Origin of the sequence: Nocardia sp. No.11 (assembly GCF_038752175.1) — a bacterium.
Taxonomy (GTDB): domain Bacteria; phylum Actinomycetota; class Actinomycetes; order Mycobacteriales; family Mycobacteriaceae; genus Nocardia; species Nocardia canadensis.
Genome location: NZ_JBCGFB010000036.1, coordinates 1 through 55,939, shown reverse-complemented (window position 1 = coordinate 55,939; position 55,939 = coordinate 1). Strand labels below are relative to the sequence as shown.

Genomic DNA, 55,939 nt, shown 5'->3' with positions numbered 1-55,939 from the left:
AGCCGCACCACCCGGCCCCGATCCCGCGGGCGGGGCACCTCCGCCGGGTGGACTCGCCGGTGCCGACCCGCCCGGTTCGGCGGCATCCGGTTCGGCGTCCCCGGGTGCGGCGGGCTCGGGGTCGGGCTGGGCTGGTGCCGACGGAGCTTCGGGAGCCGGGCCTTCGGGAGCGGCTTGCTGGGCCGGCGCTTGCGGCTCGGGAGCGTTGCCCGGATTCGGGTTGCCGCCCTGGTTGCCGCCGCCGTTGCCCTGATTCCCGTTGCCGCTGCCCGGGTTCTGATTCCCGTTGCTGCCGGAATTCCCGTTGTTGCCCTGGTTGCCTTTCCCATTTCCCTGGTTGCCGTTTCCGCTGCCCGGGTTCTGATTCCCGTTGCTGCCGGAATTCCCGTTGTTGCCCTGGTTTCCTTTCCCATTTCCCTGGTTGCCGTTTCCGCTGCCGGGGTTCTGGTTGCCGCTGTTGCCGACGCCGTTACCCTGGTTGCCATTGCCGTGATTGCCGCCCCCGTTGCCGTGGTCGCCCGGGCCGGCAACCAACCAGGGATCCGCACTCGTCGTGAAACCGTTCCCGGCGGGTGCTCCCGCGACGCCGATCGCCGCACTGGCGACCAGACCCGGCTCGGCGCCCGCGACCCCGCCGTATCCGAGCAGACCGAGGACACCGGCGGTCCCGGCCACCACGACTGTTCGTCTCATCCGACCGACCGTCACGCGCCTGCCCTCCCGTCCTCACTGGTCCAGCCCACACCATTGCGGTCGCCGCCGACGGCCGGCACGTTACGTCTCGTGCCGTCCGCCGCGCCGGACGACCGTCGCGCACGCCCGCGGACCAGCCCTGATCCGCCTCGGATCCCGCGGGCTGCCGTTCGGGCAGGTCGCGGGTTCCCAGCGATCGTGTCATGGCCGCCGCCCGGCAGGGTCGCCGGCCGGGCGCAGACGTCGACGGCGGATCTGGGCGTACCAGTCGAGCAGAGCCGGGTGATCGACGGTGGTCGGGTCGAGAACGTCCGAGGGATCCGCGCCCTGCAGGATTCGCTTGACGGGGACCTCCAGCTTCTTGCCGGTGCGGGTGCGGGGCACGCCCGGCGCGGCCAGGATGTCGTCGGGGACGTGGCGGGGCGAGACGTCGGTGCGGATGGTGGCGGCGATCCGGGTCCGCAGCGCCTCGGTGAGGGTGGCACCGGCCGGGAGGACGACGAACAGGGGCATCCAGTAGCCGCCGTCGGGCTGTTCGGCGCCGATGACCAGGGAGTCGACGATCTCGGGAAGCTGTTCGACGGCCTGGTAGATATCGGCGCTGCCCATCCGGATGCCGTGCCGGTTGAGGGTGGAGTCGGAGCGGCCGTGGACGACGACACTGTGATGCTCGGTGACGGTGATCCAGTCGCCGTGCCGCCAGACGCCCGGGTAGGTCTCGAAATAGGCGGCGCGGTACCGCGATCCGTCGGGGTCGTGCCAGAAGCGCAGCGGCATGGACGGCATCGCCGCGGTGACGACCAACTCGCCGACGGCGTCGTGCACGGGTCGGCCCGCGTCGTCCCATGCCGCCAACGCGACACCGAGATAGGGGGCGGACAACTCCCCGGGCCACACCGGGACGGTGCGCACCCCACCCGCGAAGGCCGACACGATGTCGGTGCCGCCACTGATCGAGGACACCGGGATGTGGTCGCCCACATTGTCGCGCAACCACAGCGACGACGACGCGGGCAGCGCCGAGCCGGTGACCCCGATCAGACGCAACGCGGCCAGGTCGTGGTCGCGTCGCGGCACGGCTTGCGCCTTCGCGCACGCGAGGACGTAGCCAGGGCTGGTCCCGACCACGGTCGCGCGCACCCGAGCGGCGATGTTCCACAGCGCATCCGGGGCGGGCGCGGTCGGGCTCCCCGGATAGCAGACGATGGTCGCGCCGACCAGCAGCCCGGCGACCTGGTAGTTCCACATCATCCAGCTCGGGCTGGTGTACCAGAAGTAGGTGTCGTCGCGGCCGAGATCGGACTGCAGGGCCAGCGCTTTGAGATGTTCGAGCAGGACACCGCCGTGGCCGTGCACGATGCCTTTGGGCAACCCCGTGGTGCCGGAGGAGTACAGGACCCACAGGGGATGATCGAAGCCGACCTGCGCGGTCTCCGGTGCCGTGCCCGCCGATCCGGTCGCCTCGTCCCAGCCGAGCGCGCCCTCGACCGCGTCGCCGAGCCGGGACACCAGCACGGTCGCGCGCAGCTCGGGCAGTGCGGCACGCAGTGCCGCGATCTCGGCGAGTTTGCGGTGTTCCTTGCCGCCGAAGCGGTATCCATCGCAGGTCACGAGCACCTTCGGCGCGAGCTGGCCCAGCCGGTCCAGTGCGGCCTTCGCCGTGTAGTCCTGCCCGCACGCACTCCAGATCGCGCCGATACTCGCCGTCGCCAGGAACGCGATCACCGCCTCGGCGATGTTCGGCAGGTAGCCGACTACTCGATCCCCGGGCCCGACCCCGATCCCGCGGAGAGTAGCGGCGAATCCGGCGGCGCGGCTGAGCATCTCGGCCCACGACAGTTCCGACATCGCACCGTCCTCGTCGATGGTGACGATCGCGGGCCGATCCGTGCGCGCCTGCCGGATCACCTGATCGACGTAGTTCACCCGCGTGCCCGGAAACCATCGCGCGCCGGGCATTCCGGTGTCGGCCAGGACTTGCGCGGACCGCTCGCCCAGCTCGAAGTAGTCCCAGACCGCCCCCCAGAACCCGGCCAGGTCGTCGATCGACCACTGCCACAGTGCCCGGTAATCCGGGACCTCGACCCCGTGCCGAGCGGCCACGAACCGCGCGAAATCGGTGATCCGCGCCCGCGCGATGTCCTGCTCTCCCGGCACCCACTGCGCCGCTGTCACGCTGGTCATCGCGCGCTCCACCCACCGTCCATGACATACGAGGATCCGGTGACCATGCCCGCCTGGTCGGAGGCCAGCCATCCGACCAGCGCCGCCACCTCCTCGGGCTCGATCAGCCGCTTGATCGCACTCTCGGTGAGCAACACCTTCTCCACCACTTCCCGCGCGGGAATGCCGTGCGCGGCGGCCTGTTCGGCGATCTGCTTGTCCACCAGCGGAGTGCGCACATACCCGGGATTGACGCAATTGCTGGTGACGCCGCGCGGGCCGCCCTCGAGCGCGGTCACCTTCGACAGTCCTTCCAGCGCATGCTTGGCCGTGACGTAGGCGACCTTGTAGGGCGAGGCGCGCAGGCCGTGCACCGAGGACACGTTGACGATGCGGCCGAAACCCTGGGCGTACATATGTGGCAGCGCCGCGCGGATCAGCAGGAACGGCGCTTCCACCATGAGCGTCTGGATCAGGCGGAACCGGGCGGGCGGGAAGTCCTCGAGCGGGCTGACGGTCTGCACGCCCGCGTTGTTGACCAGGATGTCCACCGACAGGCTCAGTTCGGTGAGCGCGTCGACGTCGAGCAGGTCGACGGCCCAGGCGTGCCCGCCGATCTCGGCGGCCACGGTCTTGGCGCCCAGCTCGTTCACGTCGGCGACCGTCACCTCCGCGCCCCGCGCGGCCAGCTCGTGGGCGCAGGCCGCGCCGATGCCGCCGGCCGCGCCGGTGACCAGCGCCGTGCGTCCGATCAGGTCGCTCATGCCGCGACGACCTTCGTCGACACGACCGCCGGGGCGCTCGCCGTCTCGGCCGCGTCCGCGGCGTCCAGCGATTCCAGGTCGATGCCCTTGGTCTCCTTCGCGCACAGCACCGCGATCACCGTGATCGCCGCCGCCACCGCGAGGTACACCGCGATCGGGACCGAGGAGCCGTAGGAATCGAGCAGCTTGACCGCGATGATCGGGGCGAGCGAGCCCGCCACGATCGAGGTGACCTGATACCCCAGGGACACACCGGAATACCGCATCCGGGTCGGGAACATCTCGGCCATGATGGCGGGCTGACCGGCGTACATGAGGCCGTGGAAGACCAGGCCGACGATGATCGCGGTCAGGATCAGCAGGCTGTGGCCGGAGTCCATCAGCGGGAAGGCGAAGAAGCCCCACGTCGCCGCGGCCAGCGCGCCGGCGAGATAGACGGGCCTGCGGCCGAACCGGTCACCGAGATGACCCGCCAGCGGGATCACCGCCATGTGCACGGCGTGCGCGGCCAGCAACCACCACAGGATCGTCGTGGTGTCGGCGTGCACGTGCACCTTCAGGTAGGTGATCGAGAAGGTGACGACCAGGTAGTACATGATGTTCTCGCCGAAACGCAGCCCCATGGCGGTGAAGACGCCGCGCGGGTACCGGCGCAGCACCTCGAACACGCTGAACGACGTGGCCTTGGCGTGCTCCATCTGCCGCTGCGCCTCGACGAAGATCGGGGCGTCGGTGACCTTCGTCCGCACGTAGTAGCCGACCAGCACCACCACCGCCGACAGCCAGAAGGCGACGCGCCAGCCCCAGCTCAGGAACGCGGCATCGGACAGCGTCGAGGTGAGCACGAGCAGCACCACCGTGGCGAGCAGATTGCCCGCGGGCACACCGGCCTGCGGCCAGCTCGACCAGAACGCGCGACTGCGGCTGGGACTGTGTTCGGCCACCAGCAAGACGGCGCCGCCCCATTCGCCGCCGATCGCGAAGCCCTGGATGAAGCGCAAGGTCACCAGCAGCGCCGGGGCCCAGTAACCGATCTGGGCGAAGGTGGGCAGACAGCCCATCAGGAAGGTCGCGCCACCGACCAGGACCAGGCTCAACTGCAGCAGCTTCTTGCGGCCGTAGCGGTCACCGAAGTAGCCGAAGACGATGCCGCCGAGCGGGCGCGCGGCGAAGCCGACGGCGTAGGTGACGAACGCGGCCAGGATCGCGTCCAGATCGCTGGTGCCCTTGGCGAAGAACACCTTGCTGAAGACGAGGGTGGCGGCGGTGCCGTAGAGGAAGAACTCGTACCATTCGACGACGGTGCCTGCCATCGAGGCGGCTACCACTCGGCGCAGACCGCTCGGGGCGCGGTCCTCGCCGGCCGCCGGGGTCGCATTGCGGACGCTCATCACTGCTCCTTGGTGATCGGGGCCATATCACGCCGACAGTGTGATGTGGCCCACTAGCAATGCGAAGAGTATTCGTGCAGATCGAATTCCGTCGCAATGGCCAAGTTCGCACCGAGGATCTGCAAAGATGCAGATATGAGCGGGACCTCGACTGATCCAGGGCGGCGGCCCAGCGCCGACGACCTGCTGGTGCTGCTGGCGGTCGGCCGATCGGGCCGCTATGTCACCGCCGCCGAGGAACTGGGCATCAACCACACGACGATCTCGCGGCGGATCGCCGCGCTCGAACGCGCGGTCGGTGGCCGGGTGCTGACCCGCGTCACCGGCGGCTGGGAACTGACCGATCTCGGACGATCGGCCCTGGCCGCCGCCGAGACCATCGAGACCGCGGTGCGCTCACTCGGCTCCGCCGGCGGGGCGCGGGAACTCGAAGGAGTGGTGCGGCTTTCGGCCACCGACGGATTCAGCGCCTACCTGGCCGCACCCGCCGCCGCGCGGGTGCAGCGCACGCATCCTCGGGTGGCGGTGGACATCATCGCCACCACCCGGCGCGCGTCCACCCAGCGCAGCGGGCTCGATATCGAAGTGGTGGTCGGACAACCCCAGGTCCATCGCGCCGAGGCGATCCGGCTCGGCGACTACAGCCTCGGCCTCTACGCCGCGCGTGACTACCTCGCCGAGCACGGCACACCGGCCGCCGTCGAGGATTTGCGCCACTATCCGCTGATCTACTTCATCGAATCCATCCTGCAGGTCGACGATCTCGACCTGGCCACCAGATTCGCGCCCGACATGCGCCGATCCGTCTCGTCCACCAATGTTTTCGTCCATGTCGAGGCCACCCGCGCCGCGGCCGGGATCGGCCTGCTGCCGTGCTTCATGGCCGACCGGCACGACGATCTCGTCCGGGTGCTCGGACCACAGGTGCGCGTACAGCTCACCTACTGGCTCGTGACCCGTCGCGAAACGCTGCGGCGGCCCGAGGTCGCCGCCGTCGTCGACGCCCTGCGTGCCACGGTCGAGGAACGGCGTGCGGAACTCCTCGGAACTCAGCGTGGGTCGGGGCAGCGTCCGGCGTAGTGGCTCAAGCCGAGGCCGTTGCTGCTCTTGCTGCGCCCGACCGGACCGTTCTTGGCCGATCGCAGCCAGGTGCCCCTGGTGTCGAGGACGGGCATCCGTTCGCTGAACGCACGGCTGTAGCGGGTGGTGCCGTCGACGGTGAGGATGCCGTCGCGGACATCGATGTGGGCGACGGTCGCCCAGAACGAGTTCTTGCCGTTGCCGATCATGACGGTGATCTGATCGGCGTCGGGACCGGGGAGCCCGTCGCGACCGGCACGGCCGTAGCGGACTCGCACGCGAGGTCTGCCGAAGGTATCGATCGCGCCCGCGCCGTTGTCGACGGATTGATACACGTTGAGCAGCAGGTCGCCGTTCTCGGTCGGGCGCACGATCACCTGCTCGGTAGCGGGCAGGTTCTTCGCCCCGGGGCCGCGACTGTCGCCCTGGTGGTGCAGAAACGGCCACTCGGCCAGGTCGCCCTGGTGCCCCTTCTCGCCGCTGATCACGACGTAGTCGCCGGTGATCTCGTTGCGGCAGAAGAAGTACACGTCCAGATCACCCTTGCCGTACTTCGTCACGCGCCCGTCGGCGTCGTAGTGCGCGCCGCGGCCGTCCCATTCGAGGCCGACGGTCAGGACGTAGCCCGGGTCGCCCTTGCGCAGGTCGATGCTGGCACGCCGGTCGGGCGAGTCCTTGGTGAGGACGACGTCGACCTTGCGGAGGTCGATCGCCGCAGCCGGATGTGGTCGCGGCGCGACGGGCTGCGGCAGCACGCCGACGGATTCGGCGGGATGCGACGGCGCACCGGCAGGCGCGACGATCCCGGCAGGCTCCTCCTCGTCGACCACGATCCCGTACTCGGTCGCGAAGGCCGCCAGTCCCGCGCTGTAACCCTGCCCGATCGCGTCCAGCCGCCACCCGCTGCCCCGCCGATACAGCGCGACCGCTTGCAGCACCGTCTCCGAATCCAGGCCCGGCGGAACGAAAGTCAGCACTTGCCCGGGTCCGGCTACCGCTACCCGAAGCCCGCTGACCTGCCCGAACCGGATACCCTGCGCCTCGGTGCTTGCCGCGATCACCACCCGCTCGATCTCGGCGGGGACGGCGGCCAGGTCCACCGACACCACGGCGTCGGATTCCAGCCGCACGCCCGGGGCCGACGGATTGTTGAAGAACACGAAATCGGCGTCGGAGCGGACCCGGCCGTCCGCGGTCACCAGCACGGCCGACACGTCGACCGCGCCGGCCGGACCGTCCAGGTCGATGCGCACCGTGTAGCGCCCGTCGACCAGATCGGTCTTGGACCCCTTCGAAACCTCGACCACCGTTGCGTTCCCTGTCATGACGCCGCCCTCCACCGGTCGTTGCCCTCATCGCGACCCCACGGTACCCGCGCCCCGTGCGTGCGGCCCGGCATCGCGCGAGCTCGCGCAGCGGGTACCTGGACTGTCGGTCTCGATAGCGGGTCGGGCGGACCGTTGGCGTCGTTCACAGGATTCGCCCGGATCGGTGGCGCCCGCGGCGGCCGGTGTCGTTCACTGGTCGCCATGGACGTCCGTGCACTGATCGACCGCAAGCTGGGTCGCCGGGTCTCGGTGGTGCTGCCCGCGCTCGACGACGAGGACACCGTCGCCGGGGTGATCGCCGCCGTCCGGCCCTGGCTCGGCGGGCTGGTCGACGAACTGCTCGTCATCGACGCGGGCTCGACCGATCGCACCATCGCGCGGGCACGCGCGGCAGGCGCCACGGTCTACACCCGCGAGGAGGCGCTGCCCGAGGTGGCGCCCCGGCCGGGCAAGGGCGAGGTGCTGTGGCGGTCGCTGGCGGTGAGCACCGGTGATCTGCTGGTCTTCCTCGACGCCGATCTGGTCGCACCGGATCCGGATTTCGTCCCGATCCTGGTCGCGCCGTTGCTCGACGATCCCGGGCTCGCCCTGGTGAAGGGCTACTACCGCAGGCCGATGCCGAGCGGCCCGAGCGTGGACGCCGACGGCGGCGGCCGGGTGACCCAGCTCGTCGCCCGCCCGCTGCTCACCGCGCTCGCGCCGGCACTGGCCGAGATCGTGCAACCGCTGGGTGGCGAATACGCCTCCACCCGAGCATTTCTCGGCGGGATCTCCGTCGCCAGCGGATACGGCGCGGAGATCGGGATCCTCATCGACTGCTGGCAGCGGCACGGGCTGTCGTCGATCGCCCAGGTCGATCTCGGCGTCCGGCGCCACCGCAACCGGCCCACACACGAATTGGCCGTGATGAGCAGGCAGGTGGTGGCGACCCTGCTCGATCGCCTCGGTATCCGCGACTCCGGCATCGGGCTCGTGCAATTCCTGCCGGGCGAAACCGGCTGGCAGCGCCTGCCGTCCGAGGTCAGCCTGACCGACCGCCCACCGATGACCGAGCTGATCGCGGCCCAGCGCGAGATCGCCTGACACGACGAACGCCGGCCCGGTCCCAAGGACCGGACCGGCGTCCGACGAGCCTGCCTACGCCGCGACCAGACCGAAGTCCAGCTTCACCAACTGGTCGGCGCAGTCGAAGTAGCGGTCGTCGTGGGTGATCACGATGACCGTCTTGCCGCGCCGCTTCAGATCCGTGAGAATCTCGCGATAGAAGACCTCGCGGAAGCGCGGCTCCTGATCGGCGGCCCATTCGTCGAAGACGTAGATCTGCCGGTCCTCGAGCAGCGCGGTGAGCAATGCCAGCCGCTTGCGCTGCCCTTGCGACAGGTCGACGGTCGAGAGCCGACCGTCGCGCACCTTCACCTTGTGCGCGATCTGCAGCTCCTCGAGATACCGCTGGACCTCGGCGTCGATACCGGGACGGTCGAAGCCCAGGTAGTCCTCGAACAGATGGAAATCGGTGAACACCGCCGACGAATTCTGCCGGTACCACTCGATGTTGTCGTGGTCGATCCTCTCCCCGTTGAGCGACAACGACCCCGAGCGTGGCACGTACAGACCGGTGATGAGCTTGGCCAGCGTCGACTTCCCGCTGCCGTTGCCACCGACGATGAACGTGATCTGCCCCGGTTCGAAAACCAGATCGATCGGACCGAGCCGGAAGCCGGCGTCCTCGGACTCGTCGAGTCCGGGCGGCGGCGCCAGCGGTCGCACATCGGTGCCACCGTGGTCGATCCAGTTCTTACCGTTGACATCCGGCTGCCCGGCACCCGGATGCGCACCGGGATGGGCGGGATGCGGCCCGCCGTGGCCCGGCCTGCCGTTGCCGTCGCGCGGCGGCATTCCCGGACGCGGCGGATGTCCCCCACGCTCGGGCGGTCCACCCGGTCCGGCCGGATGCGCTCCCGGCGGCGGTGGCACGGGCGACGGAGCCTCGGCGCGGTACACGTAGCTGACATTGGTCAGTTCCAGTTTGGCCTCCCCTGCCACTGGACGCTCGGTGTACGGCAGGAGCTCCTCGTCGTGCAGGGTCTCCATCGACAGGTTCATCGCCCGGATCTTGGCCAGCGCGACATCGCCACGCAGCAGGTCCGGGATGCGGTGCATGAAGTTCTGCATCGGCATCGCCAGGAACGTGGTGACCAGCACGTAGCCGACCATCGTGTCCCGTGGCAGCTCCAGGGCCGCCGCGACGACGAACAGGATCAGCGCCATCGTCGCCAGCTGCAGCGCCTGGCCGAAACCCTGCGCGTAGGAGAACTTCGAGCCCGCGTCGGTGTTCTGATCACGCAGCGTGCCCGCCGATCCGAGCAGATGCCGATCCATGAAGTCCCGGCGCCGGCCACGGTGCAGCTTCAGTTCCTTGATGCCGAGCGTGACGGCCTGGAACGAACGCAGCAGCGCGTCCTCGTTCTCGCGGGCCTCGCGGTAGATCCCGCGCACCCGCTTGAGTACCAGTTCGACACACGCGATGCCGACCAAGGTGCCCGCCACCGTCACCGCGAAGATCGGCCCCGACACGATGGCCAGGAACACGAAGCAGCCGATGATGGTCGCCACGTCGACGCAGATCGACGGAATGGCGGTCACGGCCTGCGACAGCGACCGCACGTCCTCGGTGAGTGTCGCCATCAGGCGGTGCATACCGAGCCGTTCCAGGTGTTCCAGTGGCGCCGAGACGATCCCGGAGCTCAGGTCACTGCGCAGCCGGAAGATCGCGTCCTGCGACAGCCGGATCAGCAGCACCTGCGACGCCACCCCGCTGACCAGGATCACCAAGCCGGTCAGCCCGAAACGCAGCAGCAGATGGTCGGGCTGTGGCTTCGGTGAGACGACCGCGTTGATCAGCGTCACCAGGTAGGTGTTGGCCACACCGCAGATCAGGCCCGCGGCCACCACGGCCGCGATCCTGGCCGGCGAGAGCGCGGCGAGAAAACGGAGAAGATGCATAGCGGGTGCTCTCAGCTGCGGATGACATCGAACACGATGCCCTCGAGGGTGACACCGGGCGCGAACGAGAACGCCACCCCGGTGGAAATCGGTGCCGCCGAACGTGCGTCGCGGATCATCCGCTCCAACACGAAGATCAGCGAGACACTCAGCATGTTGCCGTGCTCGGCGAGCACCTCCCAGCTCGGCGCCGCCGCCTCGGCCGGGATCCCCAGCGAGTGCGCCGACTCCTCGATGATGCGGGGCCCGCCGGGGTGGATCGCCCACAGATCGATGTCGTCCTTGCCCAGGCCGTTGCGCGCGAGCACCTCGGTCACCACCGGATCCACCCCGCGGTAGATGTAGTCGGGCAGGCTGGTCGCCAGCTCGCAGGTGATGCCCGCGTCCTTCACGCCGAGCACGATGCCGTCCTCCGCGTCGTCGAACAGGTGGCTGAAGCTGTCGCGGATCACGATGCTGCCCGCCGCCAGCGGCTGGTGCACCTGGTTGGCGCCGATCACCACCGCGCCGCACCCGTCACCGAAGAGGCTGTGGGTGATGACGTCGTTGACGTCGTCGTCGAACACCGCGTTCACCGAGCTCAGCTCGATGCACAGCACCATCGCCTTCTTGTCCGGGTGCGCCCGGACATAGTCGGTGGCGGCGCGGATGCCGTTCATCGCGGCGGCACAGCCCATGAAGTTGATGACCATGCGGCCCACCGTCGGCGACAGCCCCAGCTGCTTGACCACCGCGACGTCGACGCCGGGGGCGATGAAGCCGGTGCTGGTCACGAAGATCAGCTGACCGATGTCGTCGGCGGGGTTCTCCAGGCCGGCGACGGCCCGCCTGGCCACGTCGACCGCGAGCGGCACCGCGTGCTCGAAGAACAGGTTCATCCGGTCCCGGATAGTGCCGGGGCGACGGCTGAACGCGAGGAACTCCGGATCGAGCGGGTCGATCGCCAGGTGCCGGGTGTCGATCCGGGTCTTCTGGTAGATCCGCGGAATACGCTGGCGCTGTGCGGGATCGGAGAACAGCTCGGCGACCCGGCCCGCGTTCACGGTCTGGTCGACCACGAGTTCGGGCGATCCGGTGGCGACCGCTTCGATCACGCCGACGGTGGTCGGCGGGGCGGGCGGTAGCAGGTCGTGCCCGCGCTCGACGTCGGCCGTGCGGAGCAGGTCAAAGGAAACAGACACGGGCACAAATCCTTTCGAAACAGAATTGAACGTGGCAGCGGAATCGGTTCAGACGGTTCCGATGCCGGTGAAGCCCTGCACCGTGTAGGTCACACAGGTCTTCAGCGCTGTGGGTGCGCAGTGCTCGCGCACGAATCCCCACCGGTTCTCCTCGGCCTCACGCGAGGGCGCGAGCAGGTAGGTCCGGCACAGCTTGGGGAAACGATCTCCGAAGAAGCTCTTCGCGGGCAGCCACTCCACGCCGAACTTCGCGGCCTCCTCGCGCACCACGTCCTCGGTGGCGATATTGGCGAAGCCGCTGCGCTGGAACGGAAGTACGTGATGCACCCGGTGCGAGCTCAGACCGGCGGAGAGGAAGCAGTCGACGTACTTGTTGCCGACCACGGTCAGGTCGTAGGCCTGCTCGAGCTGGTTGACCGCCCAGTCCTCGGTCTCGGTGTGCAGTTCCTCGGTCGGCACCTCGAAGTCGTGGCTGGCCACCACCATGAACGTGCTGATCCACAGAGTGATCACGAATTGCAGCGCCCAGGCCCAGAAGTCACCCGCGAGGGTGAACACGACGACCTCGGCCACCAGCAGGAACCGCACGCCGAACGAACCGATGAAGTGCGGCAGCGCGCCGCGCCAGGTGCCGTACATGTCCTTGATGCCCACCTTGCGGGTGAGCCGGCAGACATCGAGCAGGCGAATGATCATGCCCGTCAGCAGATGTCCGAACTTGTGCACGGTGTGCACGGGCACCCGGTACAGGCGCGGCACCTGCATCATCATCGTGAAGACGTTCTTCTTGATGTCGACTTCACTCTGCGTGTGCGGGTGGTGCAGCAGGGCGTGACCGTCGGCGGTGACGAAAGACAGTGCGACATAGTTCATGTCGAACGCGTTCACCGCGTACTTGTTGAGCCCCTTCTGCGCCCGGTGGATCGCATAGTGGCCGAATCCGGCCAGCGAGCTGCGCAGCAGCACCATCGCGATCACGAAGACCGGCAACGGCATCCAGCTGGTGTCCCACAGGCGCAGGCCCTGCACGGCGAAATACAGGAAGATCAACACGGCGACGACGATGTCGAACGCGCGGTCCATCCGCTTCAGGCGGGCCGCCAGCTCGGGTTCCTTGATCCGGGCCTTGACCTGATGCAGGAGGTCGCTCTTGTTGTCGAACTTGTACTTCGGCGTGTCGTCCCAGCTGTTGAAGCCTTCCTTGAACAGGAAGTCGGGCGCGTTGTTCTTCGGGTGGATGTCTTCGGGGGTGGCATCGCGACCGAGGCTGTAACGCTCGATCATCCGCGCGATTTTTTCCGGATCACGGTGGTAGGAACCGATGATCGAGGTGATATCGCGGTTCTTCGTCCGGCCGATGAAGAATTCACCGCCTGGATGCTTGGAGATCCAGTCACTCAGGTCGTAGGCTCTGCCGTTAAAGACCCATACGTTGTTGACGGGAGGCCGACCCCCAGGGCCGGGCGGTGGCGGGAGCTCGCGCTCCTCTTCATCAGGTCGATCATCGATCGTCATTTGTTCTTCCTCCGTGTCGATCGGCGTTCGATGCGTGTTGCCTGCCGACCAGCGTCCCGACACGTATAGTCCTTGTGGCGCCTTGCATCTCGCTGAACATTCTCTTATTGGTGCCGCGTCCGCGGCTCGAAGCGCCGGTTGCCGCAGGCGACACCCAGACGACACACCGGCCCGGGGCTGCGGACGGCACTGCGTGCCAGGCTCCGCGGTCCCCGGACCGGTGGGTGACTATCCGGTTCGGTCGGCTCGGATCAGCCGGCCGGCTTGACGATGTTGACCGGCTTGGCCCAGTTGGACAGGCCGACGGTGACCTCGCCCTGGTCCTTCTTCACTACGGCGCGAACGAGATTCGGGCCCTCACCGGTGGACGCGGCGTCCGACGGCTTGGTCGAATCCGAGGCGGGCGGCGCGGTGTCCTGGATCCACAGGGTGATCGGCATGGTGCCGGCGTTCTCGCCGACGCGAGGCACGATCGGGTCGATCACGGCGGCATCGATGGTGCCGGTGACCTTGACGGTGTTGATGCCGTCGATGACTTCGCGGCCCTCGGTCTTCGGGTTCTGGACGTTGGCGATCACGTTCGCGATGCCCTTGTCCTTGTCCAGGATGACGCCCGGATCGTAGACCTTCTCCGCCGGGCCTGCGGGCACGTAGCGGCCACCGGCCTGGGTGTAGAGGACCTTGTCCACCACGAGGAACTTCGACTCGGTGAAGTCGGCCTCCGGCTTGAGCTTGACCTTCGCCTCGCCCATCGCGGCGCCGGAACCCTGGGTCTCGTTGGTGACGTCGGCCGAGACGGTCTCCACGGGCAGGTTCGGCAGGTTCTTCACGTCGATCTTCAGGTGCACGGTGTGCAGGGTCTGCGTGGTCTTCGCCGACTCCTTCACGATCTGCGCGCCGTCGGGCAGCTGACCGGTCGGCGGCGCCGCCGTGGTGGTGGCGTCGTCCTTGGTGCAGCCGGTGACGAGCGCGGCGCAGAGAGCCGCGGCCGCGACGATCGAAGTGATGCCGGAGCGCCGCGCGAAGCGGCTCCGGGGGGTGGGGTGCGGTGTCGTGTCGATCAAGTTTCATCCCCTGGAGATGTCGTGTATGGCGTTGATGAGGCAGCCGAAGCTGCCGGTGCCTGCGACATACTAAGCAGACCATCGGACATCTCGCGCTCCCCCGACGGCGATAGTACCCGAGCTTCGCAGATTGCGACTTGCAAGCGCGCAGTGGAGTTTTCGGATGCTGGTTTCCGCCCTGCCTGGGAAGGATCGTTCCCAGGAACCCTTCTGACCTTCTTGTTCTGCCGAAACCGGCATAGCTTGGTGTCGTAGCCGATGAATAGCTAGCCGACGAGAGAGAAGAAGGTCATGGCAGACAACATCGAAACAGTGGCCGTCAAGGGCTGGGCCTGGGACATCGCGACCGACATCTACTTCCCGCCGGGCATCGACAGTCGAAGGTGAATCCCACCATCGTCTCGGCCCACCCCACCGGCAGCCGCAAAGCGCAGACCTCCGACACCATCGGGGTGCTCGCGATCTGCGGTGGCGCGGGTTACGCCGTGGCGGCCACCAAGATCGACCGGCGGATCAAGGCACTGGGCACCGTGGTCGGCAGCAATGTCGGCCGGTTGATGCGGGAGGGTTTTTCCGAGTACAACCCGATGGGCATGCTCGAGGCGATCGCCGCGCAGCGCACCGCCGAGGCCCGTGGCCAAGCCCAGGTGATCAACGATTTGCTGCCGCCGTCGGTGGAGGCGGCCAAGCAGGCCGGGGTCACCGATATCGATGTCCTCGAGGCCACCGACTACTACAAGACCGATCGCGGTCAGGCCCCCGGCGGCAAGACGAGCTTCAACTTCGCTCGTCAGGCCGCGCTGGCCGATTGGGACGCCTACGACCGTGTCGAGGTCTTCCTGACCCAGCCGCTGTGCGTGGTGATCGGTGACAAGCCGGGCGCGTTCGCCTCGCAGCGGTTGAGCATGGAGCTCTATGGTCGTGCCGCGTCGAAGGACAAGCAGCTCGTGGTGGTCGAGGGCGCCTCGTACTACGACCTCTACGACCAGCCCGGCCCGACCGGGGAAGCGCTGGAGAACCTGGTGCCGTTCTTCGGGAAGCACCTGAGCTGATCAGAATCGACAGACCCCGGGCGGGCCACCGGTACACCGGTGGCCCGCCCTGGGCTCTCGGTCGCGGCGAGGTCGGATTCGGATGGCCGGGCCGAGCGGATTCGACCATGGATCGACGGTTGCCGAGCGAGTCCCTCGGCGCCCTGACCACCGGGGGGCCACCTTCGTCGCTCGGCAACCGCCGGACCGCTGGTCCGGGAGAGCCGTCATCCCGTCTCCCGCGGTATGGGTCCCGACCCCGTATGGATCACCGACCCGACCGGGTACTACCCCGGTCTCCGAGTGCCGAAACAGCAGGCCTCGGGCACCTCCTGGACCACACATCCTGGCCCGAAAAATCGGTAGACCACGGCGATACCCTCGTGCCATGGCACGGGATGAGCGCGGAATCACCGCCCAGAGCGCCGACTTCTCCACCTGGTACAACGAGGTCGTCCTGCGGGCGGCGCTCGTCGACCGCGGACCGGCCAAGGGCACCATGGTCATCCGACCGTACGGGTACCGGATCTGGGAACTCTTGCAGGCCGAGCTCGATCGCCGCATCAAGGACACCGGTCACGAGAACGCCTACTTCCCCCTCCTGATCCCCCGGTCCCATCTCGCACGCGAAGCCGAACACGTCGAGGGGTTCGCCCCCGAAGTCGCCGTTGTCACCCACGCGGGCGGGAAAATGCTCGAAGAACCCCTCGTCGTGCGACCCACCAGCGAGACGATCATCGGCGAGATGATGGCCGAATGGATCGACTCGCACCGTGACCTGCCCCTGTTGCTCAATCAGTGGGCCAATGTCGTGCGCTGGGAGATGCGCCCGCGCATGTTGCTGCGGACCACCGAATTCCTGTGGCAGGAGGGCCACACCGCCCACGCCGACGAGGCCGAGGCGCGCGCGGAGACCGCGCTGGCCCTCGACATCTACGCCACCGTCGCCCGGGACCTCGCGGCGATGCCTGTCGTCCCCGGCGAGAAGACTCCCGGCGAGCGGTTCGCCGGAGCGGTCGAGACGATCACCATCGAGTCCATGATGCGGGACGGCAAAGCCCTGCAAGCAGGCACGTCCCACTACCTGGGCACCAACTTCGCGCAGGCCTTCGGCATCAGCTACGCGGCCGCGGACGGTCGGGACACGCTGTGCCACACGACCTCATGGGGCATGAGCACCCGCATGCTCGGTGGCATCGTCATGACCCACGGCGACGACCGCGGCCTGGTACTCCCGCCCCGGCTGGCACCCCACCAGGTGGTGATCGTGCCGATCCTGCGCGGCGACACCGCGGCCGCCGTCCTGGCCGCGGCCGGCGAACTCGCCGGAAGGCTCCGCGCGGCCGGTGTCCGAGTCCACGTCGACGACCGTGACCACACGCCGGGCTGGAAATTCAACGAGTGGGAGATGCGGGGCGCGCCGGTCCGGCTGGAACTCGGCCCGCGCGACCTCGCCGCGGGCACCGCGGTGCTGGTCCGCCGTCTCGGCGACGACGGCAAACAGGTGGTGGAGCTGGCGAGCCTGCCCGACACGATGCCCGGCATCCTCGACGACTTCCAGGCGTACCTGCTGGCGCGCGCCAGCGCGTTCCGCGACGAGAACACCAGCACCGTCGACGACTGGGCGGCCTTCGAGGTCGCGGTGTCGACCGGGTGGGCGCTCGCGCACCACTGTGGGCGGCCCAGCTGCGAGAACGAGATCGCAGCGATCACCACCGCGACGCCGCGCTGCGTTCCCTTGGCCGGCGAGGCGAACAGCGGCGCCTGCGTTCGCTGTGCCGCGCCGAGCGCCTACGGCAAGCGCGTGATCTTCTCCCGCGCCTACTGACCGCGTGCGGGTCGGCCGTGCGACAAGCCGACCCACACACGACGAGCACCCTTCCCCCGCCGGCCGTCAGCGGAAGCTGTGCCACTACGTCGTGTGTTCGACCCAGCGAGCGCGACGTTCTTCGTCGCTGATCGCGGCCGGCACGTTTCGCCTCCCCTCCTTGCTTCCGAAGCGGTAGGCGACGTCGCCGCATACCGCCGGTCAGCTTTTCATAGTTAAATGCGAATATTAACGTATCAATATGGAGTGGTTGGGGCTCCCCCACTTGTTCAGGCGCACGTGAAGGAGCGGCTGAAGGACTGGCCGCCGATACCCTGGCACGCATTCCGGTCAGTCTGGCCGATTCGTAGCGCGCGAGGCCCTTGTCGGCGGGCATGTCGTCGAGCGCCTCGGCCAGCGCGACCGCGTCGGTCACCGCTTCTTCGAATCCCGCCCCGGTCATCGGTGTCTGCGCGTGCGCGGCGTCGCCGAGCAGGCCGATTCGGCCGTCGACCACGCGGTGCGGCAAGTATTCGGTGATCGGTGTGGCCACCACATCCCGGGAGCGAAAGGCCTCGACGACCCCGGTGCGCCAAGGCTCGTGCCATCGGGCTTGCGCGGTGCGGATCATCTCGTCGTAGACCTCGTCGGGGATCGCGTCTCCGCGCGGTGTGTGCTTGACCTCGGTGCCGTCGATCGCGCCGATTCGCCGGAACAGCGAGGTGTGGTGCGGATCGAACCAGCCCCAGCCGTATCGGGTGACGCCGCCGTCACGGTCGATCAGTGGGTACACGGCGAGCATGTCGTCGGCACCGTTGAAGAAGTCAGGGCCGCCGGCCCGCTCAGCGAAGGACTCGGGCAGCTCCGATTGGCCCAGCCACACCACGTATCCCGCGTAGTCGGCCACGGGACGGGCCGCGTCGACGGCACGCCGCACCACACTGCGGTAACCGTCGGCGCCCAGCAACACCTCGGACGTCCACACCGTTCCGTCCTCGAGTCGGGCCCAGGCAGCATCGGCGTCCTGGCCGATCTCGACGACGTGCGCGTTCTCGATCACCGAGACGAGCGGCTCCGCGTCGACGGCGTCGCGCAGCGCCGAGTAGACGTCCCACCAGGCATGCGGGTACACGCCCTGGCGCATCGAGGCGGGACCGAGCGCCTTGCCGACGATCTCGCGTGCCTGCGGTCCGAGAGCCCGGCGCAGACTTGCACCGACACCAGAATCGCGACGCCGCGTTGGGTACGCCCCGTCGTCCGCTCGAGGACGGTGACCGCTGTGCCACGAGCGGCCAACGAGAGCGCGGCGGTCAAACCACCCAGCGAGCCACCGACGATCACCGTCTGCGTATGACGCGACACCCGCTCGGCAGAATTCGTAGAAATGACGGTCTCCTTCATCGACTCGACGGACGCTCACAGCGTTGGGCCGTGGTGCTGTCCGAGTCGATGGTGGCAGCGGAATGCGCACTGGTGCAGGGGAGAATTCGTTCCCAGGACGGGGTGCGAACCCGACGGGCGCGCCGTTGATTCACGCGGTCGGAGATGCCGGTGGGAGTGCTCCGATGACGGACAGGAGCTGGAGTTTGTCGTAGCTCTCGCTGCCGGGGACGGCGGTGTAGACCAGCAGGAGATGCGATTGGTCGGGGTCGAGAAGTGTCTGACAGGTCAGGTCCAAAGCACCGACCTCGGGGTGCACATAGCGTTTCACACCGGTGTAATGGACGCCGATTTCGTGCTCTTTCCACCGGGTGCGGAATTCTTCGCTGCGGTCGAGCAGCAGCTCCAGCAGGTGCGCCGCGCGTGAATCGGGGCCGCGCAGCGTGACCATCGCGCGCAATCCCGAGGCGAACACGCGCGAGTGCAGAGCGTGGTCGTCGGGGTGGTACATCGCCCGGGTGGCAGGGTCGGTGAACCACCGATAGCCGAGGGAGCGGGCCGGGCCGGTGTAGCGGGTGGTGTCGCCGGTGAGGGCGACACCCAGTGGGGTCTGGCGCAAGGTCTCGCCGAGTTCGGTGACGATCTCGGCGGGGGTATCGGTCAGGCGATCGAAGATGCGCAGCAGGCCCGGGCTGACGTGCTCGCTGGTCGAGCCACGCGCGGGTGGGTTGTGTCCGGCCAGGCGGAACAGGTGGTCGCGTTCGTCGAGCGTCAGGTGCAGCCCCTGCGCGATCGAGGCGATCATCTGCTCGGACGGGTGCGGGCCCCGCTCGCGTTCGAGCCGGCTGTAGTAGTCGGCGGAGAGGTGACACAGCGTGGCGACCTCTTCGCGACGCAGTCCGGCCGTTCGGCGGCGTTCCCCGCGCGGGAGCCCGACGTCTTCGGGTTGCAGTGCTTCTCGGCGGCGGCGCAGGAATTCGGCGAGCCCCGCTCGGTCGATCATCGGCTGCATCCTCCCTGGGTCACGGTTCTGTCCCCAGTCTGCCCTCGGCGGCGCGGGGTTGCCTGGGATCGACAGACCGTGGATATCCACGCGTCCGGGGCGCAGCCTGAAACCACGTCCCCCGTCCAGCGACCCAGGAGCAACGCATGGCACACACACGGCCGGACCTCATCGTGGCCGACCTCACCGGGAAACTCGCCGTCGTCACCGGCGCCAGTGACGGCGTCGGGCTGGGCTTGGCGACCCGGCTGGCCGCCGCCGGCGCGGAGGTCGTCCTGCCCGTGCGCAACCGGCGCAAGGGCGAGGCGGCGGTCGCGAAGATCAGGCACCAGCACCCTCGGGCGGTGCTGTCGGTGCGCGAGCTGGATCTGTCGTCGCTGGACTCGGTCGCCGCACTCGGTGCGGCCTTGCGCGAGGAGAACCGGCCGATCCACCTGCTCGTCAACAACGCCGGCGTGATGACCCCGCCACAGCGGCAGACCACCGCCGACGGGTTCGAGTTGCAGTTCGGCACCAACCATCTGGGGCATTTCGCGCTCGTGGCCCAGCTGCTGCCGCTGCTGCGCGCCGGGCGGGCGCGGGTGACCTCGCAGATCAGCATCGCCGCGAATCGGCACGCCATGCACTGGGACGACCTGAACTGGGAACGGTCCTACGACGGCCAACGCGCGTACAGCCAGTCGAAGATCGCTCTCGGCCTGTTCGGGCTCGAACTGGATCGGCGCAGCCGGGCGGCGGGCTGGGGCATCACCAGCAATCTCGCCCACCCCGGGGTCGCACCCACCAGTCTCCTGGCGGCGCGGCCCGAACTCGGCCGAACACGAGACACGCTCGGCAGGCGCCTCATTCACGCGCTGTCGCGGCGCGGCATCCTCGTCGGGACGGTCGAGACAGCGCTGCTGCCCGCGCTGCTGGCCGCCACCTCGCCCGACGCCCGCGGCGCCCGACTGTACGGTCCGAGTGGTCTCGGGCACCTGTCCGGCGCACCCGCCGAGCAGGCCGTCTACTCCCGGCTGCGCAGCGCGGACGACGCCGCACGCCTCTGGCAGATCTCCGAGGACCTCACCCACCTGTCGGCTACGGTGTAGTTATCCAATTCACGAGACCCGACATCTGGAGTCGATATGCCGAAGTTGGAGATCAAGAGGAAGTCCGAACTCTCTCGTAAAGAGGCGTCCGAGCGCCTGATCGCGATTGGCAAGGCTCTGGCGGGCGAATCGGAGGTGGAATTCGGTTCGGACGGCGATTCCATCGAGGTCGAAGTCGCCGACCGGGTCAGTTGGGAATTCGAAATCGAGGTCGACGGTACCGAGACCGAAATCGAAATCGAAATCAAATGGCGTGACGAGCCGGTCGAATCGGCGCCCGCCGCACCGCCACCGTCCAGAGCGGCCGCGCCGGCCAAGACGCCGCGCCGCGCGCGTGCCCGGAAGCATCCCGCCGGCTGATCCTCAGCCGGGTGCGATCGGCTCGAAGGACCGGATCGAATCGGCGCCGGCACCCACCACCCCCGCCGAGGATTCCGGCACTTCGTTCCACGCCCCCGACAGGTCGCGCAGCGGCTCCGAGACCACGAATCGCGTCTCGGAGCCGAGTTCGCGCAGGATCTCGACCTCCGGGTGCAGTGCCCGCAACGCGGCCAGTTCGGTCGAGAAGAACAGCGACCGTGATTCTCGCTCGCTCGAATAGCGGAACACCCAGAGGAATTCTCCGTCCGTGGTCGCGACGGTCATCTGCACCGGATACTCGACGCCGTGCGCGTGCCCGACGTCTTCGACGAAACCGACCGCGCGGGCGACCGCACCGAACGGATCGTCGGCGAGACCGAAGGTCAAAGCCAGGTAGAACAGGGTTTCGCTGTCCGTCGACCCCTCGATGTCGGCGAAGAGCGCTGGTTCGACGGCGGTGAGCAGATCGCGCCGGGTCTCGTGGAAGCCGCGCAGGGCGCCGTTGTGCACCCACAGCCATCGCCCGTGCCGGAACGGATGGCAGTTGCTGCGTTGCACCGGCGTCCCGGTCGAGGCCCGCACGTGCGCGAGCATCATCGGCGTGCGCACCTGACTCGCGATCTCGCGCAGATTGCGGTCGTTCCAGGCGGGCTCGATGCTCTTGTACACCGCGGGCTCGGCGCCGAGGCCGTACCAGCCGATGCCGAAGCCGTCCCCGTTGGTGGTGGTCACGCCGAGGCGCGAGTGCAGGCTCTGGTCGATCAGGGAGTGCTCAGGGCGGAACAGCAGATCCTCGGCGAGGATCGGCTCACCCGAGTACGCCATCCACCGGCACATACTTCCATTCAAGCAGAAATGTCGGCCTACCGTTTGCGGCCGATACCACCGACGATGCAATGGCGGACCGCGTTGAGCGGGGTGAGGTGGGGACCGTCGGGCCACCAGTCGTCGCACCGGACGAGGCCGGGCTCGACCATCTCCAGGTCGCCGAACATGGCCTGGATCTCGTCCCTGGTCCGGAAGCGGCCACTGCCCATCGGGCTGTGGATGAACTTCTCTTCCATCTTGCGGGCCAGCTCGCTGTATTCCGGTGTCTGCGGGTCGTGGAAGTGGGCGATCGCGACGAACGATCCCGAGGGCAGGGCGTCGATATAGGTCTGCATCAGCGCGGGCCCGTCCTCACCGAGGTAGTGGTGCAGGGTGCCGATGTGGAACAGCGCCAGCGGCCGGGTGAAGTCGAGCGTGCCGCGAACCGTCTCGTTGCCGAGCACCTCGAGCGGACGGAAGATGTCGGCCTCGGCGATGCGGGTGCGGCTGTTGCTGGCCAGCAGCGCCTGGGCGTGCACGAGGACCGACGGGTCGTTGTCGACATAGACCACCCGCGACTGCGGGTCGACGCGCTGGACCACCTGGTGGGTGTTCTCCGCGGTAGGCAGGCCGGAGCCGAGATCGAGGAACTGATCGATCCCGGCCTTGGCCAGGAATCGGCACGCGCGGATCAGGAAATCGCGGTTGGCCCACGCCAAATCGTTGACCTGCGGCGCGACGGTGCGGACCTGCTCGAGCACCGCCCGGTCCACCTCGTAGTTGTCCTTGCCGTTGAGCGCGGCATCGTAGACCCGCGCGATGCTCGCGCGGGTCGTGTCCACCCCGACCGGAACGGCGCTGGGGTAGGCTGCAGGAGAGTGCGACATCGGGCGCCTCCGTGGGCATCGGACCGACTGTACGAATTCAGCCTAGAGCATCGGTTCCGTTGGCACGGAAGCTATCCCGAGGCCGGTGTCACCGCCGGTCGAGCCACTCCGCGAACGTCGGGCCCGCGATGATCGCCGTGGGTCCGGGCAACAGGGCCCCCTCGGCCTGCAACCGGCGGTCCGGGTCGGCGGTGTTCCGCACTTCGACAACCTGCGCCGGTGCGCCGCGGCGGGCCGCGACCCGGGCGACGGCGTCGGCCAGGCGCCATTCCTCGGGCCCGGCGATCTCGACCATCATCGGGCCATCGGCACGGACGAGGTCGGCCAGATGCTCGGCGACCGTGCGCGCGGCGACCAGACGCGCCCGGTACTCGGGCACCTCGGCGCGATCACCGACGGTGGTCCAGTCGAGCATCATCTCGGTGAACTCGTGGAACTGGGCGGCGCGCAGGATGCGCACCGGGACCGGGCCCGCCTGGTAGGCGCGCTCCTGGGCCAGTTTTCCCGCGTAGTGTCCGGCGGTGAAGTCGTCGATGCCGATGATCGAGACCACCGCGATCCGCCGCACCCCCGCTGCCGCCGCGGCCCTGCCGACGGTGCGCGCGACCGTGTCGAAGAAGGCGGTAACCGCGGCGGTGTCGGTGGTCTCGGCGTTGATCGCGTCGACGACCAGATCGGCTCCGGCCAGCGCCTCGGCCAGCCCGTGCCCGGTCACCACGTCGATCCCGGCCGAGCGGGTGATCTCGACGACCTCCTCCCCCTGGTTGTTCAGCACGTCGACGACCTCACGGCCGATCCGTCCGCTCGCGCCGATCACTGCGATCCGCATGGGTGTTTCTCCTTCGCCGGTGAACCTGTCGACGAGATGACGACATGCGGTCGCGCAGTGTGACATCAGCCGGGCAGCGGCGATACCCGGGTCGACGGACGGCTGGCCGCGTGCGACGGGGAGCCGCTGCTCTCACCGCGTGTGCAGGCGACGCCAGGCCTGTTGTTCACCGCCGCCACGCTGCTGCCGATCATGGCGAGTTCTGGTGGCCGGTTGTTCGCGATCGCGATTCATCTGCGGGTGACAGTGCAGTGCATGCCGGCACGCACTGCCTGCCGAGGGGCATCACGTTCGCGGCCGCCGGACTGCACTGAGCGGATCCCGCAGCGATGGCATGCGGGCATCGACCCCGCTCGGCCTCGGGGCGGCGGCGCCGGGTTGGCCGGCCCCGCTGTCGCGCGAGGACGCAGACATCGGTGCGGCCGTCCAGGACGCGTGCGGGCTGGTGCGCGCGACGCTGACCCGCGGCACTACTGGTGCGCCGACAGCCTGCCCGCTGTCTGCGCAGCGGCTCGACAGCGATGCTGCCGAGCCCGCGATCAGAGCTGCGCTTCGATCGCGGCGACGACCTCGCCGGCGTCCGGGGTGACGGTCGGGCGGAAGCGACCCGCCACCGTGCCGTCGCGACCGATCAGGAACTTCTCGAAGTTCCACTGGATATCGCCCGCGCTGCCGTCGGCGGCGGGGGTCTCGACCAGGGCGGTGTAGAGCGGGTGCCGGTCCTCGCCGTTGACGTCGGCCTTGGCCAGCAGCGGGAAGTCGACGCCGTAGGTGACCGAGCAGAACTCCTGGATCTCCTCGGCGGTGCCGGGCTCCTGCCCCATGAACTGGTTGCAGGGGAAGCCGATCACCGTGAAGCCCCGCTCACCATAGGTCTTCTGCAACTCGACCAGGCCGGTGTACTGCGGGGTCAGGCCGCACTTGGAGGCCACGTTGACCAGCAACACCGCCCGGTCCCCCGCCAGCTCGCCCAGCGTCGTGTCGGTCCCGGTCAGGGTCTGCACCGCAATGTCTCGAATGTTCGCGCTCACCACAACACCACCAGATCTCGTCTACGTCGGTTCGATCGCCACCGTACCGGAGCCCGACCGGGGCGCAAGCGTCCCGCTGGGCGGGAGGTTTTGTAACACGTTCTTGTTTTGTCGCGCGGTTGGCGGCACCATTTCGGTACGTACCCGAGCAGCGGAGGAAGCCCGTGACCGAACAGCCCCATCGGATCGACACCGTCCGCCCGCTGCGCGCGAACGCCGTGGAGCACTGGGATTTCGAGGCCGACGTGGTGGTGGCCGGATACGGCATCGCCGGTGTGTGCGCCGCGATCGAGGCCGCCAGAGCGGGCGCGAAGGTGCTCATCCTGGAACGGACCGGCGGCTGGGGCGGCGCGGCGGCGCTGGCGGGCGGGTTCGTCTACCTCGGCGGCGGCACCCCGCTGCAGCGGGCGCTCGGCTTCGACGACACCCCGGAGAACATGGCCGCGTTCCTCAAGGCGGCGCTCGGTCCCGGCGTCGACGAGGCCAAGATCGACGACTACTGCGCGGGCAGCGTCGAGCACTACAACTGGCTCGTCGACTGCGGTGTGCCGTTCAAGGAGTCGTTCTGGGGCGAGCCCGGCTGGGAGCCGCCGCACGACGAGGGCCTGATGTACTCCGGCGGCGAGAACTCCGCGCCCTTCCTCGACATCGCCGAGCCCGCGCCGCGCGGTCACGTTCCCGAGCTGGCGGGCAAGAAGATCGGTGAGCGCAGCGGCGGCTACATGCTGATGAAGCCGCTGGCCGACACCGTCGCCACGCTCGACATCGACGTCGAGTACGACACCCGCATCCGCCGGCTGATCGTCGACGACGACGATCGCGTGGTCGGCGTCCTGGCGACCACCTACGGCAAGCCGGTCACCGTGCGGGCCGCGCGCGGCGTCGTCCTGGCGACGGGCAGCTTCGCCTACGACACCGAGATGATCGACCGCTACACCCCGCGCTTGAGCGGCAGGCCCGGCGCGGCGATCGAGGAGCACGACGGCATCGGCATCCGGCTCGCCCAGGCGCTGGGCGCCGAGCTCGCGCACATGGACGCCAGCGAGGTCGCCATCTTCGGCGATCCGCAGATGATGGCGCGTGGCATCCTCGTCAACGGGCGCGGCCAGCGCTACGTCACCGAGGACACCTACCCGGGCCGCATCGGACAGGCGACCCTGCTGCAGAACGACAACCAGGCCTTCCTCGTCATCGACGAGGCCTCACTCGAGGAAGCGCTGACGACCGAGTCGGCCACCCCGTTCTTCCGGTTCCCACCCAAGTGGGTCGCCGAGACGGTGGCCGAGCTCGAAGCGGACATGGGGCTGCCGGAGCAGACGCTGCAGACCACGATCGCCACCTACAACCGTCACGCCGAAAACGGCAACGATCCACTGCTGGGCAAGAAGCCCGAGTGGGTGCGCCCGATCTCGACCCCGCTGGCCGGTTTCGATCTGCGCGGTTTCACCGCCGGATTCACCCTGGGCGGCCTGCGCACCGACCTCGACTCACGGGTGCTGCACGTCAGCGGCGAGCCGATCGCCGGGCTCTACGCCGCGGGTCGTTGCACGTCAGGGCTGTGCGCGTACGGTTATGTCAGCGGTGCGTCACTCGGTGACGGCAGCTTCTACGGCCGTCGCGCGGGCAAGGCCGCGGCAGCGGCCGGCTCGGACTGAGTCAGGCGGCACCCACCGGACCGCCACTGTCAGTACGCTGCTTGCAGCGCCGCCGCCGGACGACGAGTCCGGCTGCGCTCGCGGGCTTTTCGGGCCCGCGAGCGGGCGCGTCCAGTTGGCTACGACAGATGCAGTGCAGGATCGGAGTTGGACAGTGCAAGCAGGTGGGACGTCCGCGGATTACGTGATCGTCGGCTCGGGGTCGGCGGGGGCGGTGCTCGCGAATCGGCTCAGCGCCGACCCGGGCACCACGGTCGTGCTGTTGGAGGCCGGTCCGGCCGACGACGACAAGTTCGCCCATATTCCGGCGGCGTTCTCGAAGCTGTTCCGCACCGAGCGTGACTGGGACTACCTGACCGAGCCGCAGCCCGGCCTCGGCGACCGGCAGATCTACTGGCCGCGCGGCAAGACCTTCGGCGGCTCGTCGTCGATGAACGCGATGATGTGGGTGCGTGGTTTCCGCGCCGACTACGAGGAGTGGGGGCTCCTCGCCGGCAAGGAGTGGAACTTCGCGGCGGCGGTCGAGCAGTTCCGCAAGATCGAGAATGTCCAGGACGCGCAGTACCCGGACGAGGGCTCGCGCGGCCCGTTGCACGTGCAGCGCCAGCGCAGCCCGCGCGCTTCGACGCATGCCTTCCTCGAGGCCGTGCGTCAGGCGGGCCACGAACTCGAGTCGCCGAACCGGCCCGCGCCGCAGGGCTTCTCGCAGACGATGGTGACCCAGCGCGACGGCAGGCGCTGGAGCACCGCCGACGCGTACCTGCGCCCGGCGATGAAGCGCGCCAACCTGACCGTGCGCGCCGAAGCGCTGGCCACCCGGGTGCTCTTCGACGGCACCAAGGCCACCGGCGTGGAGTACCTGCACGCCGGGCAGACCCACACCGTGACCGCGAATCGCGAGGTCATCCTGTGCGGTGGCGCGGTGAACAGCCCGCAGCTGCTGCAGCTCTCGGGCATCGGCGACCAGGACGAGCTGAAGCAGCACGGCATCGAGGTGGTCGCGCACTCCCCCGAGGTCGGTGCGAACCTGCAGGACCATCTGATCGCGGCCCTGGGCTACAGCGTCGAGGGCGACTCGCTGTTCGCGGCGGAGAAGCCGCTGGAGCTGATCAACTACCTGGTCCGCCATCGCGGCATGCTCACCTCCAATGTCGGTGAGGCGTACGGGTTCGTGCGCAGCGAGCCCGATCTCGAGCACCCCGATCTGGAACTGATCTACGCGCCGGCGCCGTTCTATCACGAGGGCCTGGTCGAGGCGACCGAGCACGGCGTCGTCCTCGGCGCGATCCTGCTGCGCCCGCGCAGCCGGGGCCGGATCGGTCTCGCGTCGGCCGATCCGACCGCCAAGCCGGTCATCGACCCGCGGTACCTGTCCGATCCCGACGGCGCCGACCGCGCGGCGCTGATCGCCGGACTGCGGGTGTGCGCGAGCCTGGTCCAGCAGCCCGCGCTCAAGAGCGCGCTGGGCGAGCTGATCTACCCGCCGGAGGCGCCCGACGATCTCGAGGCGACCATGGCGCTGACGCTCGAGAAGTTCTCGCACACCCTGTACCACCCGGTCGGCACCTGCCGAATGGGTACCGACGCGGCCAGCGTGGTCACCCCGGACCTGAAGGTGCGCGGTGTCGAGGGCCTGCGCGTCGCCGACACCTCGGTGATGCCGCTGATCATCCGCGGGCACACCAACGCCCCGGCCATCTTCATCGGTGAACAGGCGGCGGACTTCATCCTGGCCGAGTCCTGACCCGGGCGTGGTGGCGCGTCCGACCGGGCGCACCACCACCGCCTCACACCGCGGCCAGCGTCAGCGAGGCGCCCGCGAGCAGCAGANGGGGGGGGGGGCGTCCGGGGGGCCCCCCCACCACCGCCTCACACCGCGGCCAGCGTCAGCGAGGCGCCCGCGAGCAGCAGATACGGCAACGGGTAGCCGAGGTCGGCGTAGGCGCGGGCACGCAGGACGGTCAGCTCCGCGCACAGGAAATACACCACGAGCCCGGCCGCGGCGGCGATCGCCAGCGGCCGCCAGGCCAGCCCGGCCAGCAGCGCGAGACCGCCCACCGCCTTGATCACCGCCAGCGGCGTGAGCGTCCACGGTGCGACCCCGTAGCGGCGCATGTTCGCGCGGATCCAGTCGGCGCGGACGACGTCGATCGCCGCGGCGATCAGCGCGGCCGAGGCGGCGAGCACGGTGACGACGACGAAGCTCGTGTGCATGAGTGGGTTCCTCCGGTCTACGGTGAGCGACGGCGACCGCCGTCGATCCGATGACGAACGGGCCGGCCGAAAGGTGACCGATGCAGACGGATGCGCTCGCGCTCGCCTTCGAACAGCGCCGTGACCGGCTGCGCGGAATCGCCTACCGGATGCTGGGCACCGCCGCCGAGGCCGACGACGTCGTGCAGGAGGCCTGGCTGCGTCTGGATCGCGTCGCCGTGGCCGAGATCGGCAATCTCGACGGCTGGCTGACCACGGTCGTCTCCCGGATCTGCCTGGATCTGCTGCGCGCCCGCGCCCAGCGCGCCGAGACCACGGCGCCGGACCTCGCCGACACGCGGGCCACCGGTCCGGGCGCCGACCCCGAGGACGACGCGCTGCTCGCCGACGCGGTCGGCCGCGCGCTGCTGGTCGTGCTCGATGTGCTCGGCCCGCAGGAGCGGGTCGCGTTCGTGCTGCACGACCTGTTCGCCGTGCCGTTCGCCGAGATCGCCCCGATGCTCGGGCGGACACCGGCCACCACCAAGAAGCTGGCCAGCCGGGCCAGGCAGCGCGTCCACGCGCCGGCCCGGATCGAGCCCGCGGAACTGACCGCGCAGCGGACCGCGGTGGCGGCGTTCCTGAAGGCCGCGCGCGAGGGCGACCTGGACGAATTGCTGGCGGTGCTCGCCCCCGATGTCGTGCGCTCGGCCGATCCGGCGGCGCTCCCGCCCGGCATGGCCGCCCTGGTCCGGGGCGCGGCCGCCGTCGCCGAAGGCGCGGTCGTGCTGCGGCAGCGCTCGCGGGAAGCGGTCCTGGTCCTCGTCGACGGTCGGCCGGGGCTCGTCGTTGTCCGGGCGGGCAGGCCGCTGTTCGTGCTCACCTTCACCATCCGGGCAACGCGGATCGCGGCCTACGACGTGGTCGCCGACCCGGTCAGGCTGGCCGGTCTCACCTTGTCGCTGCTGCCGGATCAGTCCTGAGACGCTGCCACCCGGTCGATTTCGGCACGCTGTGCAAGATCGCACGCGATGCGGTGCCGCATCGCGTGCGAGAAGGCAGCGCGCGCAGCCGAATCCGGGCCGTCACAGGGCCGGGACGCGCGCGAACCCCAGCGGCGGCGTCGGGACCGGGCCCGAACGCAGGTCGTGCCGGAAGTCCGGCAACAGCGGCAGCATGTCCACGTTGCGGGCGGCATAGCAGCGCACCATCGGCAGCGCACGCGAGACCTCGGCGCGCTCGACCGGCTCGGCGTCGAGGAACGCCATCCCGTCCAGCCCGAGGCCCAGGGTGTCGGCGATCCGCACGATCGAGGCCGACTTGCGGCCCCAGCCCACCTCGACCGCCGAGAACATCTCGTAGAGGCCGTGCCGATAGAGCGTGCGCAGGGTGCGCGAACGATCACCACGTGCCGCGACGGCATGCAGCACTCCCCGTTCGCTCAGCTTGGTGAGCGTACGCAGTGCCTGCGGGCGCAGCGTGGTGCTGGTCGAGTCGTGGACAACGCCGTCCCACAGGGTTTCGTCCAGTTCCCAGACCAGACAACGGACGGCAGGTCGCATGGTGCCCCTATCGGTTCGTTCCGGCGCGGAGAACTCTACAACCACTCATAGCGATGGACCAGACTTGTGACCGCTCACCAAGCAGGCAAGCAAGCATGGGTCCACGACCCATAACCTGACGTTCCATTCCGGCATCGCCGCGGGTTGGCTAGGGTGAACACGCTGGACAGCGGGGGCAGAGCCGCAAGATGGGCGAAGGGAACACAGATGTCCGTTGAGAATCCACCCCGGCAATCACTGACCATCTCCGGTCAGCCGATGTCGTCGCCGTTGAAGGACGTGCGCGCCCTGTCTCGGCAGATGGTCGGCCACTTCGTCGCCAATGTCGTCCCCTGCGGCACGCTGCCGGGCGACGCGATCACCGGCGACGTCACCACCATCACCCGGATCTGCCTCGAATTCGCCGTCAGCATGCTCGACGGCCGCGACATCCCCAACAAGCTGCAGCGCCTGCAGGACGCGGCCAGCGGCTGGGCCCGCGAGGGCGTGCCGATCGACACCATCCACCACTCGATCGCCGAAGGGTTCAAGATCGGCCTCGACCTGGTGGTCGCGAACGCGTCGGTGAAGGACTACGACAATCTCGTCGACGGCGTCAAGATGGTGATGGAGATGCTCGACACCATCACCGCCCAGGTGTCGCTGGCCTACGTGCGGGAGTTGCGCGGCGTGGTCAGCGAGCACCACACCGCCGTGCACACCCTCACCTCGGCGCTGCTCGGCGGCCACAGCACCTCGACGATGGCCCGCGAGTGCGGCATCGCCATCGCCGAGACCTATGCCGTTCTGGCCCTGGCGATCCCGCCGCACCGCGAGGAGGCCAACCCGGCCCTCGACGCCCAGGTGGTCGCGCGCCGCAAGCTGCGCCGGGTGCAGGCCGAGCTGGCCAAGCGCTGCGGCGATTCGGCGCTGTCGCTGCTCAGTGTCGACGGCGGCACGGTGCTCATCCCCGCGGGCACCTTCGATCGCGACGGCCTCGCCGCCCTCGTGGCCCAGCTCTCGCAGGCGGCCCAGGTCGGTATCACCGCGGCGCTGGTGGAGACCAGCACGACCGGCGTGCCCGATGCCGCCGACCAGGCCCACGAGTTGCTCGACATGGTGCAGCGGCTCGAGGTCACCTCCGGGCTGTACCGCTTCGACGAGTTGGCTCTCGAGTACCAGCTGACCCGCCCCGGCCCCGGCCGGGAGTTCCTCGGTTCGCTGCTCGATCCGCTGGACCAGTACCCCGAACTGCTCGAGACCCTGCAGCGCCACATCGCGAACAATCTCAACCGCCAGCGCACCGCCCGGGTGCTGCACGTGCACACCAACACCGTCGACTACCGGCTCAAGCGGATCGGCCAGCTCACCGGTTTCGACCCGACCCAGCCCTCGGGTCTGTGGTATCTGCGCTCGGCGCTGGTCGCCCGCAGCTACCGTTCCGCGGCCTGATCCCACCCCCGCGACGCCGAAGGCGCTGTCCGCGATCGCGGACAGCGCCTTCGCCTCGTCTCACAGGGAGCCACCACCCCCGACCAGCCAGGGGTTGAACTCGCAGACCAGGTTCGGGCTGCTCGCCGGATCGAGGGCCCGCAGCGCGATCGACAGCGCGCGCGGGGAGTACATCATCGTCAGGTGGTCGGAAACGTCCTGTTCGCAGCCCTCCTGCAGGGTGATGTTGTCGACCGTGGCGCCGGGACCGGGCTTCAGGAAGGTCAGGTCGTAGGGGTTGGTGACCTCGTCGTAGCGGGTGCCGACGACGGTGTAGTCGACGCCGGGGACGGTGTCACCGTTGGCGTTGAGCTGGTTGACGAAGTCCGAACCGATCGTCTGCTGGATGCCGGCATGCCCGACGAAGATCTCGATCAGACCCAGGATGTCGATACCGGCGTTGTTGATCATCCGGCCCAGGGCACCGATGCCGTCGAGGCTGGTGCCGTGGTGGGTGGCACCGTAGGTGACGAGGTTCTTCACCTTGGCCGCGCCGCCGTCGTACTTGGTGTACCAGTTGGCCAGCGCGCCGCCCTGGGAGTGGGCGATGATGTCGACCTCGTCGGTGCCGGTGGCCGCCAGCACACGGTCGACGAAGGTGGCGACCTGCTTGGACGAGTCCTGGATGTAGCCGGTGCCCATGACGCCGGGCAGCAGCGAGCCGAGGCCGCCGCCTTCGACCAGGCCCGAGCGGCCGTAGTTGAAGGTGAAGGTGCAATAGCCCGCGTCCTTGATCGGCTGACCCATGAAGGCGTAGCCGTTATAGGCGTTCATCCAGGTGCCGTGCAACAGCACCACCGGACGCGGATGTTCGGCGGTCGGCTTGCAGTTCCAGTCGTTGGCGCCGGGCGGGGCGGCGTCGCCGTTGCCGAGGCCGTAGGCGAACGCGGCCAGGAAAGCGGTCTGCGCGGGACCGTAACCGATGGTGTCGGTGGACTTTCCACCGGAGGAGCCCGAACTGGAGCCCGAACCGCCGTAGCAGTTGCCCGAGCCGTTCCCCGATCCGGCGCCGCTGCCGGAGGTGCAGGCCGAACCGCTACCCGGCCCGGCCACTTCGCGGCCGGAGGTGATGATGTCGGCGAGGGCCTGCTCGGAGGGCGCGGGGTCGGGGGACGCGGCTGCCCCCGGACCGGTGAGCGCGACGGCGAGCGCGCCGACGCCGGTGAGCACCGCCGTGTGTAGCGTCCGTCTGCGACTGGGAGATTTCATCGTTGGCGTATCTTCCTGTGCGATTCGAGAAATACGAATGGCTTTGTCGAAACCGCACCGAACATAAGTCCCGAAAAACCCCGCAATTCGGCCGTTTCCGGGTTTCTGGACAGGTCACCACGGCTGATCGAAAACCCCCATGAGGGGGCACAGGAATTCTTCGGCAATCCGGACCGCACCGCGGACCGGATCCCCTTCATCGCCGTCTCACCAGCGCTGACCGGCTGTCATCGCCCACACCACCCGGGAATTCCGCGGCCCGCTGACCTTTCACAGCAGCCGCCCGCGAAGATCGAAGAGAATTCCCACTTCCGCCGGTCAGCATTCACTGCGTGCCGCGACACCCTGCAATCGCTCGTCGAGCCAGAGCATCGCCTCCGGATATCCGGTGACCGCACCGATCACGTGCTCACCGAACACGCTGCGGTACACCGCGTTCGCGCCGAGCGAGCATTGCTCGTTGTACAGATTCCGCGCGCCGGCGGCGGGGATCCAGAACTCCTGCTCGCCGTTGTAGATGTAGAGCGGTGTGGCCGAGCGCATTCCGGCCATCCGGGTGATCTCGTAGATCCGGGTGGCCAGGTCCGAGCGCAACGGGTCGGGGATGTTCGCGCCGACATCGATCGGCAGGTGCAGGACGCCGGGGACGGCGAACACGCTCACGCACTGGTCCTTCATCACCGAGGTGGCGACCCAGCGCGCGAGGTTGTTCATCGCGGCCAGGATCTCGGGACGTTCCCTGCCGATCGCGAAGGTGGCCGCCATGAAGATCCCGGAGGCGAGATTGGCGTTCATACTGCGCGAGAGGATCTCGAAATCGGCGGGCACACCGCCCAGCGCCGCCCCGACGATCACGTCGGCGAGTTCCGGCGCGTAGGAGTCGATCAGCTTGGCCGCGCCGTGGGTGGCGATGGCACCGCCGGAGTAGCCGGTCATCGCGAACCGGCTCGCGCCGAACACCGCCGGGTCGAGGCCGCGCACGGCCCGGATTCCGTCGAGCACCGCGTGCCCGGCGACATACGGCTCCGCGTAGGCCATCCACGGGCCCTCGTGATCGGGCACCAGCACGGCGTATCCACGCAGTGCCGCCAATTGCGTGGTCGGCGGGATGAATTCGGTCGAGCTCGAGTGCAGCGTGAGGCCGTGCGCGAGGGTGTATCCCGGCGTGCAGTCGCGCCCCAGCGCGTCGATCGGCAGGTTGTTGACCAGGACCGGCCGATCGCCGGGTCCGGTCCAGTCGGTGGCGGGCACGAGCAGCGTCGCCGTGGCGAAGGACGGGCGACCTTGCGAATCGTCGGTGCGATATTTGAGCAGGGTGGCCGAGCGCAGCGGCACCAGGGTCAGCGGACCCGCGGTGGCGAGGATGTCGCGGGTGGCGATGATCTGTCCCGGCGTGTAATCGGCCAGCCCGTCGGGCCAATGGTCGAACATCGCGTCGCCCACGGCCGACGGCAGGACCGCGGCCCGCAGCGCGGCGAGCTCGGCATCGGGATCGGCACCGGCCGCCGGTTGGATCGGTGACGGCAGTACCTGATCGATCCAGCGTTGCAAGTCGGGCAGGAACCCCGGCGTACCCGGTTGCGGCACCGGGAATTCCGGGGTGGGTTCGGCGGCGGCACTGCCGACGGACAACGAACACAGCAGCAGGATCGAGCAGACCAACACACGCACAGATCGCATGGCACACACGCCTTCGGGTGGCAACGTCGGATTCGTCGCTGACGTGCGGCGATGCGGTGCTTCGTCTCCCGTCGAACTTCCCCCAGCGCACCCTCGTCAGTCCACTGAAGGTACGCCGGAACCACCCCGCCGGATCGGCGTCGTGCCCGAGTCGTGACGCAATGCGGCACGATCGCAACAACAATCGGCCCGAATCCGCTTCGGGGCGTGCGGATCCGGGCCGATCGAAACCGGGCTCAGCAGGTGCTGGGCGCCGGTTCCCCCTGCAGCCGCGCGTCGAGCCATCTCAGCGCGGAAGGTAGTCCGAGCACAGCTGCGGTCAGGTGGTCCGGGGTCGGGGTCGATTCGGTGACCAGCGGGGTGCCCGCCGCGCACCAGCGGTGTGTGGTGGCGGTGATCGCCTCGACCGGGATCAGGCCGTCGATGGGCGAATGCCATTCGAAGACAGGCATCGTCGGCGTTCCTGGGTAGAGCTCGAGGCTGTTCTCCTCCACGACGGCGCGGGCGTGCGGGTCGTCGACCATCGAAGTCGTCGCGGCGAAGTCGAGGATGCCGCGGCCCGCGCCCGCGCCGAGGATGTCGTTGGTGCACGCGTCGGCGATCGAGGCGCGGGCTGCCAGGCCGCGCGCGTTCATCTGCTCGCTGATCGGAAACCGTTGCGGATACTCCCGTTCCAGCCCGATCCCGCCGCCAGCGCCAGGCCGAACACCGGGTGCGAGCCGAAGCCGAGACCCTCGAGCATCGACACCAGGTTCATCGGCACCCCGCCCAGCGCCGCGCCGGCGACCGCGACGTCGGGCGCGTAGCTGGGTTGCAGCGCCGCTGCCCAGGCTGTCGCCATGCCACCGCCGGAGTAGCCCGCCATCGCGACCCGGCTCCCCGCGACCAGCAGGTCGTCGACATTGCGGATCGCCCGGATGCCGTCCAGGGTCACCTGCCCGCCCAATTTGGCGGCGCCGTAGGCGAAGTTGGGCCCGAGATGGTCGTGCAGCGCCATCGTCCAGCCGCGCCGCAGGGTGAGATTCCAGAACACCGCCTCGCGGACCATCAGGTTCGGGTCGTCGGTGTAGAGCACCTTGGAGACCGAACAGCGCACGCCGAGTCCGTTGATGATGTGCTGGTAGGACAGCACCGGCGCGTCCCGGCGGTGGCCCGCCGGTTGCAGCACGGTCGTGGTCGCCGCGATCGGTTCGCCCGCCGAGTTGGTCGAGCGGAACTTGACCAGGGTGATCCTGGTGTCGGGGAAGATCGCCAGGGGCGGCATCGGCCGCACGTCCAGTACGTCGCCCGGCCGCGACGCCGACAGGTCGGCGGGCTGGGCGTAGAAGGGGTCGGGATCGGCGCTCGGAGAGAGCGGTGAACTGTGTGTGGGGGCAGCGCAGACCACGGCCAGCACGAGCGCCGCCACGGCCAGCAGTGTGCGGCGGAGCCGAGCCCGTTGTGCCGCGGCAACCCAGATCATCCGGCCGTCCTCCCGTGTCGCTGCCGTCGAGACCGATACTTGCCGGTAGCGTGGCTCGTCGGTACCCCTTCGGACCGAGATCGGCGGAGCTCACAACCGGCAGGAATGCGGGTTGTGACCGGATGCAAGTCGACGGCGATTCTCGTCTGCCACCGTCACGCCGCGGCGCCGGAGGGCTGTGAGATCTCCAGTGAATTCCAGAACATGTTCCACTCGACGGCCCGGGCCCTACCGTCGAGTAGGAAGGCGCCCACCAGCGCCGGGGCATAAGGAGCACGCCATGATTCCCATCGACGAGAACATCGCCGCCACCTCCCACCGCGCCGACCGCACCGAGATACCGACCCGGCGGATCACGGTCTACTTCGACGGCGCGACACCGCAGGACGCGCTGATTCTGGAGTACGCGGCGACCCCTGCCGAGGCGTGGGAGTTCACCACCGCGGCGGTGCACGCCGGATTGCTGGTCACCGTCGACGGGCAGGTGGGTCCCGACCTGCGCCGACTCCCCTGCCGCTCGCTCTGGCACTGAGCCCACCGGCACCGCCGGGCCGACCGCACTAGGCTGGCCGGGCGGCCGCGTCCCGGCCGCGCGCCTGGACGACGAGGAGGGGCGACGCGTGATTCGGTGGCAGTTGTCGGCCGCACTCGCCGCCGTCGCGATGCTCGGCCTCACCGGCTGCGGCTCGACCGCCGCCGAGGAGCCGGCGACGGTGACTCCGTCGACGACCACCACGCCGCCCCGCTCGACCAGCAAGCCTCCGGTCACCCTCGCCGCGCCGACACCGACGGTCGATCCGTATGCCGGACTGCCGCTGATCGACCACCTCACCTGGACCGACACCGCCGACGGCCCTCGCCTGCTCGTCGTGCCGACCGTCGCGGGCCGACGCACCGACGCGCCGGGCACCGACGAACTCGCCTGGCAGGAGATCCTCGCCCTGGACGCCGACGCCGACGCGCCGGGGATGCGGGACCAGTTCCTCTGCCACTGGGTGTGGGCGAGGATGGTGGCGCCCGACAAACCGAGCTGGAACCTCGAACCGTGGCGACCGGCCGTCGGCTATTCGGCCACGGTGTCGGCGAACTGCAATCCCGGCGGCCCGGAACGCTGACTGTCCGCTCTCCGCTCGAAAGGAGCACTCGCATGCGTATCGTCGTCGCCGGTGGGCACGGCAAGATCGCCCTGCTGCTGGCCTCGCTGCTCACCCGCCGCGGTGACCAGGTCCACGCGCTCATCCGCCGCCCCGACCAGGCCGCCGATATCGTCGCGACCGGCGGCGTTCCGGTCATCTTCGATATGGAACGCGATACCCCCGACGATTTGGCCGCCGCGGTCGCCGGCTCGGACGCGGTGGTCTTCGCCGCCGGCGCGGGCCCGGGCAGCGGTGCCGCGCGCAAATACACCGTCGATCTCAACGGCTCGGTGCAGCTCGCCGACGCCGCCGAGCGGACCGGCGTCCGGCGCTTCGTGCAGATCTCGACGATGGGCGCCGGCGCGCCGCCCGCACCGGGCACCGACGAGGTCTGGGCCGCCTACATCGACGCCAAGACCCGCGCGGAGGACGATCTGCGGTCGCGCGCCCTGGACTGGACCATCCTGCGCCCCGGCATGCTCACCGACACGGCAGGCAACGGTCTGGTCACGCTCGGACCACCGCCGATTGCGCGGGGTCCGATCCCCCGCGCCGACGTCGCCGCGACGCTCGCGTCGATCTTGGACGCGGACAACACTTTTGGGCGCACGCTGGAAGTGGTCTCCGGAACGGCGCCGATCGCGGCGGCCGTGTCGGCAATTCGGTAGCCGAAAATTAACTATCGCAACAATATTCGGCCGTAGGGTCGATTCTCGCCGACCGGCGGCAGTCCCCGCATCACGCCGCGGGAGGGACCAGCCGCCGGTCACGCCGTTATCCACCCGCCGTTTGTCGTGAACACGGTGGCGCACCCGCGGATTCGCCGCTCAGAAGCCGAGAAATGCGCTGCATCGAGACGGAATCGATCGTGCAGATGTGCTTGCATTCGAAACTTGCCCCGTCCTAAACTCAGGGCCGCAACACAATTCAGGGGATAGTCAGGGGAGGCCGCGAGCGGCACACCTGGGGCTATGTTTGCCTTGGGTTTGCCACTGCCTAAACACAGGGGCGTTCACCATGAACAACACCAACGGCCGATTCGGCCTCGCTGATCGCGCAGCGACGACCCACCCCGTCACCGCAGGGTGCTCCAGGGAAACAGCGGTCGCCTATGTCATCGATGCCGTGGAATCCACCGGCGCGGCGACACGCAATGATTTCGATATCGACCGGATCGTGACCACCGCGCACGAATTGGCCGACGACTGGGATCTGCAGACGCTGACCCCCGACACCTTCTGGCGGATCGCCGCGGGCTGCATCCGCTACTGAATCACCGACCCGGACCGGGCGCCGTCAGCGGCGCCCGGTAGCGGTGTCCGGCCTCAGGCGCGATCGGCGTAGTCGAGCAGGATCTGGCGCGAGCGATCGGGCCGGGCGGCCTGCACGCTGAGCTGGTCCATCACCGACAGATACAGCGCCAGGTCCTGCCGCCGCTCGAGGTACAGCGCACTGGTGAGCTGCTCGAGGTAGACGATGTCGGGCAGCTCGGGCTCGGCGAACCGCAGAATACTGAAGGAACTGCCCGCCGCGGCGTGCCCGCCCGCAGAGTACGGCAGCACCTGCACGGTCACGTTCGGCAGCGCGGACAGCTCGGCCAGGTAGCGCAGCTGCGCGCGATGCACCTCGTGCCCGCCGATCGGGCGGTGCAGGACGGCCTCGTCGATGACCGCCCACACCACCGGTGGGTCGACCCGGCGCAGCACGTCCTGGCGGAGCTGACGGACCTGCACCCGTCGCTCGGTATCGGCGTCGTCGAACCCGAGAGTCACGATGGCGCGCGTGTACTCCGGCGTCTGCAGCAGGCCGGGCACCAGCTGGGCCTCGTACGTGCGGATCTGACTGGCCGCCTGCTCGAGCCCGAGGTAGGTACTGAACCAGGAGGGCAGCAGATCGCTGTAGCGATGCCACCAGCCGGGTTCACTTGCCTGCCTGGCCAGTTCGAAGAAGGACTCACGCTCGCGGGTGTCGTGGACGCCGTAGAGCGTGAGCAGGTCCCTGATGTCACGTTCTTTGAATCCGGTGCGTCCCAGTTCGAGCCGGCTGATCTTGGCGTGTGAGCCACGGATCGCGTCACCAGCCGCCTCGCGGGTGATGCCTTTGCTCTCGCGCAGTTTGCGCAACTGGCCACCGAGGGCGATGCGCAGCACGGTGGGGCCGCGATCGACAACGGGTTGCACGCGACCGATCTCGTCGGGTTCAGCCGTCATGGCTGCCGATATTACCGATCACCGGGTCAAGTAGTCGAACTCTCCGGCCTTCGCGCCGCGGATGAAAGCGTCGATTTCCGGCCGAGTGTAGAAGATCACCGAGCCGTGCGGGTCGCGCGAGTTGCGCACGGCGACCGAACCGTCCGTCGCCTCGGCCACCTCGACACAGTTGCCGCTGGGGTTGCTGAACGTGCTCTTGCGCCAGTCGCCGACGCCCGGGCGTTCCCGCTGATCATGGTGCATACCGGACACGTCACACTCCTCGTTCTCGATTGATGCCATCAGTGCGAAAGTTGCAGATGCACGTGCAAACGTTCTTGCATCTGCACATTGCGATCGGGACACTAACACGGTTCACATGCGGCCGCACCGGTCGGTACTTACCCGACGACACGACCTGGGCGCACGCTCGATCGGTGACGTCCAGTCCCCTGAATTCGCAAGCGCGACAACCCGATCAGCTGCCCGACACGTCCGAATCGACAGTGCAGATGTTCTTGCATCTGCAAACAACACCCCCGTAGACTCAGGCCTCAAGATCACCGGAAGGGACGTCGGCAGCACCAGCCGGATGGGCCCTCCGCTGCCGGATGCGAGGGGACTCGGATGAGTACGCCGTTTCGAACACCCCGCCGGGTCTCGGCCGGAAGCACCGGCCTCGAGATCCCGCGATACCTCGGCACGGCGGGCGCGTCCTCCGGATCGTGTAGCGACGAGCCGCTCGGGCTCACCTACCGCCAGGCCCGCGAGATGCTGCGCCAGCACGACGTGCACGGTCCGCAGTGCAGGCAATGGCTGGCCGCCGCGGCCTATCTCTCCGCGGGCTTGGACGACGAATAGCCGGTTGTAACGTCTTCGTGCTGGTCACAGCCGTGTCACCCCAGGCATCCTGAAGGGGAACGATCGGGCTCGACACGGATGAGCGGCATATGCGGATAGCGGAGATTCTGCGCAACAAGGGCACGACAGTGGCCACGGTGGGGCCGCAGACCACGGTGCGCGCCCTGCTCACCGTGCTGGCCGAGCACAATATCGGCGCGGTGGTGGTCTCCCCCGACGGGGCGACCATCAGCGGAATCGTCTCCGAGCGCGACGTGGTCCGCCACCTGGACCGCCACGGCGCCGCCCTGCTCGACCGGCCGGTCGCCGAGATCATGACCGACCGGGTGCGCACCTGCGGACCAGACGACCACGTCTCCTCGTTGCGCGAGGTCATGACCGAGCATCGCGTCCGGCACATGCCTGTCGTCGAGGCGGACCGGCTGATCGGCATCGTCAGCATCGGCGACGTGGTGAAGAGCGAGATCACCGAACTGGCCGCCGAACGCGGACACCTGGTCGACTACCTGCAGGGCAAGTACTGAGCCCGCGCCCGAAAAGCGTTGCCCGCGAGAATTCTTCGTCAGCCGTACCAGAAAAGTGCGTATCGTTGATCTCGTGCACCCCCTCCGGCCCGAGCTCACCGCCGTTCCGGTGCTGCGGCACGCGCCGACCCCGGTGCCCGCCACGATCCGCGGCCGCTTTCCCGCACTGGCCGATCCGGCCGTGGTGTATCTCGACAGCGCCGCCACGACCCAGAAGCCGGACACCGTGATCGCCGCCGTCACCGGCTATCACGCCGAGCACACGGCCAATGCCGGGCGCGGCACCTACGGCTGGGCGACCTCGCTGTCCGCGCGGATCGCGGCCATCCGTTCCCGGGCCGCGGCGTTCGTCGGCGCCGAGCACCCCGACGAGATCGTGTTCACCGGTGGGGCGACCGCCGCACTGGGCGCCGTCGCCTACAGCTGGGGGCTGGCCGTCCTCGACGACGGGGACGAGATCCTCTACAACCCCGCCGATCACGCGTCCAATGTGCTGCCCTGGCACCACCTGCGCGACACCTTGGCCCGGTTCGGGCGCCGGATCGTCCTGCGGCCCTACCGCAGCACCGCGGCGGGCGAGGCCGACATCGACGACATCGCGGCCCAGGTGGGCCCGCGTACCCGCCTGATCACCACCAGCCACCTGCACCACGTCTACGGCGGGCTGACCACGCTCGAGGAACTGCGCGGCCGGATCGATCCGGAGATCCTGCTGTGCTTCGACTGCTCGCAGAGCGGCGGGCACCTGCCGGTCGACGTGCTCGACCTCGGCGCCGACTTCGCGGTGTTCGCCGGGCACAAGATGTTCGGCGCGCCCGGGATCGGGCTGCTGTACTGCCGACGGCGGGTCCACGAGCGGCTGCGGCCGTTCCTGCCCGGCGGCCACACCGGGGTGACGATCGGCGAATCCGGGCTGACCGGCTCCGGGATGCCGGAGCTGCTGGAGGGCGGAACCTACAATATTCCCGGAATCCTCTCCCTCGCACCGGCGTTCGATCTGCTCGACGAGCTGGACCCGATCGCGATCGCCGCGCACAACCGGCAACTCACGCTGCGGCTGATCGCGGGGTTGCGGCCGGTGCCCGGCCTGGAGTTCCTGCCGGGGCCCGCGTACGCGGGCTGCGCGGTGGGGTACGGGATCGTCTCGTTCACCCTCGACGGGATCAGCGCGACCGATCTCGGTTTCGTGCTGGCCGAGGCCGGTTTCCTGGTCCGCACCGGTGCGCACTGCGTGCCGGGCACCGAGCCCGGCGCGGGTTCGGTGCGGGTGAGCACCCACCTCTACAACACCCTGGACGAGATCGATCGTTTCGTCGCCTGCGTGGCCGGCCTCGCCGGGCACGGGCGCTGACCCTTTCCTGTCCCGAGCCGAGGAGGAACCCATGGGCACGCACCCCGCGCAGCACTACGATCGACGGTCCGCGTCCCGGGTACTGGCCGAGCTGGCCGCGCCCGGTCTGTTCGCGGCCGCCGAGCCACCGTCGCCGACCCGGATCACCTTCCGCGCCACCGAGTTACGCCCCGAGCCCGGCAGCGGGCTCACGCAGTCGCAGCGGATGTACCTGGAGCGGTTCATGCGGCCGTGCCGCCCCGACCAGGTCACGAGCGCGACCCACCGCATCACCTGGACCGACAGCGCGGGTGTGCCCAATACCGGCTACTTCCACACCGGGGGCGCCGGTCCCGACCTGGCCGTGGTGGCCAGGGAGACCGTGCTGACGCTGTGGCGCGAGCTGGCCGGGTCCGGTCTGGTGGCGCGCTCGGCGGCGCTGAGCGAGCCCGATCTCGCGGTGCTCGCGGGCACCACCACCGATCACGACCCGCACGAGATCTTCCGCGTCGGGGTGGAGGCCACCGGGCGCGCACTCGTCCAGCACGGGCTCATCGCGGCCGATACCCCCTATCGGGATATCGTCGGCTTCGCCAGGGGCATGCGCGATTCCGGGATCTTCGCCGCCGTCGCGACCCGCTGGTTCTGGGAGCTGCAGGCCTCGACGTTCCGGCGCGGGATGATCCCGGTGCGCCTGGCCGTCCAGCCCGACGGGAGCGTGCGCTACACCGCCGATTCCCTCGCGCTGCTGCGCGCCATGAAGGACGCCACCATCGCCGACGCGCACGCGGTGATGCGGCGCGCGGTCACCGAGGAGGGGCTCGACACCGAGGCCGCGGTCGCCAGATATCACGACGAGCTGGACCTGATCTCCCGCCAGTACGCCCTGCTGCCCGCCGGCGCCAGGCCCGCCTGCCTGGCGGCGGCACCGCAGGCGGTCGGCGGCGCGGCGGTGCACGTGCTGGCCACCGTGGTCGACCGGTTCGTCGAGACCTTCGCCGCGCTGGCGGACAGCGTCGTGGTCGTGCGAGACACCGCCGAGCAGGTGTTCGACGGTGCGCCGCCCGGCGACGACGGCGTCTTCTACGTCCCCGATATGAGCTGCAAGCATTGCGTCCGCACCATCACCGCGCTGCTCGAATCGATGGAGATCCCGGTGGCCGAGGTCGACCTGGAGTCCAAGCGGGTCATCGCCCGGATCCGCAGCCCGCGCCACCGGTTCCGGGTGTTCGAGGCGCTGCGTGACGGCGGCTACAACCCGGTCGACGACGTGCCCGCCCCGGCGCCCGGCGCGGCGGTGGGATGACCCCGCCCGCCGTTCCCGCCGCGCTCCCCCCGCTGGTCGCCGACTTCCTCGCCGACCGGGCGGCCGTGCGCGCGGCGCTGGACCATTACGGCTCGCCGCTGCACCTGCTGTTCCCGCAGGTGTACGCGGCGAACCTGGCCACCGTGCGCGCGGTCCTCGACGCGGGAGCCGGCCCGTACCGGATCTGCTACGCGCACAAGGTGAACCGCTCGGCGGCCTTCGCCAGGACCGCCGCGGCGGCGGGGATCTCCGTCGACGTGGCCTCGGCGGGGGAATTGTCGGCCGCGCTGGCCGCGGGATTTCCGGGCGACCGGATCGAGGCGACCGGCCCCAAAGGGGTGTCTCTGCTGCGCGCGGCGCTCGCGGCGGGGGTGACGGTCAGTGTCGACAATCTGTGGGAACTGTCCACGCTGGCCGAGCTGGCGGACGCGCCGGTGCCGGTCCTGCTGCGCATCTCGGGATTTCCCGGCAGCGCCCCGAGCCGCTTCGGCATCGACCTCGCGGCCGCCGATACCGCGTTCGACGTGCTCACCCGGCACCGGGATCGGCTGCGGTTGCTGGGTTTCGCCTTCCACCTCGACACCGCCGCGACCGCCGAACGCGTCCGGGCGGTCGCGGCGTGCCTGGAGCTCGTCGAGCGCGCCTACGGACACGGTCTGACGCCGACCGTGCTCGACATCGGCGGCGGGTTGCGCCAGGTCTTCACCGCCGACGCCGCGCGCTACGACGCCTACGACCACGCGCTGCGCGCGGGTCTGCTCGGGCGGGGCGAGGCGCTGCACTGGGGCAGTAGCACCTTCGGCTATCACGTCGCCGGCGGCGCGGTCCACGGTGGACCGGTGTTCCACAAGTACGCCAACACCGAACCGGCCGCCGCCATCCTCGCCGATCTGCTCGCCACCCCGCTGCCCGGGCACAGCGGCCGCGCGCTGGGGCAGGTGCTGGCCGACAATCTGCTCGAACTGTGGCTCGAGCCCGGCAAGGCGCTCGTCGATCAGGCCGGGGTCACCCTCGCCAGTGTGGAATTCGTCAAAACCGCGGGCAACGGCGCGACCCTGGTGCATCTGGACCTGAGTCGCGATACGGTCACCGCCGCCGACCAGGAGGTGCTCATCGACCCCGTGGTGCTCGCCGAACCCGCCGTCGCCGAGCCCGTCGGGGTCTTCTTCGCGGGACATCTGTGTCTGGAGCGGGATTTGGTGACCCAGCGGCAGGTGCGGGTGGCCGGGGTGCCCGCGCCGGGCGATCCGGTGCTGTTCGCCAATACCGGCGCCTATCACATGGATCTGTCCGCCGCGCAGGCCAGCATGCACCCGATGGTGCCGAAAGTCGCTGTGCGACATAGTGACAGCGGATTCACGCTCTGCCCCGACGCGGATTACCGGGTGCCGTGATGGTCTACAACCACATCACCGAGCTCATCGGCAACACTCCCCTGCTGCGCCTCGATCCCGCGGTGCACGGGCTGGCCGGAGTCGAGCTGTACGCGAAACTGGAGTCGCACAATCCGTTCGGCTCGGTCAAGGACCGGGTCGCCTGGGCGATGATCCGCGCGGAGGTGGACCGCGTCGCCGCGGGCGGGCAGTCGTTCATCGAGGCCTCCAGCGGCAACACCGCCAAGGCGCTGCGGGTCCTCGGCGCGCTGCACGGCATCCCGCTGCGGGCGGTGACCAACCGGATCAGGGTGGGCGAGGTACGGCAGCTGCTACAACTGCTCGGCACCGAGATCGTGGAACTGCCCGGCCTGTCCGAATGCCCGGATCCGCAGGCGGCCGACGATGTCTCGGCGGTGATCGCCCAGACCACCGGTCAGGCGCCCGAACGGTGGTTCCATCCCTCGCAGTACACCAACGAGCGCAATATCGACGCCCATCACGACGGCACCGGCACCGAGATCGCCACCGACCTCGCCGAGGCGGGCATCGATCATCTCGACTATCTGATCGGCGGACTCGGCACCACCGGCTCCACGCGCGGCACCGCGACCGCGCTGCTGGCCCGGCATCCGGCGCTGCGCACCATCGGCGTGGTCTCGGACCGGTTCGACTTCATCCCCGGCATCCGCTCCGAACGCGAGATGTGGGATGTCGGACTGTTCCGGCCCGACTTCTACGACGACATCGTCACCGTCGACTCGGCCGCCGCCATCGACGCCACCCTGGCCCTGATCCACGGCTACGGAGTGCTCGCCGGACCCACCAGCGGCGCGGGCTACGCGGCGGCCCTGCGTGCCCTGGCCACGGCGCCGCGCCCCGAGGATCGGCCGCTGGTCGCGGTGCTCATCGTGTGCGACCGGCTCGAGCCGTACCTGTCCTATATCGCCAAGCGCAGGCCCGAGCTGTTCGGCAAGGCCGCGGGCGCGGGCGCGCCCGGCCCCGAGGACACCGCCGCCGCACCGACGCTCACGCCCGCCGCGCTGGCCGAGTTGGACCGCACCGGCAGACCGACCGTCGTCGACACCCGGGGCGCGATGGCCTACCGGGTGGGGCACGTGCCCGGCGCGCTCAACATCCGTGACGATCAGCTCGACGAGATGCTCGCCCAGGGCATGCCGTTCCCACGCTCGCGCCCGGTCGTGTTCGTATGCCCCGTCGGCGAGACCTCGCTGCGCTTCGCCGCCCTCGCCCACCGCGCGGGCTATGACGCCTACAGCCTGGCCGGGGGCATCGTCGCCTGGCGCGACGCCGGTCATCCGCTCGAACGCGGCGGGTGATCAGACCAGCACCCGCGCCGCCCGGCGGACCCCCGCGAGGGAGCGGCGGCTGCCCGTGGCCGCCAGCAGGGCGCCCAGTGGGCCACGGTAGCCGTCGGCCAGCAGTCCGACGACCGCCCGGAACCGGGCGACGAACCGCTCGGCGGTCTCCTCGTCGAACCGGGCGAGCGGATACAGGAACGAGCCGTCGATGCCGACGGGCGCGCCGAACGGATCGTAGTGATCGGTCAGCCCGAACTCGAGATCGTGTTTGGCCCGCACCACCCCGGTCGGCACCTCGGTGATCGAGAAACCCGGAGCCGCACCGAGTTCGGTGGCGCTGCGGGGCGCGTCGGCTCGCTGCAGGATCAGTGTGGCCTGGAACAGCGGCAGCGCCGCGTCCTGGAGCAGGCAGCGCTTGAGCCGGGGATTGGGGGTGTCGGGATGGGCGTAGGCGGCCAGCGCGACCCGGCGCACCTGGTCGATGAGCTCGTCGACGTCGGCGGCGCGGTCCAGGCGCACGCGCAGGAGGACGTCGTCGGAGAAGTTGCCGACCAGGTCGTCGAGGAGGCGGTGGTCGCGCCCCGAGACCGCGGTCGCCACAGTGACGTCGGCGCTGCGGGCGAACGCGCCGACGGCCACCGCAAACGCGGCCTGCAGGACCATGAACAGGCTCGCCCGTCCGTCCTGTGCCAGCCGCAGCAGCCCGGCGTGGGTCCGCGCGTCGAACGAGATCGGTAGCAGCGCACCGGCGGCCGGGTCGACCGGCGGTGACAGGGGTTCACGGGCGGGCAGATCCAGCAGGGCGGGCCGACCGGCCAGCGCGTTGGCCCAGTAGCGCAGTTGGTGGGTCGCGCGGCTCCATTCGTCGGTGAATTCGCCGAGCTGGGCGTGCTTCCACAGGGTGTAGTCGGTGTAACTCACCGGCAGCGGCGCCCACTCGGGGGCGCTCCCGGCGCGGCAGGCGAGATAGGCGGTGACCAGATCCCGGATCAGCGGGCCCAGCGAGCGCCCGTCGACCGAGATGTGGTGCACGACCAGGGCGAGCACCACATCGCCGGGTCCGACGACGAACAGTCGGGCCCGCACCGGCAGCTCTCGCGTGAGATCGAAGGCCCGCGCCGACAGCGCGGCGACCGCGGCCGCGAGTTCACTCTCGGTGACGGCACATTCGGCGATATCGAGAGCGGTCTCCGCCGCTTCGACGACGTGCTGGGCGGGACCGTGCTCGGTCGCCGGGTAGATCGTGCGCAGCGGTTCGTGCCGGGCGACAACGCATTCCAGCGCCGACCGCAGCGCGGCCGGGTCCACCTCGGCGCCGCGCAGCCGCAGCGCCCGCGCGACATTCCAGTCCGCCGAGCGGCCGAGCCGAGCGGCATGCCACATGCGCTCCTGCGCGGGCGCCAACGGCACATGCGCCGGGCGCGGGCGTGGCCCGAGCAGGACGACCGGCGGCGCCGGCGGCCGGAAACACACTGTCTCCGATCCCGCCCGAGGTGCTGTCAGCACCCCGCGACCGGCGTCGTATCCCCCCGACCTCATCCCCCGACCGGGGTCGAACACTCGTCACAACCTCCACACCCGTACCAACAGATTCGGAACGCTAACGAGAGGATGTGAACGAACAGTTACCGGATTGTGACCACGTCCGGTCGGCCCGGCGGTGCGGCGTCTCCGCGATGTCGCTGTCTGTCCACTTTCCCGGAAAAACGCCCAAAAGCCGCGTTACAGTGGCGTCGGGAAGCGGAGCGAGGAGCTGGTCGGTGTCCATCGGGAAATTGGTGTCGTTCGACGGGTCACGGGGTTTCGGGTTCATCCGGCCCGACGACGGCGGGCCCGATGTCTTCGTCCACGTCAACGACATCGGCCTCGACGAGGACGAGTTGCGCCAGGGCAGGCTGTTCGAATTCGATGTCACCGAAGGTGATCGCGGCCCCAAGGCGATCAACCTGACCGCCGCGGGTCACACCGCGCCCGCGCCGAAGTCGCGCAAGGAGCGCACCGGCGGTGACCGGCTCGGTCCCGACGAGCTGCGCCGCCAGATCACCGAGCTGCTGCTGGAAGCCTCCCCCGCGCTGACCGCGGCCGAGATCATCACCATTCGTGAGCGGTTCACCACGTTCGCCGACGATCACGGCTGGCTCGACAGCTGACCTCGCGCCCGCGCGGTCGCGGCGCCCGGACGCCCGGCTGATCCGGTCGCTGCGGTGCCGCGACGACCGCTACTCCCCCTCGACTACCAGCGTGTATCGCGGCCACCGCCGCGCGGGCCGCGTCGACAGCTGAGCGCGACACCGGGCCGGGCGATGTCCGCGCCGGTGTCGGTGGACGGCCCTACGATCGAAGCCGCACCGATGAATCGGGCACGCTCGCGCCGTCGACACGGGTGAACCCACCCGCGAGGAGGATCGGATGGATCTACCGGTGATGCCGCCAGTGCGCCCCATGCTGGCCAAGTCGACCCCGTCGTTGCCCCGGGAGCCCGGGCTCAGCTACGAACCCAAATGGGACGGGTTCCGGTGCATCGTGTTCCGCGACGGCGACGAGATCGAGCTCGGCTCCCGCAACGACCGCCCGCTCACCCGGTACTTCCCCGAACTGGCCGAGCTGCTCGCGGCCGCACTGCCGGACCGCTGTGTCGTCGACGGAGAGATCGTCGTCGTCACCGATCAGGGCCTGGACTTCGACACGCTCCAGCAGCGGCTGCATCCGGCGGCCTCGCGGGTGAACAAGCTGGCCGCCGAGACCCCGGCCAGTTTCGTCGCCTTCGATCTGCTCGCCCTGGGTGATCGTGATCTGACCGCCGAACCGTTCACCGAGCGCAGGCGCGCGCTGGAATCGCTGCTCGAGGCCGCACCGGGCCGGATCCATCTGACCCCGATCACCCAGGACCCCGACGTCGCTCTGGACTGGTTCACCCGGTTCGAGGGCGCGGGCTTCGACGGGGTGATGGCCAAAGCCGACGATCTGCCCTATCTGCAGGACAAACGCGTGATGCTCAAGATCAAGCACGAACGCACCGCCGACTGCGTGGTGGCCGGCTACCGGATGCACAAGGACGGCGTAGGTGTCGGCTCGCTGCTGCTCGGCCTGTTCGACGACGACGGCAACCTGCATCACGTCGGTGTCGCGTCGAGTTTCACCGCGGCCCGGCGCCGCGAACTGCTCGGTGAGCTGGCGCCGTTGCGCGAGAACGCGCTCGACAACCATCCGTGGCGCAACTGGGCCGACGCGGTCGCCCAAGCCGACGCCGACGGCAAGATGCCCGGCGGGGTGAGCCGGTGGACCGGCGGCAAGGACCTGTCCTGGGAACCACTGCGCCCGGAACTGGTCGCCGAGGTCCGCTACGAGCACGTGCAGTCGGGGAGGTTCCGCCACGGCGGGCGGCTGGTGCGCTTCCGGGCCGACCGCACCCCGGAGTCGTGCACCTACGCCCAGCTCGACGAGGTCGCCCCGGCCGAGCTCGACGCGATCTTCGGCGGTGCGCGATGAGCGCGGCCGTGGAGATCGAGGTCGACGGGCGCGTCCTGGCGATCAGCAACCCGGACAAGATCTACTTCAGCAAGCGCGGCGACACCAAACTCGACCTGGTCCGCTATTACCAGGCCGTCGCCGAACCGCTGCTGGGCGTCATCGGTGACCGGCCGGTGTTGCTGGAGCGCTATCCCGACGGCGCGTCGGGCAAGTCGTGGTTCCAGAAGCGGGTGCCCAAGTCGGCGCCGGACTGGTTGCGGACCGTCGAGGTGTCGACACCGAACGGTACGACCAGCGACGCGCTCGTCGCCCACGACCTCGCCCACCTGCTGTGGGCAGTGAACCAAGGGTGCCTCGGCTTCCACGTCTGGCCCAATCATGTGCCCGACCTGCGGATCGCCGACGAGCTGCGAATCGACCTCGACCCCTCGCCCGGGATCGGCTTCGACGATCTGCGCCGGGCGGCGGTGCGCACCAGGGAACTGCTGACCGAGCTCGGCATCGAGAGCTGGATCAAGACCTCCGGCTCGCGGGGGCTGCATATCTACGCCCTGCTGGAACCGCGCTGGGACGGCTACCAGGTGCGCGCCGCCGCCGTGGCGCTGGCCAGGGAACTGGAGCGCCGCCACCCCGAGGAGATCACCGCGCACTGGTGGAAGGAGGAGCGCGGGTCGCGGGTCTTCGTCGATTTCAACCAGAACGCACCGCACAAGACGGTGTTCGGCGCGTGGTCGGTGCGGCCGAAGGTCGGCGGTCAGGTGTCCACGCCGATCGCGTGGGCCGACCTCGACACCGTCGTGCCCGACGACCTCACCCTCGCCACCGTCCCCGCCCGGCTGGCCGAACTCGGTGACCCGTGGGCCGCCCGCGTGCCGCAGTCCATCGCACCGCTGCTGGAGATGTCGGAACGCGATATGGCAGCGGGTCTGATGGACGCGCCGTGGCCGCCGCAGTACCCGAAGATGCCGAACGAACCGCCGCGGGTGCAGCCGAGCCGGGCCAAGAAAGCCGACTGAGGACCTATTCGGTCCAGGGCACCCAGCTGCCCGCCCCCGCCTTGCCCTCGCACACCAGGGCGTGGTTGTCGGAGGTGCGCCCCGACTTGTCCACCGTGGGGTCGCAGCGCGTGCCCTCGGTGTAGTACGACCCGGACACCCGGAACGGGCCCGACCAGGTGTAGGCGCCATCAGCGCGCAGGCACAGCAGGGTCGCACCGTCCGCCGCGACGCCCAGCAGCCCGGCCCGATCCGCCGAACAGGGCGTGCCCTTCTCGACGACGGTGCCCGCCGGGCTCAGCACGGGCACGGTCCCGGTCGGGGTGGCGCTCGGCGCGCCGTGCGAGGGCACCGTCGTCGACACCGAGGTCACCGTCGTCTCCTGGGCGAGTGTGGGCACGTCGAGATCCAGCCCACCGAACAGCACCAGTCCCACCGTCGCCAGGGCCGCGACCTCGGTGATGCCGAGCAGCAGCGCGAACACCGCCATTCCGCGCCCCCGTGGATGCCCGAACGACAGCAGCCCGAACACGATCGCGATCGGGAACAGCAAGACCAGCGCGGCGGCGAGCGCGATCATCGCGTACGGATTCACCCGTGGCTGGTCGGCGCGGCCCGCGCCCGCCCCACCGTCCTCCGGTGTCGCGTGCGGCCAGCGCTGGCCGTTCCAGCGCCGATCGTTCACGTCCTCCTCGGGGTCGTCGTCCCATTCGTCGTACCGTGCCATCAACCCCGGGTCCCTCTCGATCCCCCCGGCGCGGAATCGAACCACTTGCGGCGCCGGGTTACGCGACGAGAATAGGGACTCCGACGCGGTCGGTCAGCGCAAACGACAAATGCGCGTACCTGCGGTTCGCCCCCGAATCCAGGGGCATCGACACGGGTAACGAACCGGCAAACACCTTTGCCTCCCCACCATCGACGGGTCCATGCTGGTCATCAGGTGAACGACAGCGCGCAGCCCCGGTCCGCGAGGAGGACCCCATGCCAGGCAGCACCACTCCGGCAGACGAGCAACGCTGGCACGCCCAGGCCGGCGATCTGCTCGCCGACGATTACAACGTGCCCGGCATCATCGCGTGCGCGATCGGCGTCGTCGGCTTGGCCTGCACGCTGGTGGCCGCGGGGTCGGAGTACTACGGGTGGGCAGCGGTCGCCGGGGTCGTCACCGCGATCTTCCTTCTCGGCGGCGCGGGCGCGCTGCTGTTCGAGCATCACCGGGAAGAACGGATCGAACACGTCTACGGGCGCAGCGGACACGCGCCCGGCCATGTCGGCCCGCAGCGCTACAGCGCCCGCGACATTCCGCTGCCGAACCCCACCCGGCGCGGGCTGAGGTCCTAGCCGAGCACGCCCGGCTGGGGTTCCACGCTCGGGATGGTCTCGGTGATCACCGTGATCAGGGTGTCGGCGAGCAGCCGGTGCACCTGCTCGCGGGTGAGCGTGCCGCGGGTGATCCACTCCCGGCCCGCCACCTTCACCAGACCCGCGTAGGCCAGGACCAGCGCGCGCAATGTTGCATTGTCTGCCAGATCGGACCGGCCGATCATCACCAGCATGCGTTCGGCGGCGGCGTCGTCGGCCTGGTCGAGGATCTGCTGCACCTCGGGGTCGTCGCCGACGCCCTCGTGGCTGGTCACCTTCACCCAGGTGGTGCCGTGCTCGGCGATGGTGTCGAGCAGCCAGGTGACGATCGCGTCGACCCGCTCGACCGGGGTACCGTCGGGAATCGACACCTTGTCCGGCCGCGGCAGCGTCACCATCCGGCGCACGACGGCCAGATACAGGTCGCGCTTGTTGCCGAAATAGTGGTTGATCAGCCCACGGGCGACACCGGCGCGCTGCGCGAGTTCCGCGGTGGACACCGCCGCGTAGGGCCGCTCACCGAACATGTCGATGGCACAGGCCAGGATCTGCGCGCGTCGCTCGTCGGGTTCGAGCCTGCGCCTGCGCGGCGCGTCTGCGGTATCGGTGTCGAGCGGGGAAATCGGGCTGCTCCGTCGGGTTCGAGGGTCGCCGCGCTGTTGCGGCGACGGTGCACCACGATACCCAGCGGGTCCGTCGAGCGGCCAATGCGACAATGAGTGTCGTCCCCCGCTCCCGCACGAAGGAATGCCGCACTCCCCGATGACCGCGAACATGATCGATCCGGACGAGTTGGCGACCTGTCTGCGGGTGCTCGAACAGGCCGGGCAACTGGAGAAGGAACACCCCGATTCGATCGCGGTCCAGCGCGCGGTGGGGCACATGTTCAAGAAGCTCAAGCAGCGCAGGCGCATCGAGGCCAGGGAGCAGGTCGCCTCGGCCGACCGCGCGGTCATCGCGGCGACGGCCACCGGCTCGCCGCAGCGCATCGACGACGAGACCGCGGGCATTCCGATCAGCTCGGCCACGACCGGCGCGAGCGCGGGCACCCTGCTGCGGCCGCGGCCCTGCTACATCTGCAAGCAGCGCTACACCCAGGTCGACGCGTTCTACCACCAGCTCTGCCCCGAGTGCGCCGCCGCCAGCCACAGCAAGCGCGACGCCCGCACCGACCTGACCGGCAAGCGCGCCCTGCTGACCGGTGGCCGCGCCAAGATCGGCATGTACATCGCGCTGCGGCTGCTGCGCGATGGCGCGCACACCACCATCACCACCCGCTTCCCCAACGACGCGATCCGCCGCTTCGCCGCGATGGAGGACAGCGCCGACTGGCTGCACCGCCTGCGCATCGTCGGCATCGACCTGCGTGACCCGGCCCAGGTGGTGGCCCTGGCCGACGACGTCGCCGCCCAGGGTCCACTCGACATCCTGATCAACAACGCCGCCCAGACCGTGCGCCGTTCGGCGGGCGCCTACAGTGCCCTGGTCGACGCCGAGACCGCGCCGCTGCCCGCGGGTGTGCTGCCCGAGATGGTCACCTTCGGCAAGACCATGCAGGCGCATCCGACCGCGCTCACCGCCTCGCTGACGCCGTCGCTGTCGGCCACCGATGTCGCCGAGCTGGCGCTGGTCGCGGGATCGGCGACCCCGGAGCGGATCGCGGCGGGCGTGGCGATCGACGCCGGCGGGCTGGTGCCCGATCTCGCGCACACCAACAGCTGGGTGCAAACGGTCGCCGAGGTGGACGCCACCGAGCTGCTCGAGGTGCAGCTGTGCAACTCCGTCGCGCCGTTCATCCTGGTCTCGCGCCTGCGCCCGGCGATGGCCGCGTCGGCGGGGCGGCGCAAGTACGTCGTCAACGTCTCGGCGATGGAGGGCCAGTTCAGCCGCGGCTACAAGGGTCCGGGCCATCCGCACACGAACATGGCCAAGGCCGCGCTGAACATGCTGACCCGCACCAGCGCGCTGGAGATGTTCGAGGCCGACTCGATCCTGATGACCGCGGTCGACACCGGCTGGATCACCGACGAGCGTCCGCACTACACGAAGGTGCGCCTGGCCGAGGAAGGCTTCCACGCGCCGCTCGACCTGGTCGACGGCGCCGCCCGCGTCTACGACCCGATCGTGCAGGGCGAGAACGGCGTCGACCTCTACGGCTGCTTCCTCAAGGACTACCAGCCCTCGCCCTGGTGACGGCATCCAAGCGATGCCGAACCGGAATGTTGATCATGATTCCGTATCGGCCGGTCGCCGCCTAATCTGAATACGTGCCGTTCCGGGTGTTGGCCGATCTGATCGCCGTCACCCACGTCGCGTTCATCGCGTACGTGGTCGCCGGTGGTTTCCTCGCGTGGCGATGGCCCCGCACCATCGGGCTGCACCTGCTGGCGGCCTCGTGGGGATTCGGCACCATCCTGATCGGCTTCGACTGCCCGCTGACCTACGCCGAGAACTGGGCGCGCAGGCACGCCGGGGTGGCCGAACTGCCGCAGGCCGGGTTCATCGACCACTACCTGACCGGCGTGATCTACCCCGACAGCGCGCTCGGGTCGGTGCGGCTGGTGGCCGCGGTGGCGGTGCTGGTGTCGTGGGCCGGGTACGTGCGCCTGCAGCTGCGCCACCGCGGACTCAGCTCAGGTGCCGCGTGATCTCCCGCGCCACCGCGGCCGGGTCCTCGTCGAGGTAGAAGTGCCCGCCGGGGAAGGTCCGCAACGCGAACACCCCATCGGTGACGGTGCGCCACTGCTCGGCCTGCTCCACCGTGGTGGTCGGGTCCTCGGTGCTGACCAAGGCCACGACCGGGCAGCTCAGCGCGGGTCCCGGCTCGTGACGGTAGGTCTCGACGGCCTGGTAGTCGGCCCGGACGGCGGGCAGGACCAGCTCGGCCAGGCCGGGTTCGGTGCGCAGCAGCCGCACCGGGACGGGGTCGGCGGCGAGGCGCTCCAGATCGTCGATCAGGGCCGCGTCGGAGCCGAGATGCAGTCGACCGGTCTCGACGAAAGCCGGTGCGGGACGGCCGGACACGATCAACGCCGCCGGTGGTTCGCCCGCGGCGGCCAGCCTGCGCGCGGTCTCGTAGGCCACCGTCGCGCCCATGCTGTGCCCGAACAGCACGCGCGGCGGTCCGGGGCGGCGCAGGACGTCCTCGGCGACGCGGTCGGCGAGCGCACGCATCTCGGTGATCACGGCGTCCGCGAGGCGATCCTGGCGGCCGGGATACTGCACGGCCGTCACCTCCGTGCCGGGACCGAGGTGCTCGGCGAGTTCACGGTAGGCGGTGGCCGATCCCCCGCCGGGCGGGAAACACACCAGTCGCCGCCGGGCCGCCGGGTCCGCCCGCAGCACCCGAATCCATTCCGTCGCCGCTGTATTCACGGCCACATCACGCTCCTCACCTGTCCTCGTCGTGGCTAGGCTGAGCGGCGTGACCACCGCGCAGCACCTCGTGCACGCCTATGAGACCGGGCTGGGACTCGAGCCGTCGGCACTCGACGACGAGCCGGCGCCCGGTGCTCGGCTGGCAGCCACGCTACCGGTGTGGGCGCTGGCCGCGGGATCGGTGGCCGCGGCGGCCGGATCGGCGAATCGGTACCGCGCCGCGCTCGGGCTGGCCACCCGGCCGACGCGCCTGGACCCGGCCCGCATCGCCGCGGCCTTCGCGAGCGAGCGACTGTTCCGGCAGGGCGAGTCGGCACCGTCGGCCTTCGCCGAGCTGTCCGGCTTCTTCCGCAGCGCTGACGGCTGGGTGCGCACCCACGCCAACTACCCGCACCACCGTGCGCGGCTGCTGCGGGCGCTCGACCTGCCCGCCGACACCGACCGCACCCGGCTCGCCGCCACGGTCGCCACGAGGAAGGGTGCCGAGATCGAGGACGTCGCCGCCGTGGTGGGCGCGATCGCGGTGCGGGTCCGCACCGAGGCCGAGTGGTCGGCCTCCCCGATGGGCCGGGCCGCCGCGGCCGGACCGCTGGTGGCCGTCGACTCACGCACGGACCGTCCACCCACGGAATCCACACGCCCCGGCGCGGCCGCGCCGACGATCGATCGTCCGCTGGCCGATGTCCGTGTGCTCGACCTCACCCGGGTCCTCGCGGGTCCGGTCGCCACCAGGACCCTGGCGCTGCTCGGCGCCGATGTGCTGCGCGTCGACCCGCCGCACCTGCCCGAGATCGACTGGCAGTTCAGCGACACCTGCCAGGGCAAGCGCTCGACGCTGCTCGATCTGCGCTCCGACCTCGCGACCTTCGAGGACCTGCTGGCCGCCGCCGATGTCCTGGTGACGGGCTATCGACCGGGCGCGCTCGCCGCGGCCGGGGTGCGCGCCGCGGCCCGGCCGGGTCTGATCGAGGCGTCGGTCTCGGCGTGGGGCACGACGGGGCCATGGGGCGGTCGGCGCGGCTTCGACAGCATCGTCCAGGCCGCCTCCGGCAT

The 55,939-nt window shown here is 69.6% G+C and carries 52 protein-coding genes and 2 pseudogenes; 27 read left to right on the top strand and 27 right to left on the bottom strand.

Going from position 1 to position 55,939, the window contains the following annotated elements:
- From V8688_RS14050 to V8688_RS14035, 4 genes and pseudogenes are all read right to left on the bottom strand, one after another.
- Nucleotides 1–693, bottom strand: a pseudogene (locus tag V8688_RS14050) (hypothetical protein); the annotation flags it as partial.
- Nucleotides 694–894: 201 nt separating this feature from the next.
- Entirely contained in the window at nucleotides 895–2,877 is a 1,983-nt protein-coding gene (locus tag V8688_RS14045) for an acetoacetate--CoA ligase (RefSeq protein WP_342800953.1), read from the bottom strand.
- Nucleotides 2,874–3,620, bottom strand: coding sequence for a 3-hydroxybutyrate dehydrogenase (locus tag V8688_RS14040; RefSeq protein ID WP_218720065.1), 747 nt, complete (start codon nucleotides 3,618–3,620; stop codon nucleotides 2,874–2,876). The genes V8688_RS14045 and V8688_RS14040 overlap by 4 nt, the downstream gene beginning before the upstream one ends.
- On the bottom strand, nucleotides 3,617–5,011 hold the full coding sequence (locus V8688_RS14035) for an MFS transporter (RefSeq protein WP_342800952.1): 1,395 nt from the start codon (nucleotides 5,009–5,011) through the stop codon (nucleotides 3,617–3,619). Before V8688_RS14035 ends, V8688_RS14040 begins: the two co-directional genes overlap by 4 nt.
- A 96-nt stretch (nucleotides 5,012–5,107) precedes the next feature.
- Between V8688_RS14035 and V8688_RS14030 the strand changes: the two genes are divergently transcribed.
- Nucleotides 5,108–6,091 (top strand): LysR family transcriptional regulator, encoded by a 984-nt coding sequence (locus tag V8688_RS14030; protein ID WP_218720063.1) that lies wholly within the window; start codon nucleotides 5,108–5,110, stop codon nucleotides 6,089–6,091.
- Here the strand turns inward: V8688_RS14030 and V8688_RS14025 are convergent.
- Nucleotides 6,061–7,416, bottom strand: a complete 1,356-nt coding sequence (locus V8688_RS14025; protein ID WP_342800951.1) for a TerD family protein — start codon at nucleotides 7,414–7,416, stop codon at nucleotides 6,061–6,063. The genes V8688_RS14030 and V8688_RS14025 overlap by 31 nt on opposite strands.
- A 204-nt stretch (nucleotides 7,417–7,620) precedes the next feature.
- Here V8688_RS14025 and V8688_RS14020 point away from each other — a divergent pair, with 204 nt between their 5' ends.
- Complete coding sequence (locus tag V8688_RS14020) at nucleotides 7,621–8,502, top strand: glucosyl-3-phosphoglycerate synthase (protein WP_218720061.1); 882 nt, start codon at nucleotides 7,621–7,623, stop codon at nucleotides 8,500–8,502.
- Between the two features lie 54 nt (nucleotides 8,503–8,556).
- Here the strand turns inward: V8688_RS14020 and V8688_RS14015 are convergent, their stop codons facing one another.
- From V8688_RS14015 to V8688_RS14000, 4 genes are all read right to left on the bottom strand, one after another.
- Nucleotides 8,557–10,422: an ATP-binding cassette domain-containing protein gene (locus V8688_RS14015; RefSeq protein WP_342800950.1), complete on the bottom strand. Its 1,866-nt coding sequence runs from the start codon at nucleotides 10,420–10,422 to the stop codon at nucleotides 8,557–8,559.
- Nucleotides 10,423–10,433: 11 nt separating this feature from the next.
- Complete coding sequence (locus V8688_RS14010; RefSeq protein ID WP_218720059.1) at nucleotides 10,434–11,603, bottom strand: 3-oxoacyl-[acyl-carrier-protein] synthase III C-terminal domain-containing protein; 1,170 nt, start codon at nucleotides 11,601–11,603, stop codon at nucleotides 10,434–10,436.
- 48 nt (nucleotides 11,604–11,651) lie between these two features.
- A complete protein-coding gene (locus V8688_RS14005; RefSeq protein ID WP_218720058.1) occupies nucleotides 11,652–13,118 on the bottom strand; it encodes a fatty acid desaturase in 1,467 nt (488 codons plus the stop codon).
- Between the two features lie 251 nt (nucleotides 13,119–13,369).
- Complete coding sequence (locus tag V8688_RS14000; protein ID WP_255588254.1) at nucleotides 13,370–14,182, bottom strand: LppX_LprAFG lipoprotein; 813 nt, start codon at nucleotides 14,180–14,182, stop codon at nucleotides 13,370–13,372.
- Nucleotides 14,183–14,565: 383 nt separating this feature from the next.
- Between V8688_RS14000 and V8688_RS13995 the strand changes: the two genes are divergently transcribed.
- Entirely contained in the window at nucleotides 14,566–15,234 is a 669-nt protein-coding gene (locus V8688_RS13995; protein WP_342800949.1) for an alpha/beta hydrolase, read from the top strand.
- A 367-nt stretch (nucleotides 15,235–15,601) separates the two neighbouring features.
- Nucleotides 15,602–17,041: a proline--tRNA ligase gene (gene proS / locus V8688_RS13990; protein WP_342800948.1), complete on the top strand. Its 1,440-nt coding sequence runs from the start codon at nucleotides 15,602–15,604 to the stop codon at nucleotides 17,039–17,041.
- Here the strand turns inward: proS and V8688_RS13985 are convergent.
- The 3 genes from V8688_RS13985 to V8688_RS13975 all read right to left on the bottom strand — a co-directional run bounded on the left by V8688_RS13985 (nucleotide 16,923) and on the right by V8688_RS13975 (nucleotide 19,403).
- A complete protein-coding gene (locus tag V8688_RS13985) occupies nucleotides 16,923–18,080 on the bottom strand; it encodes an FAD-dependent monooxygenase (protein ID WP_342800947.1) in 1,158 nt (385 codons plus the stop codon). The two genes, proS and V8688_RS13985, sit on opposite strands and share 119 nt — an antisense overlap.
- Nucleotides 18,077–18,421, bottom strand: a complete 345-nt coding sequence (locus V8688_RS13980; RefSeq protein WP_218720055.1) for an FAD-dependent monooxygenase — start codon at nucleotides 18,419–18,421, stop codon at nucleotides 18,077–18,079. The genes V8688_RS13985 and V8688_RS13980 overlap by 4 nt, the downstream gene beginning before the upstream one ends.
- A gap of 130 nt (nucleotides 18,422–18,551) precedes the next feature.
- Nucleotides 18,552–19,403 (bottom strand): helix-turn-helix transcriptional regulator, encoded by an 852-nt coding sequence (locus V8688_RS13975; protein ID WP_218720054.1) that lies wholly within the window; start codon nucleotides 19,401–19,403, stop codon nucleotides 18,552–18,554.
- 146 nt (nucleotides 19,404–19,549) lie between these two features.
- Here V8688_RS13975 and V8688_RS13970 point away from each other — a divergent pair, with 146 nt between their 5' ends.
- Both V8688_RS13970 and V8688_RS13965 read left to right on the top strand, forming a co-directional pair.
- Nucleotides 19,550–20,491: an SDR family oxidoreductase gene (locus V8688_RS13970; protein WP_218720053.1), complete on the top strand. Its 942-nt coding sequence runs from the start codon at nucleotides 19,550–19,552 to the stop codon at nucleotides 20,489–20,491.
- A gap of 36 nt (nucleotides 20,492–20,527) precedes the next feature.
- The gene (locus V8688_RS13965) at nucleotides 20,528–20,851 is read left to right on the top strand and encodes an amphi-Trp domain-containing protein (protein WP_316574731.1); all 324 of its coding nucleotides are present in this window, start codon (nucleotides 20,528–20,530) and stop codon (nucleotides 20,849–20,851) included.
- A gap of 3 nt (nucleotides 20,852–20,854) precedes the next feature.
- Here the strand turns inward: V8688_RS13965 and V8688_RS13960 are convergent, their stop codons facing one another.
- The 4 genes from V8688_RS13960 to V8688_RS13945 form a co-directional block, all read right to left on the bottom strand.
- On the bottom strand, nucleotides 20,855–21,676 hold the full coding sequence (locus tag V8688_RS13960; protein ID WP_316574730.1) for a class II glutamine amidotransferase: 822 nt from the start codon (nucleotides 21,674–21,676) through the stop codon (nucleotides 20,855–20,857).
- Between the two features lie 38 nt (nucleotides 21,677–21,714).
- Nucleotides 21,715–22,545: an SAM-dependent methyltransferase gene (locus tag V8688_RS13955; protein WP_316574729.1), complete on the bottom strand. Its 831-nt coding sequence runs from the start codon at nucleotides 22,543–22,545 to the stop codon at nucleotides 21,715–21,717.
- Nucleotides 22,546–22,633: 88 nt separating this feature from the next.
- Entirely contained in the window at nucleotides 22,634–23,374 is a 741-nt protein-coding gene (locus V8688_RS13950) for an NAD(P)H-binding protein (protein WP_255588251.1), read from the bottom strand.
- 539 nt (nucleotides 23,375–23,913) lie between these two features.
- Nucleotides 23,914–24,408: a glutathione peroxidase gene (locus tag V8688_RS13945; protein WP_308248586.1), complete on the bottom strand. Its 495-nt coding sequence runs from the start codon at nucleotides 24,406–24,408 to the stop codon at nucleotides 23,914–23,916.
- A 161-nt stretch (nucleotides 24,409–24,569) separates the two neighbouring features.
- On the opposite strand from V8688_RS13945, the gene V8688_RS13940 reads away from it, so the two are divergent.
- On the top strand, nucleotides 24,570–26,060 hold the full coding sequence (locus V8688_RS13940) for an FAD-dependent oxidoreductase (RefSeq protein ID WP_218720048.1): 1,491 nt from the start codon (nucleotides 24,570–24,572) through the stop codon (nucleotides 26,058–26,060).
- A gap of 154 nt (nucleotides 26,061–26,214) precedes the next feature.
- Nucleotides 26,215–27,804 carry a GMC family oxidoreductase N-terminal domain-containing protein gene (locus V8688_RS13935; RefSeq protein ID WP_316574727.1) on the top strand — a complete coding sequence of 530 codons (1,590 nt, stop codon included), beginning with the start codon at nucleotides 26,215–26,217 and terminating at the stop codon, nucleotides 27,802–27,804.
- A gap of 125 nt (nucleotides 27,805–27,929) precedes the next feature.
- Here the strand turns inward: V8688_RS13935 and V8688_RS13930 are convergent, their stop codons facing one another.
- The gene (locus V8688_RS13930) at nucleotides 27,930–28,274 is read right to left on the bottom strand and encodes a DoxX family protein (protein ID WP_218720046.1); all 345 of its coding nucleotides are present in this window, start codon (nucleotides 28,272–28,274) and stop codon (nucleotides 27,930–27,932) included.
- Nucleotides 28,275–28,354: 80 nt separating this feature from the next.
- Between V8688_RS13930 and V8688_RS13925 the strand changes: the two genes are divergently transcribed.
- The gene (locus V8688_RS13925; RefSeq protein ID WP_218720045.1) at nucleotides 28,355–29,236 is read left to right on the top strand and encodes a sigma-70 family RNA polymerase sigma factor; all 882 of its coding nucleotides are present in this window, start codon (nucleotides 28,355–28,357) and stop codon (nucleotides 29,234–29,236) included.
- A 102-nt stretch (nucleotides 29,237–29,338) separates the two neighbouring features.
- Here V8688_RS13925 and V8688_RS13920 read toward each other — a convergent pair whose 3' ends face one another.
- On the bottom strand, nucleotides 29,339–29,815 hold the full coding sequence (locus V8688_RS13920; RefSeq protein WP_218720044.1) for an HAD-IIIC family phosphatase: 477 nt from the start codon (nucleotides 29,813–29,815) through the stop codon (nucleotides 29,339–29,341).
- A gap of 207 nt (nucleotides 29,816–30,022) precedes the next feature.
- Here V8688_RS13920 and V8688_RS13915 point away from each other — a divergent pair, with 207 nt between their 5' ends.
- Nucleotides 30,023–31,246 (top strand): helix-turn-helix domain-containing protein, encoded by a 1,224-nt coding sequence (locus V8688_RS13915; protein ID WP_218720043.1) that lies wholly within the window; start codon nucleotides 30,023–30,025, stop codon nucleotides 31,244–31,246.
- 60 nt (nucleotides 31,247–31,306) lie between these two features.
- Here V8688_RS13915 and V8688_RS13910 read toward each other — a convergent pair whose 3' ends face one another.
- From V8688_RS13910 to V8688_RS13900, 3 genes and pseudogenes are all read right to left on the bottom strand, one after another.
- Complete coding sequence (locus tag V8688_RS13910) at nucleotides 31,307–32,494, bottom strand: alpha/beta fold hydrolase (protein WP_316574726.1); 1,188 nt, start codon at nucleotides 32,492–32,494, stop codon at nucleotides 31,307–31,309.
- Between the two features lie 318 nt (nucleotides 32,495–32,812).
- A complete protein-coding gene (locus V8688_RS13905; protein ID WP_218720041.1) occupies nucleotides 32,813–34,174 on the bottom strand; it encodes a lipase family protein in 1,362 nt (453 codons plus the stop codon).
- A 236-nt stretch (nucleotides 34,175–34,410) separates the two neighbouring features.
- Nucleotides 34,411–35,636: pseudogene (locus V8688_RS13900) on the bottom strand (lipase family protein).
- Between the two features lie 280 nt (nucleotides 35,637–35,916).
- Between V8688_RS13900 and V8688_RS13895 the strand changes: the two are divergent.
- The 4 genes from V8688_RS13895 to V8688_RS13880 all read left to right on the top strand — a co-directional run bounded on the left by V8688_RS13895 (nucleotide 35,917) and on the right by V8688_RS13880 (nucleotide 38,044).
- Entirely contained in the window at nucleotides 35,917–36,168 is a 252-nt protein-coding gene (locus V8688_RS13895; protein ID WP_218720039.1) for a hypothetical protein, read from the top strand.
- Between the two features lie 88 nt (nucleotides 36,169–36,256).
- Nucleotides 36,257–36,751 (top strand): DUF2599 domain-containing protein, encoded by a 495-nt coding sequence (locus V8688_RS13890; RefSeq protein ID WP_342800946.1) that lies wholly within the window; start codon nucleotides 36,257–36,259, stop codon nucleotides 36,749–36,751.
- 32 nt (nucleotides 36,752–36,783) lie between these two features.
- The gene (locus V8688_RS13885; protein WP_218720038.1) at nucleotides 36,784–37,440 is read left to right on the top strand and encodes an SDR family oxidoreductase; all 657 of its coding nucleotides are present in this window, start codon (nucleotides 36,784–36,786) and stop codon (nucleotides 37,438–37,440) included.
- A 349-nt stretch (nucleotides 37,441–37,789) separates the two neighbouring features.
- Nucleotides 37,790–38,044 carry a hypothetical protein gene (locus tag V8688_RS13880; protein WP_218720037.1) on the top strand — a complete coding sequence of 85 codons (255 nt, stop codon included), beginning with the start codon at nucleotides 37,790–37,792 and terminating at the stop codon, nucleotides 38,042–38,044.
- A gap of 53 nt (nucleotides 38,045–38,097) precedes the next feature.
- On the opposite strand, the gene V8688_RS13875 is transcribed toward V8688_RS13880, so the two are convergent.
- Both V8688_RS13875 and V8688_RS13870 read right to left on the bottom strand, forming a co-directional pair.
- Nucleotides 38,098–38,982 carry a helix-turn-helix transcriptional regulator gene (locus V8688_RS13875; RefSeq protein WP_218720036.1) on the bottom strand — a complete coding sequence of 295 codons (885 nt, stop codon included), beginning with the start codon at nucleotides 38,980–38,982 and terminating at the stop codon, nucleotides 38,098–38,100.
- An 18-nt stretch (nucleotides 38,983–39,000) separates the two neighbouring features.
- A complete protein-coding gene (locus V8688_RS13870; protein ID WP_218720531.1) occupies nucleotides 39,001–39,225 on the bottom strand; it encodes a DUF397 domain-containing protein in 225 nt (74 codons plus the stop codon).
- Between the two features lie 363 nt (nucleotides 39,226–39,588).
- On the opposite strand from V8688_RS13870, the gene V8688_RS13865 reads away from it, so the two are divergent.
- From V8688_RS13865 to V8688_RS13840, 6 genes are all read left to right on the top strand, one after another.
- Nucleotides 39,589–39,822, top strand: coding sequence for a hypothetical protein (locus V8688_RS13865; RefSeq protein ID WP_218720035.1), 234 nt, complete (start codon nucleotides 39,589–39,591; stop codon nucleotides 39,820–39,822).
- An 89-nt stretch (nucleotides 39,823–39,911) separates the two neighbouring features.
- Nucleotides 39,912–40,346: a CBS domain-containing protein gene (locus V8688_RS13860; RefSeq protein ID WP_316574722.1), complete on the top strand. Its 435-nt coding sequence runs from the start codon at nucleotides 39,912–39,914 to the stop codon at nucleotides 40,344–40,346.
- Nucleotides 40,347–40,419: 73 nt separating this feature from the next.
- A complete protein-coding gene (locus V8688_RS13855; protein ID WP_342800945.1) occupies nucleotides 40,420–41,697 on the top strand; it encodes an aminotransferase class V-fold PLP-dependent enzyme in 1,278 nt (425 codons plus the stop codon).
- 31 nt (nucleotides 41,698–41,728) lie between these two features.
- The gene (locus V8688_RS13850) at nucleotides 41,729–42,982 is read left to right on the top strand and encodes a heavy-metal-associated domain-containing protein (RefSeq protein WP_342800944.1); all 1,254 of its coding nucleotides are present in this window, start codon (nucleotides 41,729–41,731) and stop codon (nucleotides 42,980–42,982) included.
- A complete protein-coding gene (locus V8688_RS13845) occupies nucleotides 42,979–44,376 on the top strand; it encodes an alanine racemase (protein WP_342800943.1) in 1,398 nt (465 codons plus the stop codon). Before V8688_RS13850 ends, V8688_RS13845 begins: the two co-directional genes overlap by 4 nt.
- On the top strand, nucleotides 44,376–45,695 hold the full coding sequence (locus V8688_RS13840; RefSeq protein ID WP_342800942.1) for a pyridoxal-phosphate dependent enzyme: 1,320 nt from the start codon (nucleotides 44,376–44,378) through the stop codon (nucleotides 45,693–45,695). The genes V8688_RS13845 and V8688_RS13840 overlap by 1 nt, the downstream gene beginning before the upstream one ends.
- Here the strand turns inward: V8688_RS13840 and V8688_RS13835 are convergent, their stop codons facing one another.
- The gene (locus V8688_RS13835) at nucleotides 45,696–47,216 is read right to left on the bottom strand and encodes a condensation domain-containing protein (protein ID WP_342800941.1); all 1,521 of its coding nucleotides are present in this window, start codon (nucleotides 47,214–47,216) and stop codon (nucleotides 45,696–45,698) included.
- A 221-nt stretch (nucleotides 47,217–47,437) separates the two neighbouring features.
- Between V8688_RS13835 and V8688_RS13830 the strand changes: the two genes are divergently transcribed.
- The 3 genes from V8688_RS13830 (at nucleotide 47,438) to ligD (ending at nucleotide 50,164) form a co-directional block, all read left to right on the top strand.
- Nucleotides 47,438–47,827, top strand: coding sequence for a cold shock domain-containing protein (locus V8688_RS13830; RefSeq protein ID WP_342800940.1), 390 nt, complete (start codon nucleotides 47,438–47,440; stop codon nucleotides 47,825–47,827).
- Nucleotides 47,828–48,086: 259 nt separating this feature from the next.
- Nucleotides 48,087–49,166, top strand: a complete 1,080-nt coding sequence (locus V8688_RS13825) for an ATP-dependent DNA ligase (RefSeq protein WP_218720028.1) — start codon at nucleotides 48,087–48,089, stop codon at nucleotides 49,164–49,166.
- Nucleotides 49,163–50,164, top strand: coding sequence for a non-homologous end-joining DNA ligase (ligD, locus tag V8688_RS13820; RefSeq protein ID WP_316574719.1), 1,002 nt, complete (start codon nucleotides 49,163–49,165; stop codon nucleotides 50,162–50,164). The genes V8688_RS13825 and ligD overlap by 4 nt, the downstream gene beginning before the upstream one ends.
- Nucleotides 50,165–50,168: 4 nt before the next feature.
- Here ligD and V8688_RS13815 read toward each other — a convergent pair whose 3' ends face one another.
- A complete protein-coding gene (locus tag V8688_RS13815; RefSeq protein WP_316574718.1) occupies nucleotides 50,169–50,870 on the bottom strand; it encodes a hypothetical protein in 702 nt (233 codons plus the stop codon).
- Nucleotides 50,871–51,127: 257 nt separating this feature from the next.
- Between V8688_RS13815 and V8688_RS13810 the strand changes: the two genes are divergently transcribed.
- Nucleotides 51,128–51,487 carry a hypothetical protein gene (locus V8688_RS13810; RefSeq protein ID WP_218720025.1) on the top strand — a complete coding sequence of 120 codons (360 nt, stop codon included), beginning with the start codon at nucleotides 51,128–51,130 and terminating at the stop codon, nucleotides 51,485–51,487.
- On the opposite strand, the gene V8688_RS13805 is transcribed toward V8688_RS13810, so the two are convergent.
- Nucleotides 51,484–52,035, bottom strand: a complete 552-nt coding sequence (locus tag V8688_RS13805; RefSeq protein WP_255588248.1) for a TetR/AcrR family transcriptional regulator — start codon at nucleotides 52,033–52,035, stop codon at nucleotides 51,484–51,486. The two genes, V8688_RS13810 and V8688_RS13805, sit on opposite strands and share 4 nt — an antisense overlap.
- Before the next feature lie 235 nt (nucleotides 52,036–52,270).
- On the opposite strand from V8688_RS13805, the gene V8688_RS13800 reads away from it, so the two are divergent.
- Nucleotides 52,271–53,701: an SDR family NAD(P)-dependent oxidoreductase gene (locus V8688_RS13800; RefSeq protein WP_316574717.1), complete on the top strand. Its 1,431-nt coding sequence runs from the start codon at nucleotides 52,271–52,273 to the stop codon at nucleotides 53,699–53,701.
- 74 nt (nucleotides 53,702–53,775) lie between these two features.
- Nucleotides 53,776–54,156 (top strand): DUF2784 domain-containing protein, encoded by a 381-nt coding sequence (locus V8688_RS13795; protein WP_218720022.1) that lies wholly within the window; start codon nucleotides 53,776–53,778, stop codon nucleotides 54,154–54,156.
- Here the strand turns inward: V8688_RS13795 and V8688_RS13790 are convergent.
- Nucleotides 54,137–54,889 carry an alpha/beta fold hydrolase gene (locus V8688_RS13790; protein WP_342800939.1) on the bottom strand — a complete coding sequence of 251 codons (753 nt, stop codon included), beginning with the start codon at nucleotides 54,887–54,889 and terminating at the stop codon, nucleotides 54,137–54,139. The genes V8688_RS13795 and V8688_RS13790 overlap by 20 nt on opposite strands.
- 43 nt (nucleotides 54,890–54,932) lie before the next feature.
- Between V8688_RS13790 and V8688_RS13785 the strand changes: the two genes are divergently transcribed.
- Nucleotides 54,933–55,939 (top strand): CoA transferase (locus tag V8688_RS13785; protein WP_342800938.1); only part of this gene is annotated, 1,007 nt, incomplete at its 3' end.

What these genes read in the sequence shown, in the direction of transcription:
- V8688_RS13950 (WP_255588251.1), bottom strand. Translation starts at nt 23,374, where the DNA reads ATGCGGATCGCAGTGATCGGCGCGAGCGGACGGATCGGCCGTGAGGTC.
- V8688_RS13960 (WP_316574730.1), bottom strand. Translation starts at nt 21,676, where the DNA reads ATGGCGTACTCGGGTGAGCCGATCCTCGCCGAGGATCTGCTGTTCCGC.
- V8688_RS13860 (WP_316574722.1), top strand. Translation starts at nt 39,912, where the DNA reads ATGCGGATAGCGGAGATTCTGCGCAACAAGGGCACGACAGTGGCCACG.
- V8688_RS13965 (WP_316574731.1), top strand. Translation starts at nt 20,528, where the DNA reads ATGCCGAAGTTGGAGATCAAGAGGAAGTCCGAACTCTCTCGTAAAGAG.
- V8688_RS14005 (WP_218720058.1), bottom strand. Translation starts at nt 13,118, where the DNA reads ATGACGATCGATGATCGACCTGATGAAGAGGAGCGCGAGCTCCCGCCA.
- V8688_RS14045 (WP_342800953.1), bottom strand. Translation starts at nt 2,877, where the DNA reads ATGACCAGCGTGACAGCGGCGCAGTGGGTGCCGGGAGAGCAGGACATC.
- V8688_RS13850 (WP_342800944.1), top strand. Translation starts at nt 41,729, where the DNA reads ATGGGCACGCACCCCGCGCAGCACTACGATCGACGGTCCGCGTCCCGG.
- V8688_RS13895 (WP_218720039.1), top strand. Translation starts at nt 35,917, where the DNA reads ATGATTCCCATCGACGAGAACATCGCCGCCACCTCCCACCGCGCCGAC.
- V8688_RS13975 (WP_218720054.1), bottom strand. Translation starts at nt 19,403, where the DNA reads ATGATCGACCGAGCGGGGCTCGCCGAATTCCTGCGCCGCCGCCGAGAA.
- V8688_RS13840 (WP_342800942.1), top strand. Translation starts at nt 44,376, where the DNA reads ATGGTCTACAACCACATCACCGAGCTCATCGGCAACACTCCCCTGCTG.
- V8688_RS14040 (WP_218720065.1), bottom strand. Translation starts at nt 3,620, where the DNA reads ATGAGCGACCTGATCGGACGCACGGCGCTGGTCACCGGCGCGGCCGGC.
- V8688_RS13920 (WP_218720044.1), bottom strand. Translation starts at nt 29,815, where the DNA reads ATGCGACCTGCCGTCCGTTGTCTGGTCTGGGAACTGGACGAAACCCTG.
- V8688_RS14035 (WP_342800952.1), bottom strand. Translation starts at nt 5,011, where the DNA reads ATGAGCGTCCGCAATGCGACCCCGGCGGCCGGCGAGGACCGCGCCCCG.
- V8688_RS13910 (WP_316574726.1), bottom strand. Translation starts at nt 32,494, where the DNA reads ATGAAATCTCCCAGTCGCAGACGGACGCTACACACGGCGGTGCTCACC.
- V8688_RS13970 (WP_218720053.1), top strand. Translation starts at nt 19,550, where the DNA reads ATGGCACACACACGGCCGGACCTCATCGTGGCCGACCTCACCGGGAAA.
- V8688_RS13955 (WP_316574729.1), bottom strand. Translation starts at nt 22,545, where the DNA reads ATGTCGCACTCTCCTGCAGCCTACCCCAGCGCCGTTCCGGTCGGGGTG.
- V8688_RS14030 (WP_218720063.1), top strand. Translation starts at nt 5,108, where the DNA reads ATGGCCAAGTTCGCACCGAGGATCTGCAAAGATGCAGATATGAGCGGG.
- V8688_RS13875 (WP_218720036.1), bottom strand. Translation starts at nt 38,982, where the DNA reads ATGACGGCTGAACCCGACGAGATCGGTCGCGTGCAACCCGTTGTCGAT.
- V8688_RS13885 (WP_218720038.1), top strand. Translation starts at nt 36,784, where the DNA reads ATGCGTATCGTCGTCGCCGGTGGGCACGGCAAGATCGCCCTGCTGCTG.
- V8688_RS13870 (WP_218720531.1), bottom strand. Translation starts at nt 39,225, where the DNA reads ATGCACCATGATCAGCGGGAACGCCCGGGCGTCGGCGACTGGCGCAAG.
- V8688_RS13880 (WP_218720037.1), top strand. Translation starts at nt 37,790, where the DNA reads ATGAACAACACCAACGGCCGATTCGGCCTCGCTGATCGCGCAGCGACG.
- proS (WP_342800948.1), top strand. Translation starts at nt 15,602, where the DNA reads ATGGCACGGGATGAGCGCGGAATCACCGCCCAGAGCGCCGACTTCTCC.
- V8688_RS14015 (WP_342800950.1), bottom strand. Translation starts at nt 10,422, where the DNA reads ATGCATCTTCTCCGTTTTCTCGCCGCGCTCTCGCCGGCCAGGATCGCG.
- V8688_RS13915 (WP_218720043.1), top strand. Translation starts at nt 30,023, where the DNA reads ATGTCCGTTGAGAATCCACCCCGGCAATCACTGACCATCTCCGGTCAG.
- V8688_RS13810 (WP_218720025.1), top strand. Translation starts at nt 51,128, where the DNA reads ATGCCAGGCAGCACCACTCCGGCAGACGAGCAACGCTGGCACGCCCAG.
- V8688_RS13980 (WP_218720055.1), bottom strand. Translation starts at nt 18,421, where the DNA reads ATGAAGGAGACCGTCATTTCTACGAATTCTGCCGAGCGGGTGTCGCGT.
- V8688_RS13825 (WP_218720028.1), top strand. Translation starts at nt 48,087, where the DNA reads ATGGATCTACCGGTGATGCCGCCAGTGCGCCCCATGCTGGCCAAGTCG.
- V8688_RS13930 (WP_218720046.1), bottom strand. Translation starts at nt 28,274, where the DNA reads ATGCACACGAGCTTCGTCGTCGTCACCGTGCTCGCCGCCTCGGCCGCG.
- V8688_RS13845 (WP_342800943.1), top strand. Translation starts at nt 42,979, where the DNA reads ATGACCCCGCCCGCCGTTCCCGCCGCGCTCCCCCCGCTGGTCGCCGAC.
- V8688_RS13905 (WP_218720041.1), bottom strand. Translation starts at nt 34,174, where the DNA reads ATGCGATCTGTGCGTGTGTTGGTCTGCTCGATCCTGCTGCTGTGTTCG.
- V8688_RS13925 (WP_218720045.1), top strand. Translation starts at nt 28,355, where the DNA reads ATGCAGACGGATGCGCTCGCGCTCGCCTTCGAACAGCGCCGTGACCGG.
- V8688_RS14025 (WP_342800951.1), bottom strand. Translation starts at nt 7,416, where the DNA reads ATGACAGGGAACGCAACGGTGGTCGAGGTTTCGAAGGGGTCCAAGACC.
- V8688_RS13805 (WP_255588248.1), bottom strand. Translation starts at nt 52,035, where the DNA reads ATGTTCGGTGAGCGGCCCTACGCGGCGGTGTCCACCGCGGAACTCGCG.
- V8688_RS13835 (WP_342800941.1), bottom strand. Translation starts at nt 47,216, where the DNA reads ATGAGGTCGGGGGGATACGACGCCGGTCGCGGGGTGCTGACAGCACCT.
- V8688_RS13815 (WP_316574718.1), bottom strand. Translation starts at nt 50,870, where the DNA reads ATGGCACGGTACGACGAATGGGACGACGACCCCGAGGAGGACGTGAAC.
- ligD (WP_316574719.1), top strand. Translation starts at nt 49,163, where the DNA reads ATGAGCGCGGCCGTGGAGATCGAGGTCGACGGGCGCGTCCTGGCGATC.
- V8688_RS13865 (WP_218720035.1), top strand. Translation starts at nt 39,589, where the DNA reads ATGAGTACGCCGTTTCGAACACCCCGCCGGGTCTCGGCCGGAAGCACC.
- V8688_RS13800 (WP_316574717.1), top strand. Translation starts at nt 52,271, where the DNA reads ATGACCGCGAACATGATCGATCCGGACGAGTTGGCGACCTGTCTGCGG.
- V8688_RS14020 (WP_218720061.1), top strand. Translation starts at nt 7,621, where the DNA reads ATGGACGTCCGTGCACTGATCGACCGCAAGCTGGGTCGCCGGGTCTCG.